At 62.5% G+C, this 57,264-nt stretch carries 50 protein-coding genes, 3 tRNA genes, 1 other RNA gene and 2 pseudogenes (2 of these 56 only partly in view); 29 read left to right on the top strand and 27 right to left on the bottom strand.

The window, feature by feature from the left end; translation table 11 throughout:
- The 3 genes from EL22_RS03520 to EL22_RS03510 all read right to left on the bottom strand — a co-directional run.
- On the bottom strand, positions 1–266 hold the 5' portion of the coding sequence (locus EL22_RS03520; RefSeq protein ID WP_050050177.1) for a hypothetical protein. Its footprint begins 58 nt before the window's first position; only the first 266 of its 324 coding nucleotides appear in the window; its start codon is at positions 264–266; its stop codon lies off the left edge, out of view.
- 215 nt (positions 267–481) lie between these two features.
- Positions 482–694: a hypothetical protein gene (locus EL22_RS03515; RefSeq protein WP_050050176.1), complete on the bottom strand. Its 213-nt coding sequence runs from the start codon at positions 692–694 to the stop codon at positions 482–484.
- A gap of 173 nt (positions 695–867) precedes the next feature.
- On the bottom strand, positions 868–1,368 hold the full coding sequence (locus EL22_RS03510) for a hypothetical protein (protein WP_050050175.1): 501 nt from the start codon (positions 1,366–1,368) through the stop codon (positions 868–870).
- A 218-nt stretch (positions 1,369–1,586) separates the two neighbouring features.
- Between EL22_RS03510 and EL22_RS03505 the strand changes: the two genes are divergently transcribed.
- Positions 1,587–2,678, top strand: a complete 1,092-nt coding sequence (locus EL22_RS03505) for a HAMP domain-containing sensor histidine kinase (RefSeq protein WP_082146648.1) — start codon at positions 1,587–1,589, stop codon at positions 2,676–2,678.
- Between the two features lie 36 nt (positions 2,679–2,714).
- Here EL22_RS03505 and EL22_RS03500 read toward each other — a convergent pair whose 3' ends face one another.
- Positions 2,715–4,661: a response regulator gene (locus tag EL22_RS03500; protein ID WP_050050174.1), complete on the bottom strand. Its 1,947-nt coding sequence runs from the start codon at positions 4,659–4,661 to the stop codon at positions 2,715–2,717.
- 415 nt (positions 4,662–5,076) lie between these two features.
- On the opposite strand from EL22_RS03500, the gene EL22_RS03495 reads away from it, so the two are divergent.
- Both EL22_RS03495 and EL22_RS03490 read left to right on the top strand, forming a co-directional pair.
- A complete protein-coding gene (locus EL22_RS03495; RefSeq protein ID WP_050050173.1) occupies positions 5,077–10,218 on the top strand; it encodes a GLUG motif-containing protein in 5,142 nt (1,713 codons plus the stop codon).
- A gap of 279 nt (positions 10,219–10,497) precedes the next feature.
- Positions 10,498–10,953, top strand: a complete 456-nt coding sequence (locus EL22_RS03490) for a DUF5814 domain-containing protein (RefSeq protein WP_050050172.1) — start codon at positions 10,498–10,500, stop codon at positions 10,951–10,953.
- A 36-nt stretch (positions 10,954–10,989) separates the two neighbouring features.
- Here EL22_RS03490 and EL22_RS03485 read toward each other — a convergent pair whose 3' ends face one another.
- The 3 genes from EL22_RS03485 to EL22_RS03475 all read right to left on the bottom strand — a co-directional run bounded on the left by EL22_RS03485 (position 10,990) and on the right by EL22_RS03475 (position 13,090).
- Positions 10,990–11,394, bottom strand: a complete 405-nt coding sequence (locus EL22_RS03485; RefSeq protein ID WP_050050171.1) for a CopG family transcriptional regulator — start codon at positions 11,392–11,394, stop codon at positions 10,990–10,992.
- Positions 11,395–11,532: 138 nt separating this feature from the next.
- On the bottom strand, positions 11,533–12,159 hold the full coding sequence (locus EL22_RS03480; protein WP_050050170.1) for an RPA family protein: 627 nt from the start codon (positions 12,157–12,159) through the stop codon (positions 11,533–11,535).
- A gap of 1 nt (position 12,160) precedes the next feature.
- Entirely contained in the window at positions 12,161–13,090 is a 930-nt protein-coding gene (locus EL22_RS03475) for a replication factor A (protein ID WP_050050169.1), read from the bottom strand.
- Positions 13,091–13,303: 213 nt separating this feature from the next.
- Here EL22_RS03475 and EL22_RS03470 point away from each other — a divergent pair, with 213 nt between their 5' ends.
- Positions 13,304–13,615, top strand: a complete 312-nt coding sequence (locus EL22_RS03470; protein ID WP_050050168.1) for a hypothetical protein — start codon at positions 13,304–13,306, stop codon at positions 13,613–13,615.
- A gap of 46 nt (positions 13,616–13,661) precedes the next feature.
- Here the strand turns inward: EL22_RS03470 and EL22_RS03465 are convergent, their stop codons facing one another.
- The 3 genes from EL22_RS03465 to EL22_RS03455 all read right to left on the bottom strand — a co-directional run bounded on the left by EL22_RS03465 (position 13,662) and on the right by EL22_RS03455 (position 15,875).
- Entirely contained in the window at positions 13,662–14,840 is a 1,179-nt protein-coding gene (locus EL22_RS03465; protein WP_050050499.1) for an MFS transporter, read from the bottom strand.
- Positions 14,841–14,966: 126 nt separating this feature from the next.
- Positions 14,967–15,203 carry a CDGSH iron-sulfur domain-containing protein gene (locus tag EL22_RS03460; RefSeq protein ID WP_050050167.1) on the bottom strand — a complete coding sequence of 79 codons (237 nt, stop codon included), beginning with the start codon at positions 15,201–15,203 and terminating at the stop codon, positions 14,967–14,969.
- Positions 15,204–15,314: 111 nt separating this feature from the next.
- On the bottom strand, positions 15,315–15,875 hold the full coding sequence (locus tag EL22_RS03455; RefSeq protein ID WP_050050166.1) for a hypothetical protein: 561 nt from the start codon (positions 15,873–15,875) through the stop codon (positions 15,315–15,317).
- A gap of 201 nt (positions 15,876–16,076) precedes the next feature.
- Here EL22_RS03455 and EL22_RS03450 point away from each other — a divergent pair, with 201 nt between their 5' ends.
- On the top strand, positions 16,077–16,367 hold the full coding sequence (locus EL22_RS03450) for a hypothetical protein (RefSeq protein ID WP_197075833.1): 291 nt from the start codon (positions 16,077–16,079) through the stop codon (positions 16,365–16,367).
- 207 nt (positions 16,368–16,574) lie between these two features.
- On the top strand, positions 16,575–17,198 hold the full coding sequence (locus EL22_RS03445) for an OsmC family protein (protein ID WP_050050165.1): 624 nt from the start codon (positions 16,575–16,577) through the stop codon (positions 17,196–17,198).
- Positions 17,199–17,334: 136 nt separating this feature from the next.
- Here the strand turns inward: EL22_RS03445 and EL22_RS03440 are convergent.
- Positions 17,335–17,406, bottom strand: a tRNA-Thr gene (locus EL22_RS03440).
- Positions 17,407–17,505: 99 nt separating this feature from the next.
- A complete protein-coding gene (locus tag EL22_RS03435; RefSeq protein WP_050050164.1) occupies positions 17,506–18,171 on the bottom strand; it encodes a hypothetical protein in 666 nt (221 codons plus the stop codon).
- Positions 18,172–18,231: 60 nt separating this feature from the next.
- Here EL22_RS03435 and EL22_RS03430 point away from each other — a divergent pair, with 60 nt between their 5' ends.
- Positions 18,232–18,933: an enoyl-CoA hydratase/isomerase family protein gene (locus EL22_RS03430; protein ID WP_050050163.1), complete on the top strand. Its 702-nt coding sequence runs from the start codon at positions 18,232–18,234 to the stop codon at positions 18,931–18,933.
- 27 nt (positions 18,934–18,960) lie between these two features.
- Here EL22_RS03430 and nadE read toward each other — a convergent pair.
- Positions 18,961–19,212, bottom strand: a pseudogene (nadE, locus tag EL22_RS03425) (NAD(+) synthase); the annotation flags it as partial.
- A gap of 350 nt (positions 19,213–19,562) precedes the next feature.
- Here nadE and EL22_RS03420 point away from each other — a divergent pair.
- Positions 19,563–20,480, top strand: a complete 918-nt coding sequence (locus EL22_RS03420) for a cation diffusion facilitator family transporter (protein WP_050050162.1) — start codon at positions 19,563–19,565, stop codon at positions 20,478–20,480.
- 23 nt (positions 20,481–20,503) lie between these two features.
- Here the strand turns inward: EL22_RS03420 and EL22_RS03415 are convergent, their stop codons facing one another.
- Positions 20,504–21,079 carry a cysteine hydrolase family protein gene (locus EL22_RS03415; protein ID WP_050050161.1) on the bottom strand — a complete coding sequence of 192 codons (576 nt, stop codon included), beginning with the start codon at positions 21,077–21,079 and terminating at the stop codon, positions 20,504–20,506.
- Positions 21,080–21,244: 165 nt separating this feature from the next.
- Between EL22_RS03415 and EL22_RS03410 the strand changes: the two genes are divergently transcribed.
- Together EL22_RS03410 and EL22_RS03405 are read left to right on the top strand one after the other, a co-directional pair.
- Positions 21,245–22,876, top strand: coding sequence for an Hvo_1808 family surface protein (locus EL22_RS03410; protein WP_050050160.1), 1,632 nt, complete (start codon positions 21,245–21,247; stop codon positions 22,874–22,876).
- 142 nt (positions 22,877–23,018) lie between these two features.
- Positions 23,019–24,179: a nicotinate phosphoribosyltransferase gene (locus EL22_RS03405; protein ID WP_050050159.1), complete on the top strand. Its 1,161-nt coding sequence runs from the start codon at positions 23,019–23,021 to the stop codon at positions 24,177–24,179.
- Positions 24,180–24,346: 167 nt separating this feature from the next.
- On the opposite strand, the gene EL22_RS03400 is transcribed toward EL22_RS03405, so the two are convergent.
- Entirely contained in the window at positions 24,347–24,949 is a 603-nt protein-coding gene (locus tag EL22_RS03400; RefSeq protein ID WP_050050158.1) for a TIGR00296 family protein, read from the bottom strand.
- 102 nt (positions 24,950–25,051) lie between these two features.
- Here EL22_RS03400 and rnpB point away from each other — a divergent pair.
- Positions 25,052–25,487: RNase P RNA component (rnpB, locus tag EL22_RS05350), an RNA gene on the top strand.
- 146 nt (positions 25,488–25,633) lie between these two features.
- On the opposite strand, the gene EL22_RS03395 is transcribed toward rnpB, so the two are convergent.
- Positions 25,634–25,737, bottom strand: a tRNA-Asn gene (locus EL22_RS03395).
- A 95-nt stretch (positions 25,738–25,832) separates the two neighbouring features.
- Between EL22_RS03395 and cca the strand changes: the two genes are divergently transcribed.
- The gene (cca, locus tag EL22_RS03390) at positions 25,833–27,308 is read left to right on the top strand and encodes a CCA tRNA nucleotidyltransferase (RefSeq protein WP_050050497.1); all 1,476 of its coding nucleotides are present in this window, start codon (positions 25,833–25,835) and stop codon (positions 27,306–27,308) included.
- 66 nt (positions 27,309–27,374) lie between these two features.
- Here the strand turns inward: cca and EL22_RS03385 are convergent, their stop codons facing one another.
- From EL22_RS03385 to EL22_RS03375, 3 genes are all read right to left on the bottom strand, one after another.
- Complete coding sequence (locus tag EL22_RS03385; protein WP_050050157.1) at positions 27,375–28,388, bottom strand: histone deacetylase; 1,014 nt, start codon at positions 28,386–28,388, stop codon at positions 27,375–27,377.
- Between the two features lie 3 nt (positions 28,389–28,391).
- Complete coding sequence (locus EL22_RS03380) at positions 28,392–28,823, bottom strand: histone family protein (protein WP_050050156.1); 432 nt, start codon at positions 28,821–28,823, stop codon at positions 28,392–28,394.
- A 64-nt stretch (positions 28,824–28,887) separates the two neighbouring features.
- Positions 28,888–30,336, bottom strand: a complete 1,449-nt coding sequence (locus tag EL22_RS03375; protein WP_050050155.1) for a single-stranded DNA binding protein — start codon at positions 30,334–30,336, stop codon at positions 28,888–28,890.
- 289 nt (positions 30,337–30,625) lie between these two features.
- On the opposite strand from EL22_RS03375, the gene EL22_RS03370 reads away from it, so the two are divergent.
- The 3 genes from EL22_RS03370 (at position 30,626) to EL22_RS03360 (ending at position 34,509) form a co-directional block, all read left to right on the top strand.
- A tRNA-Arg gene (locus EL22_RS03370) sits at positions 30,626–30,698 on the top strand.
- A 651-nt stretch (positions 30,699–31,349) separates the two neighbouring features.
- Positions 31,350–32,270, top strand: coding sequence for an MBL fold metallo-hydrolase (locus EL22_RS03365; protein ID WP_050050154.1), 921 nt, complete (start codon positions 31,350–31,352; stop codon positions 32,268–32,270).
- Positions 32,271–32,529: 259 nt separating this feature from the next.
- A complete protein-coding gene (locus EL22_RS03360; protein ID WP_050050153.1) occupies positions 32,530–34,509 on the top strand; it encodes a long-chain fatty acid--CoA ligase in 1,980 nt (659 codons plus the stop codon).
- 446 nt (positions 34,510–34,955) lie between these two features.
- Here EL22_RS03360 and EL22_RS03355 read toward each other — a convergent pair whose 3' ends face one another.
- Together EL22_RS03355 and EL22_RS03350 are read right to left on the bottom strand one after the other, a co-directional pair.
- Entirely contained in the window at positions 34,956–35,654 is a 699-nt protein-coding gene (locus tag EL22_RS03355) for a hypothetical protein (RefSeq protein WP_231587868.1), read from the bottom strand.
- The gene (locus EL22_RS03350) at positions 35,654–36,562 is read right to left on the bottom strand and encodes an RsmB/NOP family class I SAM-dependent RNA methyltransferase (RefSeq protein ID WP_050050152.1); all 909 of its coding nucleotides are present in this window, start codon (positions 36,560–36,562) and stop codon (positions 35,654–35,656) included. The genes EL22_RS03355 and EL22_RS03350 overlap by 1 nt, the downstream gene beginning before the upstream one ends.
- A 187-nt stretch (positions 36,563–36,749) precedes the next feature.
- On the opposite strand from EL22_RS03350, the gene EL22_RS03345 reads away from it, so the two are divergent.
- From EL22_RS03345 to wecB, 5 genes are all read left to right on the top strand, one after another.
- Positions 36,750–37,490, top strand: coding sequence for a proteasome assembly chaperone family protein (locus EL22_RS03345; protein ID WP_050050151.1), 741 nt, complete (start codon positions 36,750–36,752; stop codon positions 37,488–37,490).
- A 111-nt stretch (positions 37,491–37,601) separates the two neighbouring features.
- Positions 37,602–38,972: a geranylgeranyl reductase family protein gene (locus tag EL22_RS03340; RefSeq protein WP_050050150.1), complete on the top strand. Its 1,371-nt coding sequence runs from the start codon at positions 37,602–37,604 to the stop codon at positions 38,970–38,972.
- A 97-nt stretch (positions 38,973–39,069) separates the two neighbouring features.
- Positions 39,070–39,900, top strand: coding sequence for an aldo/keto reductase (locus EL22_RS03335; RefSeq protein ID WP_050050149.1), 831 nt, complete (start codon positions 39,070–39,072; stop codon positions 39,898–39,900).
- A 316-nt stretch (positions 39,901–40,216) separates the two neighbouring features.
- Entirely contained in the window at positions 40,217–41,296 is a 1,080-nt protein-coding gene (locus EL22_RS03330) for a hypothetical protein (protein ID WP_050050148.1), read from the top strand.
- Positions 41,293–42,408 carry a non-hydrolyzing UDP-N-acetylglucosamine 2-epimerase gene (gene wecB, locus EL22_RS03325; protein ID WP_050050147.1) on the top strand — a complete coding sequence of 372 codons (1,116 nt, stop codon included), beginning with the start codon at positions 41,293–41,295 and terminating at the stop codon, positions 42,406–42,408. Before EL22_RS03330 ends, wecB begins: the two co-directional genes overlap by 4 nt.
- A 194-nt stretch (positions 42,409–42,602) precedes the next feature.
- On the opposite strand, the gene EL22_RS17000 is transcribed toward wecB, so the two are convergent.
- Together EL22_RS17000 and EL22_RS03320 are read right to left on the bottom strand one after the other, a co-directional pair.
- On the bottom strand, positions 42,603–42,776 hold the full coding sequence (locus tag EL22_RS17000; protein WP_156184032.1) for a hypothetical protein: 174 nt from the start codon (positions 42,774–42,776) through the stop codon (positions 42,603–42,605).
- A gap of 168 nt (positions 42,777–42,944) precedes the next feature.
- Entirely contained in the window at positions 42,945–44,921 is a 1,977-nt protein-coding gene (locus tag EL22_RS03320; RefSeq protein ID WP_050050146.1) for a chemotaxis protein CheA, read from the bottom strand.
- A 466-nt stretch (positions 44,922–45,387) separates the two neighbouring features.
- On the opposite strand from EL22_RS03320, the gene EL22_RS03315 reads away from it, so the two are divergent.
- From EL22_RS03315 to cheB, 3 genes are read left to right on the top strand one after another with little or no spacing between them, the layout of a single operon-like run.
- Complete coding sequence (locus tag EL22_RS03315; protein WP_050050145.1) at positions 45,388–46,287, top strand: ParA family protein; 900 nt, start codon at positions 45,388–45,390, stop codon at positions 46,285–46,287.
- Complete coding sequence (locus EL22_RS03310) at positions 46,284–47,447, top strand: chemotaxis protein CheW (RefSeq protein WP_050050144.1); 1,164 nt, start codon at positions 46,284–46,286, stop codon at positions 47,445–47,447. Before EL22_RS03315 ends, EL22_RS03310 begins: the two co-directional genes overlap by 4 nt.
- 24 nt (positions 47,448–47,471) lie before the next feature.
- Positions 47,472–48,602 carry a chemotaxis-specific protein-glutamate methyltransferase CheB gene (cheB, locus tag EL22_RS03305; RefSeq protein ID WP_050050143.1) on the top strand — a complete coding sequence of 377 codons (1,131 nt, stop codon included), beginning with the start codon at positions 47,472–47,474 and terminating at the stop codon, positions 48,600–48,602.
- 122 nt (positions 48,603–48,724) lie between these two features.
- Here cheB and EL22_RS03300 read toward each other — a convergent pair whose 3' ends face one another.
- A complete protein-coding gene (locus tag EL22_RS03300) occupies positions 48,725–49,189 on the bottom strand; it encodes a chemotaxis protein CheW (RefSeq protein ID WP_082146645.1) in 465 nt (154 codons plus the stop codon).
- 305 nt (positions 49,190–49,494) lie between these two features.
- Between EL22_RS03300 and EL22_RS03295 the strand changes: the two genes are divergently transcribed.
- Positions 49,495–50,220, top strand: a complete 726-nt coding sequence (locus EL22_RS03295; RefSeq protein ID WP_082146644.1) for a chemotaxis protein CheD — start codon at positions 49,495–49,497, stop codon at positions 50,218–50,220.
- 377 nt (positions 50,221–50,597) lie between these two features.
- Entirely contained in the window at positions 50,598–51,407 is an 810-nt protein-coding gene (locus tag EL22_RS03290) for an MOSC domain-containing protein (RefSeq protein WP_050050141.1), read from the top strand.
- Positions 51,408–51,467: 60 nt separating this feature from the next.
- Here the strand turns inward: EL22_RS03290 and EL22_RS03285 are convergent, their stop codons facing one another.
- On the bottom strand, positions 51,468–51,932 hold the full coding sequence (locus EL22_RS03285) for a hypothetical protein (RefSeq protein WP_050050140.1): 465 nt from the start codon (positions 51,930–51,932) through the stop codon (positions 51,468–51,470).
- An 87-nt stretch (positions 51,933–52,019) separates the two neighbouring features.
- Between EL22_RS03285 and EL22_RS03280 the strand changes: the two genes are divergently transcribed.
- Positions 52,020–52,805, top strand: coding sequence for an HAD-IIA family hydrolase (locus EL22_RS03280; protein ID WP_050050139.1), 786 nt, complete (start codon positions 52,020–52,022; stop codon positions 52,803–52,805).
- Positions 52,806–52,934: 129 nt separating this feature from the next.
- Here the strand turns inward: EL22_RS03280 and EL22_RS03275 are convergent, their stop codons facing one another.
- Positions 52,935–53,378, bottom strand: coding sequence for an acyl-CoA thioesterase (locus EL22_RS03275; protein ID WP_050050138.1), 444 nt, complete (start codon positions 53,376–53,378; stop codon positions 52,935–52,937).
- 109 nt (positions 53,379–53,487) lie between these two features.
- Between EL22_RS03275 and EL22_RS03270 the strand changes: the two genes are divergently transcribed.
- The 3 genes from EL22_RS03270 to purM all read left to right on the top strand — a co-directional run bounded on the left by EL22_RS03270 (position 53,488) and on the right by purM (position 57,049).
- Entirely contained in the window at positions 53,488–55,260 is a 1,773-nt protein-coding gene (locus tag EL22_RS03270; protein WP_050050137.1) for a TraB/GumN family protein, read from the top strand.
- A 58-nt stretch (positions 55,261–55,318) separates the two neighbouring features.
- Positions 55,319–55,942, top strand: coding sequence for a Zn-dependent protease (locus tag EL22_RS03265; RefSeq protein ID WP_050050136.1), 624 nt, complete (start codon positions 55,319–55,321; stop codon positions 55,940–55,942).
- Positions 55,943–56,047: 105 nt separating this feature from the next.
- Positions 56,048–57,049, top strand: coding sequence for a phosphoribosylformylglycinamidine cyclo-ligase (purM, locus tag EL22_RS03260; RefSeq protein ID WP_050050135.1), 1,002 nt, complete (start codon positions 56,048–56,050; stop codon positions 57,047–57,049).
- Positions 57,050–57,152: 103 nt separating this feature from the next.
- On the opposite strand, the pseudogene EL22_RS03255 reads toward purM, so the two are convergent.
- Positions 57,153–57,264: pseudogene (locus EL22_RS03255) on the bottom strand (macro domain-containing protein); its annotated part runs 388 nt beyond the window's last position; the annotation flags it as partial.

Raw genomic sequence — 57,264 nt, 5'->3', positions numbered from 1 at the left:
GAGTAGAACTTCCGGCCGATCGCCCTGCTGTCGACCATGTTGAAAATCGCCTGTCGCGCCTCGGTCGGCGAGTTGTAGGTTTCGTTCGAGGTCATACCCAGCAGTTCCCCGAGCGACTCCGAGCCGTCCGGGAGCTCGAGTGCGTACTCGCCGTAGGTGTCGACGAGTTCCTCGTTCGTCGTCGGATAGGCGTGGTCGGCGAGTTTCCCCTCGAGTTCGCCGAATTCGATGCCGAGTTCGCGAGTGGGACTGTATGAATTGCTCATCGTTTCGACCGCCTGCCCCTTCCACGACGAGCGGTAAACAAGCGAGGGGTGAGCATGACGGCATGCCGGTCCGTTCTGGTGGGATCGTGCCTCACTATCGGCGGTCCCGACTACGCTTCGCCGCCTGCTCGAGTATCCAAGCCGGTCGCTTTCCAACCCAATTGATCGTCGAGCGGTTGAACCGAACCGATCTCGAAAAAGTTAGATCGTCGTTCTCAGTCGTTCGTTTCGGCGGCTTTGGCGGACGCGTTCGAGTGCGTCGTCGACGCACTGGGTGCGTCCGAGACGGAGGCCGTCGACGTTAACGTGAGAAACAGCATGGCTCCGACGATCAGGGCCAGTGCTACACTCGCGAACGCGGCGACACCCATCGTTGGATCGGACGGAACGATGCTAGCTGTCACGGTCGCGCCAGTTTCGAGGGACATGAACTGATGTCTAGCAGCCCTTTGGAGTCGCGTAATATGAGCGTTACTTTTTCGGATTTCGTGCTAACACGATGTTTACTGTTAACAGCTAGCAGGTGGAGGCGGAGGGCTCGGAACGATTCCTTCCAGTTAGCACCACCGCTCGATCCTCTCGAGTGGGTCCGAAAATCACATCAGTCGGATCGATGACACTGCTGTATTTTCCCGTCACCGTCGATGACGACTTCGAGTCCCGTCTCGTCGAGGGAGATGTCGACGTTGGCCATCCCGTTATCGAGTAGTTCCACTTCACTGACGCTCGAGAGGGCCCTCGGCCCGAGTTGCGCCTCGAGCGGATCGAGGTCGTTATCCTCGTACAGCGAGATGACGGCCGGAAGACGTGCGAGTAGTTCGGGAATCGGAACCGGATAAGACATCCAGCACGCCTCGCAGGCGACCGTCGCGTAGACCGTCTCGAGCCGGAGGTATAGATCCGGGAGCGTCTCCCGCGGAAACGAGATCGTAGCGGGTCCCCAGCAGTACGGACAGACCCCGCGACGAACCGATTCGATATCGGCCGCGTGTCGCCGGAGCGCAATTTCTACGAGCGTCTCGAGCGACTGGTGGCCGGCGGCGACTGGCGGGACCGGATAGCCGAGCGTGGTCCCGTGCTCGGGGCAGGCGAGCAGCAGCAAGTGCCTGTCGTGGCGGTTCGTGACGGGAGCGGATAGCAGTCGGCGCCGAAAACGAGGACGTGGGTCGGTGGCGCGTTCTCGGTGAGCAGAAACAATAGCGTGGCCTAGGACGGGTCGTCTGACAAGCGTGTCGAGTAGAATTCTGCCCGTCGGTCAGATGACAGAGAAATACATTGTTTGCGTAGTATTATATACTGTTTCACCACAAACGCAGTAATATGAGGGAGCCAGACGACACAGCCGAAGACACGCAGGCTACTTGGCTCCACGAGACTGATGTGGCAGATCGGAGTTGGGCGTTCGTCGATAGTACGACGGACATCTTCACACACATCAGACCGGATGGGGAGATGGCGTACGTTACGAATACCGAAGAGATGTTGGGTCGAACCACCAAAGAGTTTCTTGAGACACCGCTTGAGGAGTTTATCCATTCGGAAGACAAGGAGCGCGCAGTCGAATGTTTCGAGTCGGCGCTGGCTGGTACTGCTCCGATGACAGTCGAACTCCGGTTTCGCCACGGTGATGGACACTGGATTTGGATCGAGAGTAGTGCGTCTCCGATTCCGTCCGAATACGACCTCGATGGTGTCGTGACAGTGACACGCGAGGTCACCGAACGCAAACGCCGCGAGCGGAAATTAAAAGAGACGCAAGCGGAGTTAAAACGCTCGAACGAGCAATTGCGGCGACAGAATCGGCGTCTCGACCGGTTCGCCTCCGTGGTCTCTCACGACTTTCGAAGTCCGCTGAGCGTTGCGACGGGCCGACTCAGACAGGCCCGCGAAGAACACGACAGCGAGTCCCTCGACGCGATGGTCGAACCCGTCGACCGGATGGCGAGAATGATAGACGAACTCCGGACGCTTACGATGAGTCAGCGTCGAGATGTCAAAACGACGCCGGTAGCTATCGCCACTCGCGCCGAAGCGGCGTGGGCGATGACCGAGACGGGCGACAGCGAACTCCGCGTCCGAATCGACCCGGACCGCGAGTACGAGGCCGACCTCGGACTGCTCGACCACATCTTCGAGAACCTGTTTCGAAACGCGATCGTTCACAACGAGACGCCGGTGACGGTTACCGTCGGCTCGCTCGCCGAGCGTCAGGGCTTCTACGTAGCGGACGACGGGACCGGGATTCCGTCCGAACGGGTCGAGACTGTTCTGGAGTACGGCTATTCGACCGCTGATGAGGGGACCGGCGACGGTCTCACCATCGTCAGCGAGTTCATAGAGGCCCAGGGTTGGGAGCTGGCGATAACGGGCGCAGTAGACGGCGGCGCGAGGTTCGAGATACGAACCGACTAAGCGACGCTCACCGCTCTCGGCCGTTCGTGGAGTCGATCAACCCCCGAATACCTGTCCAAAGAACTTCCGCTGGGCCACTCGAAGGTGCTGGAGGTATGTCGTGTGGGTAATTCCGAGCGATTCGGCGATGTCGGTTGCGGAGTGGCGACGAGGACGGTCGAAGTATCCCTGGTGGTAGGCGGCTTCGAGCGCGAGCAGTTGTTTCTCGGTCAGCGAGTCGATGTCGATTCGCCCAACCCTGTCGCGCGTCTGACCCGTCTCTCGCTCAACGACCGATCGGACAGCGACGGGGCCGTACTGGTCTTTCAATCGGTTTATTACGGACTGGAGATACCCCCGATTGGAGAGTTCGAAGGTGACGGTTGTACGACCCGGAGTGACGGTCGTGGATCGAACGAGCGCGCCGGCCGAACCGAGGTTCGCTTCGGGCGTGTCGTCTTCGACGGTGACTTGATAGGTAGCTGGTTCGTCGCTGTCGATGACTCTCTGGGCGCGAACCGACGGATTCTCGTCAAGTGCGGCGGCGAAGGTGTCGGGACAGTCGCTCGAACACGATAGATACTGAACGCACGTATTCTCATCGATGAGTTGCGTTCCGTTTACTGTCACCTCGAAGGAGGAGTTATCGAATCGCTCGGAGAGCAGGCGCGGGAGGTAGTAGGCGTCCGATTCGATCTCGACCTCGACGACAATTCTCTCTGTGCTGGTCAGCGTCTGCTCCGTCTCGACGTGGTGAATGGCAAAGCTCATCGTTTCTGCGATCTCGGCCAGAAGCGAGCGCTCGGCTTCGTCGAGTCGGGAGGGGTCCTCGTGATAGACGGCGAGGATTCCGTAGGAGATGTCCCCGTGGCGGAGGGGAAGGGCGTATCCGCTCCGGAGTCCGCATTTGAGGGCGTCGTTTCGCGGTTCGGTTGGCATGAGAGTTTCGAAGTCCGGGACGAACTGGGCCTCACCGGTTCGGGCGCTCCAGAGTGTCGGGTCCCCGCCGTGGTCTCCGTCGGAAGCACGGTCCGCCAGTCGCGAGATGTACTTGGTCTCGCCCGCTTGTGTCCGCGTTCGAACGCCGCCTCGGTCGGCACTGCCTATCCACACGAGGTCGTACCCGTAGGAAGAGAGAACGTTCGTAATCTCCGATTCGAGCTCGTCCCGAGTCCGGACGCTGACGAGGCACTTCTGTACCCTTCGGTTGAACTCCCGCTCTCGCTTGAGCGTGCGCTCGCGCGACCGACGGAGGGTTACATCGCGAATCGAAAGCAGCGTCGCGGAGTGGTTCTCGTAGGTGATGGTGTCCCCGAGGAGCTCGCAGTGGCGAACCTCACCGGTCGGTCTGAGGAGACGAACCTCACGTAATCCGGGGTCCTCACCCGACCGAGTCGCCCTGCGGAGATCGCCAACGAGTTCGTAATCGTCCTCATGGACGTAGGAGTGAAAGGCGGTCGAGGAATCGGTGTCGAGGTCGGGTTCACACAGATCCCGGAATCGGTCGTTCGCGAAGACGACCGTATCGTCTCGGAGAATCACGATCGCGTCACGGGTCTGTTCGATGACAGTGCGGTATCGGTGTTCGCTCTCCCGGATTTCCGTCCGCAGTCTGGCGCGCGCTACGGCCTGTCGAATGCGGTTCGCGAATACGGGTGTCTGGTCCACCCGAGGGTCTTTTCGAAGGTAATCGGTGACGCCAGCGTTGATTGCTCGTGCGGCGACATCCTCGCTTCCGCTGCCGGTGACGAGGATGGAGGGGAGATGAGGATGGGACTCTCGGACGCGCTCGAGCATCTGGATGCCGTCGATTTCGGGCATTCGGAAGTCGGTGACGACGCACTCTATCGATCGGTCGTCGGTAAGGGCGACGACCGCCTCGTTCGCGTTCAGAGCGACCGTCACCGAGAACGCGGGGTCCTCGTTTTCTAGCTCGTTGGCCATATATCGCGCCCACTGCTCGTCGTCGTCGACGAACAGGACGTGTATCTGGTCTTCGTTCATCGACACTCAATTCGGACAAATGATAGGTTCCGCGAGTCGAGGACACGGAGACGTGATGAAATGTGACGGCAAGTTCTCATGGATTCGGGTAGAGAACGTGCTGATAAATAATTTACCAACAGATGAAGGTATATGGTAGTGAATCTTCTACCTACACTCGATTTTAGTCGCGGGATAGGTCGGGAAACTACGTCATATGGGTGGATTTCGCTTATGCAACCGTCGTTCATTGAGAGTATTCATACACTCACCCAACCGCCATGATTTATCTAAACGTACGAACATTTCCCGGAGTAGAAACGAATACACTCACCGACTGTCGGACCGACGACACCATCGGTCAGATAGACACCACTATCGGCCTGCAGTCGAGTTCGAGTAGCGGGTGGTCGATGTGAACGGTGGGCGTGAATCTGTGACGATACAACCGCGACTCGCCCGCACGTCCGTCCTTCTGGCGGCCGCCATTGTCGCGCTCTCGCTCGCTGCCGGAACCGGGACCGCAGGGGCGTCTCAGGCCACACCCGAAGCGCCTGATTGTAGCGCGGTCACGTTCGAGGGTAACGGGACGGCCGACGACCCCTTTCGGGTGAGTACGCTCGACCAGTTGCAATGTCTCGGACAGACGGCGGAGACGAGCCTCGGGTTCGGCGATCATTACGAACTAACGAACGACATCGACGCGAGCGAGACCGCGACGTGGAACGGTGGCGCAGGATTCAATCCGATAGGGAGCAGCGAACAGTTCTTCTACGGCACGTTCGACGGGAACGGGTTCGCGATTTCGAACCTCCATATCGACCGCCCCGACACGGAGCGCGTCGGCATCTTCGCCCGTCTCTTCGATCTCCGTATCGGGAACGTCAGTCTCGAATCAGCGACTATCACGGGTGGCGAAGAGACCGGCGGGCTCGTGGGATACAACGGGGACGGAACAGTGCACAATGCATCCGTGACGGGGACCATCAGTGGCGGGGGGGAGACCGGTGGACTAGTCGGAGCCAACACGGGCGAGGTGACGAACTCGTCTGCGACGGCGAGCATTGATGGTGACGACACCACCGGCGGTCTCGTCGGGTATAGTTTCGATACCGTGCGGAACTCATCTGCGGCTGGCAGCGTCAACGGCTCTGAGCAAGTCGGTGGACTCGTGGGAAGCAGCCGGGGCGATGTGTACAAATCGTCCGCGACCGGGGATGTCGACGGCTCTAGCTACGTCGGCGGACTCCTCGGTGTGTCCGAAGGAACCGTCGCCGAATCACACGCGAGCGGTGACGTTGCTGGCAGTGACAGCTACGTGGGTGGTCTCATCGGGAGCAACGACAACGATATCAACGCCGACGTGAGCGAGTCGTATGCGACCGGGAGCGTCACTGGCGGTCAGTTCCTCGGTGGCTTCATTGGTAGCAACGACGGCGAGATAACGGACGCGTTTGCGGCCGGGGAAATCAGCAAGCTCGCCGGTGACAGATACGTCGGTGGATTTGCGGGTGGCAACGACGGCACCATAACCGACTCGTACTGGGATAGCGAACGGAACGATCAGTCGAACGGCGTTGGCACCAGCACCGGTACCGGTACCGGCTCGGGCGACGTGACTGAACTGTTCTCTACCACAGACATGCAGGGAAGCGAGTCCGAAACGGAACTGAGCGACCTCTTCGACAGCGGTTCGTGGACGACCGTCGCGGGAGACTACCCCGACCTCGTGAACAATCCGCGAACGCTGTCGACGCCGCACTACGACGACCCCAGCAACACCGAGATGGATACCATCATCGCCGATATGGAGACCGACGGTGACGGGTATCTCGTCGTTACAAGCGACAAGGCACTGCAGGCGATTACCCGAGCGGGGCTTGCCGGGGACTACCGTCTCGGCCTCGACATCGACGCGTCGGGGACTTCCGAGTGGAACAGCGAGACGGGATGGTATCCGCTCGGGTTCGACGGGAGCCAGTTCTCGGGATCGTTCGACGGCGACGGCCACACGATTTCGAACCTCTATATTGACCGCACAGCGGACGATGTCGGACTGTTCGGCACCGTTACCGACGGCGCAACCATCGAAAGCGTCGGTGTCGAGTCCGTGAACATCTCCGGTGACCTGCAAGTCGGCGGACTCATCGGGACGAACGAAGGCGGCACCGTTCGGGGGTCGTACGTGACGGGAACCGTCTACGGAGATGATTTGGTCGGTGGCCTCATCGGTGAGCATCAAGTTTCCACTGGAGACCTCGCCGAAGTGAACGAATCGTACGCCGAAGCGAAGGTCACCGGAGATGTCTTCGTCGGCGGACTCATCGGGTCGAGGAACAGTGCCGGTCCCATGAATGAGTCGTACGCGACCGGAAATGTCAGCGGAACCCGCGGAGTCGGCGGACTCATTGGGACAAACAATGGCGGTGCCATTCGACAGTCGTACGCAACGGGGAGCGTCACCGGAATCGACGGCGATGGAGGAGGACTCGGAAGCAAAAACTTCGGTGGACTGATTGGTGTTATGCGTGAAACCACCGTGGACAACTCCTACGCGACCGGCAGCGTCGACGGGAGTGGCGACTTTACCGGCGGACTCGTCGGTCACAGTAGCAAATTTACTGATGACGACGCTAGCACGGTGAGTAACTCGTATGCGACCGGGGACATCGACGGGGGCGGCGACTTTACCGGCGGACTCGTCGGACAGAACGTCGAAAGCAACATCAAAAACGCGTACGCCAGCGGACTCGTCAACGGAAACGACAACGTCGGCGGGGCAGTCGGGAACAACGACGGCGGCACCGTCGAAACCGTCTACTGGGACACCGAGACGACCGGGCAATCCGAGTCGGACGGTAGCGACGCCCGCTATGGTCTCACGACCGAGGAGATGACCGGCCTCAACGCCACCGTCGGCCTGTTCGAGTTCGACTTCGACGACGCGTGGCAACCCAGCGCGACGCCCAACGGCTACCCGAACCTCACAGTGAACTCTGACTTCACCGACAAAGCCGATGCCTACGACGGGCTAGTCGACGGCGACGGCTCGGCCGCCGACCCCTTCGAGGTGTCGACCGTCTACGAACTCCAACTCATCAGCGTGCGTCTCGGCGAGGGCGATTCGTTCGAGCTAATCCGCGACATCGACGCCTCGACGACCGACGGGTGGTACGACGAGGGTGACGGGCCACAGGGCTTCGAACCAATCGGGAACGCCAAGGAGGGATTCAGCGGGACGTTCGATGGCGGCGACTACGTGATTTCGGACGTGTCTATCAATCGGTCGAATTCGGACGGAGTCGGTCTCTTCGGGTACGTCGAATCGAACGGGAACGTCTCGTTCGTCGGCGCCGAATCGGCGACCGTCACGGGGAGAAACAACGTCGGCGGACTCGTCGGTATCAACGCTGGCGAGGTGAGCGAGTCGTCCGTCGGCGGGGAGGTCAACGGCACCGAAAATGTGGGCGGACTCCTCGGACAAAACGACGACGGTACGGTACGTGCATCGTCTTCGACCGCACGAGTCGAGGGTGACCGCGAAATCGGCGGTCTCGCGGGTACGGTCGAAAGTGGTACCGTGCACGAATCGTACGCGACTGGCGAAATAGATGGAAGCCGTGAAACCGGCGGTCTCGTCGGCCGTAGCGGTGGGACGCTGAATGCATCGTACGCGACCGGGGAGGTCGATGGAAACAGCGATGTCGGCGGCCTCGTGGGATACACCTTCGGCACAGTACGTGGCTCGTATGCAACCGGACAGGTCAACGGCACCAGCAAAATCGGCGGACTCGCCGGCAGTAGCTCCGATGTCGTGAATACGTCGTACGCGACCGGGCGAGTCAACGGTACCAGTCAAATCGGCGGGCTCGTGGGACGCAACAGCGGCGACGTGAGCGAGTCATCGGCGACAGGAGCAGTCGATGGAATCATCAAAGTTGGCGGGCTCGTCGGAGATAATTTCAACACAGTGAGTGAGTCGTCCGCGACCGGGCAAGTGTCCGGGAGTGACGAGGAGGTAGGCGGGCTGGTAGGTATCAACGGTGGCTCTGTCACGGAGTCGTTTGCGGCTGGACTTGTTGGCGGTACTGACACCGCTATCGGCGGACTCGTGGGAAAAATCTCCCACCACGGTACCGCTGAGAACTCCTACTGGGATAGGGGAACGACCAATCAGTCGGTCGCGGTCGGAAGCGGAACCGGCACGAACATCACTGGCTTCGGCACACTCGGGGGCGACGCTGTCGCACCCGAAATGCAAGGAGTGTCGGCTATCGACAATCTGTCTAACCTCAGCTTCACGACGTGGTCTGCGACCGACGCCTACCCAGTCGTGACGGCGACGATTCGCGACCTCAATCTCACGCTCGGAGCCGACAACCTGACGGCCGGGCAATCGACCGAGGCGAACGTCACGCTGACGCTCCTCGACGATACGACAACGACGACGGCGACGACCACAAGCGAGTACAGTAGCAACGACACCAGCACTGCGACCGTCAGAAACGAAAGAGTGCGCGCGACGGATGCAGGCGAGGCGCTGCTCACCGCCGAACTGAATGCGATAACGGGTACCGCGTCGCTTTCGGTCGCGCCAGCCTCGAGTGATGGAGGAGGCGGTGGTGCGCCACCGCTCGACCTGCGCGTGACCGACCAAGCGACCGTCGAAGCCACCGGTGGTCGCGCGGGCGACACCATTCGGATCTCGGACGAAACCACCGGAAGAGCCGGTTCGCTCGGCGAGCGAGGAGCCGTTGGCATGGACGCGCTCTCGGTCGAACTCGCGAACAGTCGCAATTTCTGGGTGTCCGTCGAGACGTTCGAGAGCGGAACTGCGAGCGACGACGATGCCGAGAGTCAGAACGGCCAGGACGGCGCGAACGAATCACGCTCGAACGTCTCCGCCGCATTCGAAACCGAAACCCGAACTCTGGCGGCGGGCTACGTGACTGTCACGCACAATCTCGAACCCGCGGACATCACCAACGCAACGTTCGAGTTCTCCGTCCAGCAGGACCACCTCGACGAGATGGGCGTCGCTCCGGAGAACGTCACACTCTACCGACAGTCCGACGGCTGGTCGGCGCTCCCGACCGAGTATCTCGGGGTGACCGGAAATGAGAGCCGTTTCGAAGCGGTTTCGCCGGGGTTCTCGTCGTTCGCCATTGGAACCGGCGAACCGCCGTCCGCGGTGACTGACGTGGAACTCGCCGACTCGGAACTCTCGGAGGGCGATACCGCAACCGTCACCGCGACCGTCGAAAACCGCGGCGAGGTAGCCGCGGAACACACTACCAGTCTGACCGCGAACGGCGAGACGGTTGCGACCGAAACTCTCGGTCTCGAACCGGGCGAGACGGGCAAGGTACCCCTCTCGTTCGAACCCGTCGCTGGCGAGTACGAACTTACCGTTGACGGTCTCCATGTCGGAACGCTAGCTGTTGTGGAACCCACGACTGCGGAACCGACGACCGTGGAAACAGAAGAGAGGGAGAGCAGTCCTTTGGGCGTCCTGCTGGTCCTGGTCGTCGTCGCAGTAGCCCTCGGTACGATACTTTGGTGGCGTCGATTCCAGTGACGCTGTGCGGTCAATAAATGATTCTGATCGAACCGGGAGAATGACCGCACTCCCGGCCTGTAACCTCGTTGTGACGACTGCACTCTTCCTGTTTGCTACCATCGCCGTGCTTGGGGGGCCGCGTATCTTGTCCGTTTCCGTCCGAACTGACCTCCTCGTTCGAGTATCCTCTCGAAGGGGTCGTATCCGATTGGACAGCCAAACCGCGGCACGCTCGACTCGAATTCCCGAGACGCGACGACACGCTTTTGACCGTTACCCGCCATTTTCGACATAACCGTGGCTATCACGGACAAAATCTACGTCAAGAACCACCGGCAGTTGAGCTCGCAACTCGAGACGAACATCCCCAAAGGCGCGTTCAAAGGGGCGACGCTCGACGTGCTCTTTCAGGGCAACGGCCTCGAGAAGCTAGACGAGGCCACCAGAGAGCGGGTCCTCGATTTCGCGAGTGACTTTCTGGACTGCAACTGCGATACCAATCCCTACTGTGGCTGTCCGGAACGAAAGTTCATCCGTTACCTCCTCGAGTTGCGCGCCCAGGGATTAGGGCCGGACGCGATCGTCGACGTGATGAGCGACGACTATATGCTGTATGCCTACTCCGGCGACGTCCTCTCGTTTCTCGATAGCGGCATTCGAACGCTCGAGGCCGCAGAAGGGCTTGCTCGAGTCGACGGACACGGCGAGAAACGCGACGAGATTCGGCGGGTCAAGAACGATCTCGCGAGATAACCGGCGCGATTTGGGCGATGTACCGATCGGGAGCGGTTACCGCAACGGATACTGCTCGTCGTCCTCGTCGAGGTCGTCGAGCAACAACACTTCGTCTTCTTCCCCTTCGAGGCGACTCCGGAGCTCCGAAACGTACGATTTGTGTTCCTCGAGTTGCTCGCGAAGGTGCTCGGCCTCGAGCTCGAGGCGTTCGTGTTCGCGGACAAAGCTCTTTGGCACCTCGACGGTCGGCGGATAGGTCGGCTCGCCATCGTCGCTCGTTCGACTGGCGAGTTCGGATTCGGGGATCACCTCGACCTGTCCGTCATGTTCGACTAGCAGATCGACGTAATCGCGGAACACGGCGGACAACGAGATGTCGCGCTCCGCGGCGATATCCTGTAGCGCTTCGAACGCGTCCTCGTTCACCCGGAACGAGATCGTCTTGTTCTTGTTGCCCATTGGTACCGATACCGTCTTCGACTTACTTAACGATTTGTCAGACGCTCCTGATCTGAGCATCTCCGTATTTTAGGCGCTACGATCCCTCTCAGTGGAAAATACGTGAAAATGTCCGGTAGCTGGACTCTCGGTCGCCGATCAGGCCGTCGCCTCGAGATCCTCGAGGCTCTCTAGGGCCTGGATCACGTCGCGACGGTAGTTTTCGACCGGCGAGTCGTACCGTTCGCGAGCCATCTGGGCGTACTCGTTGCCTGGTGCCGTCGAGGCGCTCTCGGGGGCCTCCTGCTCGGCTTCCCACTCCTCGAAGGCCTCGATCCGGTCGATGGTTCGCTCGGCGGTTTCGACGACCCAGCGGTTGCGGGTCGCGTCGTCGACGACCGAGATGGATTCGGGACGGACGGAGACGTTGACGGAACCGTCTTCGGTCTCGTACGTTCGGGGCTTGCCGACGATGGCGACGTACGCCGGCGGCTCCGTGTCCCGAAGAACCGCGGCGGCTTCGGGCTGGTACTGGCCGGCGTAGACGAAAAAGGTCCCCGTCGGATCGACGACGCGGCCGCGCCAGTACTCGCTCTCGTCGCCGACGTCTTCGGTTTCGGTGAGCGTGCCGACGATGAACGCGCGGTTCGCGCGGTCGCCCGTCGGGAGCAACGCGTAGTTGGGCGCGCGCTCGTCGTCGCTTTCTTTGAAGGTGTACGTCGAATCGTTGAATTCGGAGGCGAAGACGCGACGTGCGACTTCGCGGGTGAGTTCTGCCTGAGACATGTTACATCGACCTCGCTTTGATCAACAGCTGTTCAGCATCGACCGGCCCGTCGAGTTCCTCGACGTCGTCCGCGAGGACGTACCGCCCGAAGGTCGGGCCCTCGATGCGGTAGTAGGTCCCGATGATCTTCTCGCGAATCTCGTCGGCGACGACTGTGGTATCGAGCGCGTCCATCGCCATCTCCTTGCCCTCCTCTAAGCTGATGCCGGTCAGCGATTCGGTCGCCTCGGCGTCGAAGATGACCTCGTGGGCGTCGATTCCGTCGTCGACGACGCCTTTGATGCGGAGGTCGAACTCGCCTTCGACCTCGCCGTGTTCGTTACAGCGGCCGTTCTGGAGCACGCGCGTGCAGTCTTCCTCCGGACAGCGCTTGATGAGGCCGCTGCCGCTTTGCATATCGACGAGCGCGCCTTCGATCTCGGAGGTGTCGTCGCCGACCTCGATGTCGTCCTCGAGTTCCTCCACGACGGTCGTGCTGTTGAGTTTGACCGAGTACCGACCCTGGTACTCGTCGGTGACAACGTTTCGCAGTTCGTAGACGCCGCCTTCCTCGAGCGACGGAAGCTCGGATTTGGCCCACTTGGTGAACTTGATCGTCCCCGTCGGATCACCGAGCAGGCCCACCTGCGCGACGGAGTCGCTTCGGGGGTCCCAGAGTTCGATGACCTTCGCGGTGATGTCGACCCACTGTTCTTCTTCATCGATATCTTCGACGTTGACGGCCTCACTGCCGCCGCGTGCGATATCCTCGCGCTCGAGGCCCGCCTCCTCGAGGTAGTGGTTGGTGACGCTCCGACGGCCTTCGTCGACGGGGACTTTGTATTCGTCGACGAGCGTGGTCAGGCGCTCCTCGACGTCGTCGACCGTGATGTCGAGATGGTCTGAAAACTGGTCGTGTATGTCTTCGGCGTGTTGTCGTACGTCGCTCATGGTGTCTCGCCTCCTCCTGTGTATCAATGGGAGGCATACCGACGTTCGCTCCCGATACTATTTAAAGTGCCGCCACCGGAGCGAAAGTGATCAACTGCGCTTGTGCGGCGCGCAAGTTGGCTTTTGACTCCGTGACGTTACTCGGTGCTCTCTGTGAGCGGTCCGTGACGGCGACGAACCTATGAGGCCGGCGCTCGAATCAATTTCAGAGCCATGTCAGACGGGCGTCGTCTCGAGCGGTTCGTTCGGACGAAACTCCGACGAGCGGGCGCACAGTACGAAGGGTTGCGTCGATCGACCGGTGAGCAACTCGAGGAGGCCCGGACAGCCTACGAGGGGGCAAAGCACGCCCGCTCGCTGCCGACCGACGAGGCGGGTCGCGCGAAGATCGTCTGTCGGCGCTACGCCGAACAGCGGGCGGCGAAACTCGACGACGAGTTTCGCCCGGCGTGTTACGAGCACGGCCATCCGGATTGTGAGGGCTGTATCGAGGACGTTCGATCGGGTCGGATCGAGACCTGGTGAGGAGGCACCTTCGGCTGTCGCCGTCGGTGGCGATGGAGTTTGGGGGTCAGGACCCGACGGCGATGGCCCAGATCGCGCCGAGCAGTGCGAACACTGTGAGGAGAATAACCGCCGTGTAAGAGCCCGTCGAGGCGACGATCGCCGTCCCGATCGGCGGTGCGACCAGCGAGAACGTACCGATTGCTACGTTAAAAATCCCGATGACCGCCGTGTCTTTCGTCCGGCTGTAAGTCTGCATCAGGACGGGAATGTAAAGCGTCGCCGAGCCCCCGAGGCCGATACCGAGACAGAAGACCGACAGCGCGGTCGCTATCGAGTGGGCGGGGATCAACAGCGCCCCGCCGATGGCTGCGCTCCCGAGCGAAACGATGAACGTTCGCCGGTAACCGACGGTGTCGGCGACGAATCCGCTCCCGAGTCTCGAGATGATGCTGAAGCCGCCGACGAACCCGAACGCGAGCGACGCGCCCGCTGCGGTCATTCCGCGAGCGGTGAACAGGTCGATCGCGTAGGCCGCGAGCAACTGGTACCACGCAAAGGAGAGGCCGACGCCGACGAACAGCAGTCGGAACGTCCGGGTTCCGGCCAGCCCGCGCACCCACTCGAGGATCTCGCCGGCCGAGGCCGTCGACCGCTTGGCCCAACCTGGCCGTCGACAGGTGACGCCGGCGGCGAAGAACGCGACCGCGGTGATCGACAGGACGACGAAAAAACCGTTCCGAACGCCGCTGGCGTCGATCGCGTACTGCCACGCCGGCGGCAGGACGAACAGACCCAGCCCGTTGCCGGCGAAAATGAGACCGGTCGCGGCGCCGCGATTGGCGTCGAACCATCTGGGGACGATAGACGCGAGGACGACGAACACCGTCCCGAGCGCCAGGCCGAGCGACCCGAAGACGACGAGGAGACCGACGTACCCCTCGACGACGTACAGCGACGGGGCCAAAAGTCCCGAAATCGCCGCACAGACGAGTAAAATCGCCCGGGACGGGACCCGAGCACCGAAGACGCCGACGACGCCGGCGCCGATGTAGAACGCGAAGAGCATGGTCGCGAAGACGGTCGAAAGCGCTAGCGGTTCGACGCCGAACGCGTTGCTGAACGGCGTCATGAAGACGCCGTAGGAGAAGGCGGTTCCGAACGTGAATATCATCGCCAGCGCGCCGGTGACGGCCACGAGCCACCCTCGGCGTCCGTCTGGCGATTCCCCGCTCGAGCGACTCACGCTCGAGTGTTGTCGTTGCGGAGAGAAAGTGTTCTGATCTCGTCCGATCGACCTGCGTTCGTCGGCGGGCGGGTACGATCGTCTCGACGCCGTTGTCGAATCGGCGGATTCGCCCGTCTGCGACACTCAGTCCGATTCCTCGTCACTGACGATCCGGTCGACGACCGCTCGAGTGCCGTCCTCGTCGTAGACGTACCGTTGATCCGGCGCTTCGTCTCTGGTCTGGCGATGGCTCCCATCGCAGAACGGAAACGTTTCGGCGAGGCCGCACTGACAGATCGCGACGTCGCCTTTCTGCTCGTCTACGTCGTCCGCGTCGAGTTTTCGCGGGCCGTTCGCCTCGAGTTCCACGAGTCGTGACATAGTCTGGACTCGGCGCTGGATCACCGAAAGCCCAGCGGAAAATGCGCCGGTATCGACTCGGTCGGCGGGCCGTCGTCGGTCGTCTCCGACGATTGATGTGCGCCCCGTCGATCACTGCGAGGCGGCGATTCCGCCGATCGAGCCGAAGACGAGCGGGAACATCGCCCCCGCGAGCAGGATCGCGGTCGCCGTTTCCGGCTGTGCGCTGCCGAACGAACCGTCGACGGCGAAGACGAACGCACCCGTCGCTGCGAGCGGGAGGTAGCCGACGACGACGCTCGCGCCGGCTTTCACGCCGTCCTCGAGGGACGCTTCTGGCCCGAGGGCGCGTCGTCCGACGAGATATCCCGCGACGACGAGTGCGAGCACGGGAACGACGTGATAGAGGACTTGCGGGATCCCCGTTTCAGCCTGCGCGAACATCGTCGTCGTGGTGTCCAGTCCGATGACGTTCACCTCGAGGTCCACGAAGTGGCTGTTGAACCACAGCATGCCAGCGGCCTCGAACGCGTTCTCCGAGGTGAGTTCGGCGATACCCGCCGAGTCGAACTCGAGGTCTCCCTGGAGGAGCACCATCGACACGAGATAGCTAACGACGAACGCGACCGCGCCGTAGATTCCGCCCTGTACCACCGGGACGTTCTCGAGTGATCCGTTCGTGCGCGTTGCCATGCCCGGTGGATTCTATCAGGAGTATATATGCTTGGTGGCCGAACTGGTAGTCTCTCACTCCCACGTGATGTCCCCTCATGCGCTGTGGCTTCGCCGTGGTTCGGTGACTGAGTTCGTTCGACGCTCCCGTGTCTCTCGATCCCGATCGATCGCCTCGCTGGAGAGGGGAGCGATTAATTACTCCACTGCGATACTACCACTATGGACGTGGACCCAGCGGTTCTCAAAGCGTACATCGACCACTTTCTGCCGCGCGAGGTAGTCGGCCCCGTCGTCGTCGTCTTCTCGTTAGAGGGCGTCATCGACGGGATCTTCAATCTGTACGTTCCCCAGGAGCACGCGACCATCGGATGGGCGGTCGTCTTCGTGCTCACTCTCGCCGTCGTCGCCTACTGGGGAACCGTCGACGAGGAAGCAGTCGAAGAGCTACACGACCGCCTCGAGGAGATCGAAGACGAAGAAGCGGCCCAGACCGGTTCTGAAACGTCGTGACGAGCGAACCTCCACCGGAACGAGCACGCCGAAACGCCGATAAACCGACGCCCTCCAACGGAAAGTCGATACTTGCACCTATTCGAGACGTTCGTGTATGCCCATCCAGATATTCCTACCTTCCTGTCTTGATTCTCTGATAGTGCGCGATATTCCGAATACTATCTTAATACCGTCGATGGTCTACCCTCAGTCGAGGGACCGACCATGACACCAGACGAAATGCGACGCGAAGCGTCGCGAAAGGGCGATATCGAACACGAGGTCGACGCGGGGGAACACCTCGAGTTCATCGACTGGCTCGAAGCGAACCCGGAGGACGGTATGCTCGAGTTCAGCGCGACCGGCGACGGCGAAGCGGTCGCCAACCGGACGACCGCGACGATCGGAGACTGGGCGCTCGGCGGCGATGAAATGGGTGCGGACCGCGAACACACCCTCGAGTTCGGCCTCCCGCCGGAACTCGAGGAGGCGATGGGCTACGTCGAACCGACGGATCGATACGAGGCCATCGAGGGAGCGCTGGCGGGACTCACCGCCTGTATCAACGGCACGATAGTCTACAATGCGATCCGTGAGGACGTCGATGTCGAGTCGGTGACGACGACCGTCCGCGCGCCGGTCGACCTGCGGATGCTGTTCGGAATCTACGACCTCGACAAGGCGGACGATATGTACGGCGAACTCGAGATCGACGTGGACGTGACCGGCGACATGACCCCCGAAGAGGCGTCGATGGTCCGCGAGTTCCCGATGCGCTCGCCCGTCTACAACCTCATGACCCTCGCGCATCCGAACAGGCCGCGCGTCGAGGTCCGTTCGGCGGCGTGAGCGGCGCTCGGTAACGTCGATGTCGAACGCACCCCATTTTTCCAAGGAAAAGAGGAGTACTGTCGGTGGTACGTTCTCCTGAGTACATCACAAACTGCGCAAATCGACCGCTACTGACAAAATAATCGTCAGAAAGAGCCTAGGCCGGAATTTGAATCCGGGCTCTCGTCCTTACCAAGGACGCGCTTTACCGCTAAGCTACCCAGGCACGCATATACTGGTTGATGCGAGCCGTCTTTATGCGTTTCGATTCGCCGCAGGGAGTGGGTACGATTCACTCGAGTCGCCACACGCGCTCAGTCGATCACTACGAATCCGTCGCCGAGGTCGCCCGATCGACGCTGTGGCCGTCCTCGGGGGTCGCATCGGCGGGTTCGAGGTCGCGCGTTGGAACGACGTCCGCGGTGGGTGGGAACGTCGACCCCGCGGCGTCGGCGAGTTCTGTTGCAGTCTCGAGCAGCGCCGGCGTGGGCGTCGTTCCGACGGCGGACGCGCCGGCCAGCGCCGCGAGTTCGAGGACGTCTCGCTCGAGCGATCCGTCGATGTCGGCGTCGCCGTCCGCGGCTGCTCTGGTCTCGTTTCGGCCGAACTCCTGGACGGTTCTGACGGCTTTGCCGGCGGCCTCGGTGCGCGCGAGCAGGTAGAACCCGCGGGCGACGAGGATGTCGGCGGCGAGTATCTCGAGGTCGCCGGCCTCGCCCTCCGCGCCGTCGCGTTCGGCCCACGGATCCTCGTGGGCGAGCGTTCGCGTCAGTCGAAGCCCTTCGTATATCAACTGGACGCCGGCGGCGTGGCGGTCGAGCCCTTCGAGGTCGTGCTCCGGCTCGAGTTCGCGGGCGCTCTCGAGCGTGAAAACGCCGGGGAGCATCGACGCGTCTTCGAGCGTCTCTTCGACGAAATCGTACAACCGGGGTGGCTCGACGTCCGAAACTGCATCGCGGGCGGCACGCCGACAGTTGTCGGCCCTATCCATTGGGAGAGGGTTACGACGGGGCAGCCAAAGACCTTTGGAAACGGACGGCCGACTCGAGTCATGATTCGCTCCGAATCCGACGGGCAGATCCGGCGAGTGACCTTCGATAGGCCGGACGCGCGCAACGCGTTGACGATCGACGCACTCGAGGATCTCGAATCGGCGGTCGAACGCGCCGACGAACCGGTTATCTACCTCGAGGGGGCGGGTCCTGCGTTCTGTGCGGGCGCCGATCTCTCAGCCGTCGCCGACCTCGACCGCGAGCGGGCGGTGGCGTTCGCCCGCCGGGGCCAGCGCGTCGCCCGAACCCTCGAGGACGCCGAAAGCGTCGTCGTCGCGGGGATCGACGGCCCCGTCCGGGGCGGCGGCCTCGAGCTGGCACTCGCCTGTGACCTCCGCGTCGGGACGCCGGCGGCGACGTTCGGGGAACCCGGCGTGACGTTCGGCCTGTTCGGTGCCTGGGGCGGGACCGTTCGACTCCCACGGGTTCTCGGTGAGGGCGACGCCCTCGAGGTCGCACTTTCGGGGCGCGTCCTCGACGCCGAGCAAGCGCTCCGAATCGGACTCCTCTCTCGAATCGAAGCGGAGCCGTGGACCGTCGCCGAGGAACTGGCCGCCAACGCCCCCGACGCGCTCGCCGTCCTCAAGCGGCGGATCCGGGACGACCGCGGGCAGGCGGTACAAGAGCGGGCAGAAGCCGAGGCGTTCGGCGACTTGCTCGAGACTCACGCGGCGGACATCCGAGCGCTGCTCGAGGAGTAAGCCAGCCGTTCCTCCGCGGGTTGTAGTTTACTCGAGCGGTTCCGGTGCCGGCGGCGCGTTCCGCTTGTGTTCGCTGGCTTCGTACATCGATCGGACCCGGTCGACCGTCTCTTCGTCGACCTCGAGCAACCGGCTCGTCGCCCTCGCCGAGAGCGGGCCGTCGATGTGGCTTACCAGGATCGAATCGAGCGTATCGTAGTCGATTCCGAGTTCCGACTCGTCGGTCTGGTCCGCCCAGAGCCCCGCCGTGGGCGTTTTTTCGACCAGATCGTCCGGCACGCGCCCGAGAACCGCGCCGTCTGCTCCGGCGGCGTCGACGGCGTCGCGGATGAACGCCTGGATGTGCTCGCGCCGTCGCGCCAGTTCCGCCTCCGAAAAGCGAAGGTCGATCATGGGTTCGTCTATGGTGGGTACCGCTTAATAGGCTGCCCTCGCGGAGAAAAAGTGTATGATCGTCCGGTTTTCGGTGGTGATCCGTCTGGTGAGCGGACGAACGAAACCAGCCGAACCCGACAGCCCGTCGGTCGGGTCTGCTATCGTGACACCCAGCGTTCGCGAACGGGTCTCGACGCTGCGACGCTCGCGATCCGAACGGAAAGACCCAAGTTTAGACTGGCTCTAATTCTCCCATGGACGGCGACTCGAATCGACGCAGATTCGCGCGCGCTTCGTGGGCGAACGTTCTCGGCAACGCTGTGAAAATCGTCGTCGAGGGCGCTGCGGGACTGGCCTTCGGGAGCGTCGCGTTGATCGCCGACGCCGCCCACTCGGTCGCGGATTTGGTCGCGAGCGTCGTCGTCCTCGTCTGGGGGCGCACCGCGTTCGACGGCCCCGACGATAGCCACCCGCACGGTCACGAGCGGATCGAGCCGCTGACGGCGATTTTCGTCGGCGCGGTGATCGCGCTTCTCGGGTTGTTGTTGCTCTCCGAATCCGTTCAGGGACTTCTCGAGCCCGATCCGCCGGCGGCGCGACTGCTGTTGTTCGGCGCGCTCGCGTTCGCGATCGCCGACATGTACCTCGTCTACCGGTACACGGAGTACGTCAACGCCGACATCGGTTCGACGGCGCTGGCGGCGCTGGCGGTGGACTGTCTCAACGACATCTACACCTCGATCGCGGCCCTCGTGGGCGTCATCGGGGTCTTCTTCGGCGCCCCGATACTCGATCCGCTCGCTGGCGCCCTCGTCAGCGTCCTCGTCATTTCTCAGGGCGTCAGCATCGGCCGCGAAAACCTCGACTACCTCGTCGGCGCGGCGGCGACGCCGACACAGCGCACGCAGATCGCGGACACCTTGCGCGCACATCCCGACGTCGAGGGCGTCCACGATCTGACCGTCTACTACGACGGCACCGTCCTCGAGGTCGAGGTCCACGTCGAGGTCGACGGCAACATGCCGTTTCGAGAGGCCCACGACATCGAGTCGTCGCTCGTCGACGACCTCCGGGACCTGGAGGATGTCGGCGACGCGCACGTCCACCTCGATCCCTCGGGAATCGGCGAGTGGAAGGACCAGCCAGATCGATGGTACGCCAACGGAAATTGAACGGCCAAAACCGAGCCGGCAGCTTATCCGCCGAACTCGAGGTCCTCGCGCTCGGCGAGTTCGCCGAAGAGCCAGTCGGCGTGCTCGAGGGCGTACTCCCGGTGATCCGCTTCGATCGCGCCGATGCAGTCTTCGACCATGATCGGCCGGAAGTCCCGAAGTCCCGCGCTGCCCCCGGTATGCAGGACGCAGACGTTCGCGAGCGTTCCACAGAGAACCAGATCCCTGATTCCGCGCGCGTTTAACCAGCCTTCGAGTTCGGTCTGGTAGAACGCGTCGTAGGTGTGCTTTTCGACGACGTGATCTCCCGCTTCGACCGGGAGTTCGTCGACGAGTTCGGCGTCCCACGTTCCCTCGACGACGTGTTCACCCCACTGCTCGAACTCGTCGTAGTAGTGGGCGTCCGCGAACTGCTCGGGCGGGTGAACGTCGCGCGTGTAGACGATCTGGGTCCCCGCGTTTCGAGCGCGCGATACCAGTTCGGTAATCGGTTCGATGACCGTTTCGCTCCCCGGTGAGTACAGCGATCCGTTGGGATGACAGAAGCCGTTTTGCATGTCGACGACGATGACCGCGGTGCTGTCTGGCTCGAGGTGCATACGCGAGTCTACGCGAACGATCCTCAAAGCGTTCGTGGTATCCCGTGCCGGGTTCGGCTAAGCGCTGCGTTCTCTCGAGCGTTCACAGTCTGGCATCTCCCCATCCCCAAGACTGACCGTCGTCCTTTTTACAGCCGCTTGCCAACGAACGTGTATCTCGCTGGAATGAACCGGACGCGATCGCGCGGCGTTGCTCTCGCAGTTCTCGCCTCGGTACTCGTACTGGCGGTGCTCGTCGCCGGTCCGGGACTCCCGCTCCTGTCGATCGTAGACGATCCGACCCAGGATCGGCCCGACGACCCATCGACCGAAGGCACCGTGGGCTACGTCGACGGCTACTGGTACGACGACGAGCTTTCGGTCGACGGCAGCGACGACGCGACCGTCTCCGAGGACGAACTCGAGGCCGTCGTCAGCCGGTCGATGGCTCGCGTCGAGACGATTCGCGGCCTCACGTTCGAGGAGGACGTCTCGGTCGACGTGATCTCTCGGGAGGAGTACCGGACCCGAAACGACACGTCGATCGAAGATCCGACCGCCGACCAGCGTCTCCAGTCGAACCTCCGACTCGAGGCGCTGTTTATGGCCGATCGCGAGACGAGCGCGATCGACGAACAGCAATCGCTGTACGACGGCTCGGTCGCGGGCTACTACGACCCGGAAACCGACGAAATCGTCATCGTTTCAGAAAACCCGGACGATCCGGCTTTAGACGAACTCACGCTCGGGCACGAACTCGTCCACGCGTTGCAGGACCAGCACTACGACCTGACGAGTTACGAGCGCGAGACGCAGGACCAGGCCAACGCAAAGAACGGCCTCATCGAGGGCGACGCCGTCTGGGTGGAAAACCGGTACGAAACGCGCTGTAACGAGGACTGGGCCTGTACCGCCCCCTCGGCGAACTCACAGGGGGACCAGCCCGAACCAAACTGGGGGCTCTACCTCACGATCTTCCAGCCCTACGACGACGGCCCCGACTATGTCGACGCGGTGCTCGGCGACGGCGACTCGCGCGACTGGGGCGCCCTCGACGGCGCCTACGACGATCCGCCGGCGAGCACCTCGGAGGTGATCCGTCCCGGCGAAGACCGCGAACCGCGAGACGTCGACGTCGAGGACCGCTCGAGCGAGAACTGGACCCAACATGAGGTCGACGGCACCGTCGCGAACGACTCGCTCGGCGAGGCGACGATGGTGTCGATGTTCGCCGCCGACGGCCTCGCCGGCGAGGAGTCGGTCATCGAGCCCGACGAGTTGCTCCCCGACGGCCCCTACGGAACGATCGAGAACATCGACTACGACCACGAGGTGACCGACGGCTGGGCTGGCGACGAACTCGTCACCTACGTCGGCGAGAACGAGTCGATCGAGGAAAGCGGCTACGTCTGGGAGACCGAGTGGGAGTCTGCAACCGAGGCCGAGCAGTTCCGCGACGGCTACCTCGAGTTGCTCTCCTCACACGGCGCGGAAGACGTCGACGGTCACCGGAACACCTTCGCGATCGAGGACGAAGACGGCTATCCCGGCGCGTACTACCTCGAACAGGACGGCGAGCGCGTGACCATCGTCCGCGGACCGTCCGCCGAGGCGGTCTCGGAAATCGACGCCGGAAGCGCACCCGAAGGCGAAGATACGCTCGAGTTGAACGCCAGCGCGCCAGATTCGGGAGCCGACGACGAGGCAGGGCCGAACGGCTCCGGCGTGAACGACGGCGAGCCGATATCCGGGTTCGGCCCCGCCGTCGCCGTCGTCGCACTGCTAGTCGCCACGCTCGCCGCTCGGCTGTCACGGTGAGCACAGCGCCAGTCGCCACCGCTCGGCTGTCACGGGCAGTGCCAGTCGCCGCTCGTTTGTCTGCCACACTGGGTCGCGGTACCGACCGCCGCCGGCACCCGAAGACGGGTAGCTTTTTCGCCCTCCGTCGGAAAGCGAGGGTATGTCGAACCCGTTCGAGACAGTCACGTCGGAGGCGATTCTCGAGGGTACCGCGACCGACGCCTACTTCGATCGGACGCGGACGACCCTCGAGCACGCGGGGCTGAATCCCCGCGTCGTCGCCGAAGTGACCGCAGATCAGTTCCCGACCGGCGAGTTTCAGGTACTCACCGGTATCGCCGATATCGCCACGCTGTTCGAGAGCCGCGCCGTCGACGTCGACGCCGTGCCGGACGGACAGCTCTTCGACGGCGGTCCGGTCGTCAGAATCGAGGGTCCGTACCTCGAGTTCGCCGAACTCGAGACCACGTTGCTCGGCTTTCTTTCCCAGCCGAGTGGCTTCGCGACGGCGGCGCTCGAGGCCCGGCGTGCCGCGCCCGATTCGACCCTGCTCTCGTTCGGCGCTCGCCACGTCCACCCCGCTATCGCGACGGCGGTCGAACGCGCCGCCATCCTCGCCGGATTCGACGGCTTCTCGCACGTCGCCGCGGGCGAACTGCTCGAGCGGGAGGCCAGCGGAACGATGCCCCACGCGCTCATGTTCGCCTTCGGCCAGGGGAATCAGGCCGACGCCTGGCGGGCGTTCGACGAGGCGGTCCCCGAATCGGTGCCTCGAATCGCCCTCACGGACACGTTCTGGGACGAAAAGAGCGAAAGCTTACTCGCCGCCGAAACGCTCGGTGACCGACTCGACGGCGTTCGCCTCGATACGACCGGTTCCCGCCGCGGCGATTTCAGACACATCGCTCGAGAGATCAGGTGGGAACTCGACGCGCGAGGCTTCGAAGACGTCGATATCTTTTGCAGCGGCGGCATCGACCCGTCATCGATTCGAACCCTCCGCGATGTCGCCGACGGGTTCGGCGTCGGCAGCCACATCACGAGCAGGGCACCGATCGATTTCAGCCTCGACATCGTCGAACTCGAGGGGGAGCCGGTCTCGAAACGGGGGAAACTCTCCGGCGTGAAAGACGTCTACCGGACCACAGACGGGGGCCACCACGTCGCGCTCGCGGACGGCGACGCACCTGCGGACGCGGAGTCGCTGCTCGAACCGCTGGTTCGCGACGGCGAGATCGTCAGGGAGCCGGATCTCGAGGCAGCGAGCGAACGCTGTCTCGCGGACGCCGCGGCCGTCGGGTTCGAGGAATCGTCGCACTAGCCTCGAAATCGAAAGTCGCTATTCTCGCAGCTCTCTGTAGTCGCCGTTCTCGCGGGACGCTGTCGCCGCCATACTCGCGGTACTCTCCGTTTTCTCGCGATTCGACTGCTGAGAACGGACGGAGCCACGGCTCACCGACGAGTTTCGTCGCGAAATCGAGTTACCGATTACACCTGTTCGACGCTGCCATCGGCCTCGCGCTCGCGGAAAACCTGTCCTTCGAAGAGTGTGACGACGATATCGTCGTCCTGCCACGCCGTCGGTGGGAGCCGTGCTTTCCGACACGCCCGGTCGAGGTACTCGCGCTCGCTCCAGTTGTTCTGGACGGGGACAGTCGGGTAGAGCCAGCCGCTTTTGCCGCCGCCGTCGACGGCGACGCCGTGGCTTCCGAGCTCGATATCCGCGAGCGGATCGTCGGTGAGCAGTACGTTCTTGACGGTACACACCGAGACGGTGAGGTTGTCGAGTTCAGATGGAGTCACTTCGGAGCCACACGAGTCGCCGCTTGCGGCCTCGATGGCCGCGTCGACGATGACGTGTCCGAGCTGATCGTCCGATCGGTAGCCGCCGGCACATCCGCGCAGACTGCCACGGCCTCGAGTCGACTCGAGGCGGACGAACGCGCCCGTGCGTTCGTAGAACGCTTCGCGCATGCTGCCTGGATGTTCTCGTTGACCGTTACGTACGAAAGATTCGACGGCTTCTCGTGCGAGTTCGGCCGCACGCGCGCCGTCTTCGTAGGAAAGGTCGACGCCCTGTCGCTGGGACATACAACTACACATGTATGTTCAGCCCCTAAAGCGCTTCCATTCAGCGCTCACTCGTGTCGTGCCAATCGAGGGACTTATTCGACGCCTGCTCGTATAGGAGGTGGGAGAGAGAGCCCGGCCGCCGCGGCGGCCGACTCGGCGACGAGTCGGCTGTCCAACGCGGCTCGTCCCCTGCGGACGGGTCGCGCCTGCGAGGAAAGTCCCCCCACCGTTCGGGCGGGTGACCGGATGCAAATCCGGAGCGGGAGACCGCTGGCTCTGGAACAGAAACGACACGTCTCGGCCCGACCGATGATGCGTGCGAACCCGACCGAGAGGAAGGGGAGTCAACCCGCAGAGGGCACCAGCCGTTAGACGCGATTCGAAATCGCGGGTCGCTCGATGCGACCGGCTGTGACGGCCGAGGATCGATGGAACGGCGAATCCCCACCGGTGCAAGTTCGCGCCGCAGGTAGCCCGAACGCACCGCCCACGGCGGGCGGCGCGAGCGCTCAGCCGAATGCCGGGACGAACAGAAGGGGGCTTACTCCTCTCACCCAGTTTTTCGTACTCGAGCGCCAGCGCTAGCTCGAACAGCAGTGTCGACGAACCAGTATCATTACCCCGTTCGAACGCGCTCGACGAGTTCGAACGGGCCGTTTGCGGCGAACTCGATAGTCGCCGTCCGATAAGAAAATCGAAAAGCGCCAAAGCCAGGACTCGAACCTGGGACAACCTCGTATCTGCGGCGAACAGATGACCTGCATCGCCGTAACAGCGAGGTGCTCTACCAACTGAGCTACTTCGGCTCATCTTAGTGTATCGGCGGGTATTTGATAGGGCTTTCGTTTTGCCTGCACCGAGTTCGACACCCTTTCACGGGGTGGTCGAGTACCAGGTCGTGATGACAGCAGAGGACGAAGACCGGATTAGGGGCGATTCCGACTCCCTCGAGTCCGGGTCCGACTCGGCCGATCCGGCCACCGACTCGAGTCTCGAGGCCGTTGTCTCGCGGATTCGCGAGCGAGTGGTTCCCGACGACGCCGAACGCGAGGCGCTGGCGGCGGCCGCGAGGACGCTCATCGACAGGGCCGACGCCGCCGCCACGGCCCGCTGTCCCGACGCGGACGTCCTGCAGGTAGGTTCGACCGCACGCGACACCTGGATCAGCGGCGACCGAGACATAGACATCTTCGTCCGGTTTCCGCCGGACCTCGAGCGGGAGACGTTAGAGGAGTACGGCCTCGAAGTCGGCCACGAAACGCTACCCGCGGGCCACGAGGAGTTCGCCGAACACCCCTACGTGAAGGGAAATTTCGACGGGTTCGACGTCGATGTCGTCCCCTGCTTTCGGCTCGAGTCCGCGACCGAAATCCAATCTGCGGTCGATCGGACGCCGTTTCACACCCGGTACCTGAACGAGCGGCTCGACGACGAGATCACCGCCGATATTCGGGTTACAAAGCAGTTCTGCAAGGGGATCGGCGTCTACGGGAGTGACCTCCGGACCCGCGGGTTCAGCGGCTACCTCACCGAGCTGCTCGTCTGCGAGTACGGCGGCTTTCGCCCGCTGCTCGAGGCCGCGAGCGACTGGAATCCACCGGTCCGGCTCGATCCGGAAAGCCACGAGGGGAAACCGGATTCATCCAGTGTTGACGGGAGCGACACCGCCGCTGTCCAGTTCGACGATCCGCTCGTCGTGATAGATCCCACCGATCCCGAACGTAACGTCGCTGCCGTCGCCTCGGCCGAAAACGTCGCCCGATTCCAACACTACGCCCGCGACGTTCTCGAGTCCCCGCGCGAATCGCTGTTCGAACCCCGAGACCCCGAACCGCTAGACGCCGCCGCTCTCCGCACCCACCTGACCAACCGCGGGACGACGCCGGTCGCTGTCAGGTTCGACGCGCCGGCCCTCGTCGAGGATCAGCTGTACCCGCAACTTCGAAAATCCCTGTCGGGGATCACGAGCAAGCTCGACGCTCGCGGATTCGACGTGTTCCGGGCGACGACGTTCGCAGACGACAGCGCCGTCGTCTTCGTCGAACTCGCGGTCACAGAACGACCGGCGCTCGAGCGCCACGACGGTCCGCCGGTCCACGTCCGCTCTCACGCTGAAGGTTTCTTCGACGCCTACGCGGACGATCCGGACGCCTACGGACCCTTTATCGACGGCGACCGCTATGTGACCGAACGCGAACGCGAGTTCACCACGGCGACGGCGTTTCTCGAGAGCGAGCGACTGCTCGAGGCGGGTCTCGGTGCGCACGTTGAGACGGCTCTCGAGGATGGATACGACGTTCTCGTCGGCGACGACGTGACCGACCTGCTCGGCGAGTTCGACCAAGAACTGGCGCGGTACTACGATCCGCGGCCCTGAACGAATGGGTTCGAACCGAACGACTCGTTCTCAAGCTGGCATAACAGTTCGACAACGTTCGAGCAGTCAGTCGGTCAGCCCGTGTGCTTCCCGTACGTCCTCGATAACCGATGCCGCGTCGTCGCTCACCGATCCCTCCGGTTCGATCGGCTCTCGCCCGTCGAACGTCTCGTGGACGAGCGCGACGCTGTCGGCGAGCACCTCGAGGCCGTAGCCCCCCTCGAGAACGAACGCCAGCGCCGCGTCGGTTTCGTCGGCGATCGTTCGGAATCGGTCGGTCATGAGCGCGTAGGCTTCCGTCGGCAGGCGAATCCGCGAAATCGGATCGTGACGGTGCGCGTCGAACCCGGCGCTGATGAGGAGAAGATCCGGATCGAACAACTCGAGGGCGTCGGTGAGCGGTCCGTCGATCGCTGCCAAATACCCCAGTTCGTCCGTCCCGGCGGGCATCGGGACGTTCATCGTCGTTCCGTTGCCCTCGCCGGTTCCGATTTCGTCGACCGCACCGGTGCCGGGGTAGAGCCCCTCCTCGTGTATCGACGCGAAGAAGACGTCGCCGTCGTCGTAGAAGATATCCTGCGTTCCGTTTCCGTGGTGGACGTCCCAGTCGACGATCGCGACGCGCTCGACGTCGTCGTTCGAATCGATCGCGTGCTGGGCGGCGACGGCGACGTTGTTGACGAAGCAAAAGCCCATCGCGTCGTCGCCGACCGCGTGGTGGCCCGGCGGCCGACCGATAGAGAACGGTGTCTTTCGTCCGTCAGAGCCCTCGAGGGCGGCGTCTGCGGCCCAGCATGCCGACCCGGCGCTTCGGCGGATCGCGTCCCAGCTCTCTTCGACGGCGGTCGTATCGGGATCCCAGTTCCCCCCACCGTTCGCACAGAACTCGTCGACGGACTCGATGTACTCTCGGTCGTGAACCGCGGCAATCGTGTCGATCGTCGCCGGATCCGGTTCGACGTATTCGACGCCGTGTTTTTTCTTCAGTCGCTCTCGAATCGCCCTGAGTCGGTCGGGCGTCTCCGGGTGACGCGAACCGGGGTCGTGTGCGAGACAGTCCTCGCTGTAGCCAAACTGCATCGTTCACTCGAACAGCGAGAAGTAGGTCTCGATGTCAGCTTCGATGATCGTTCGTCGGTCGGCGTGGTGGGCGAGGATCGACGCTGCACGCGCGACGTTGTCGGCGTAGTCCTCGAGGATATCGGCGAGTGCGATCCGGGCGTCCATCGAGACGCGGTATTTGTCGTCGATCTCGATCCTGGCGATGCGGTCGACCGGCGCGACCGGTAGCTCGAGATCGTCCTTGTCGATCACCGTCTCAACCTCGAAATCGGATGCCATGAGTGTTTTTCGTCCATCCGCGATCGCCCGCTCGGCGGCGTCGATCGCGAGTTCGCTCCCGTGTTCTTGAATTCGCAATGCGAGTGCTTCCGACGCATCGGCGCTCACACGAAGATCACCCGCGTTCCGCCGGATGATCGTATCAACCGGGGCGAACGGGAGTTCGACGTTCATGTTTTCATACCCGAAGTTAACTCCCTTAACGCTTTTCCTACCGGCGCGAGACGCTCTCGGCCGCTCAGAACACGTCGTTCGCCTCGAGGCGGCCCTCACGGATCACACCTCTGGCAGTGACCTCTTCGCCGAGGCCGACGTCGGCGCTGGTTTCGACGCTCATCGTCGTGTCGCCGTCGTCGAGGACGACCGGGCTCCCCGCCTGCACGACGACGCCCGTGAACTCCGTTTCAGCCCCCTCGTCCGGCTCATCGAGCGCTGATTCGTCGTCCGATGCGTCCTCGCCCGTCTCGAGTTCGCCCGCGTTCGTCGTCTCGTCTCCGGCTGCGCTCTCGTCGCCGCCTTCGGCGAACGACGAGAGGCCGGCCGATTCGGTGTCGGACGAGTCGGTCGAGCCCGACTCGCTCTCCTCGGAGTCCAGAACCGTGATCGTCGAGCGCCAGCCGGCGGACGCCTCGAGGTCGTCCTGCCAGCCGTCCTGAATCTCGACGTCCGCGAGCGCGACCTCGTCGCCGGGGCCGATATCGCGGTCCGCCTTATCACCCCACAGCGCGACGCGAATGTCGCCCGTCGCGTCCTGCACGCGGATGTTCCGAACCTGCCCCTCGGAGCCGTCGTCCCGGTCGAACGTCCGCTTTGGATCCGCGGATCGAACGACGCCCGCGATGTCGACGACTTCGTCGATCTCGAGATCGTCGATCGGCGTGCTTTCGGGGACGTACTCGACGTTCGCGTCGACTTCCTCGAGCGCGCCGCGATTCCCTACGTGGAGTTCGAGGGTGCCGTCGCGCTCTCGAACGTAGCCGTCGACGACCTCGACCGTCACGTCCGCCTCGAGTTCGGTCGCGCGATCGGCCTGCTCGTCCCAGAGGGTCACCCGAATGCGCCCGGTTTCGTCGCCGAGCGTGAGGTTCGAGACTTTCCCTTCCGAGCCGTCGTCGCGGTCGAACGTTCGGACGGAATCGGTGTCGAGAACCTTCCCGACGAGATTGACGTTCGAAATGCCGAGCGAGAGGCTTTCGACGGTGTGGACGTCCGAGACCTGCACGTCGATTTCGGTGTCGGCGTCGGGCTCTAAGTCGTCGACGCTCACTTCGACGCCGCTGAACCCCTCTTTCGGCCGACCCTTGATCCGCAGTACCTGTCCCTCCTCGAGTTGCTCGATCGCGGCCTCGGCGTGGTCGTCCCACAGCGAGGCTCTGACCGCGCCGGTCTCGTCGGCGACTTCGACGTTGACGACGCGGCCGTCCTCGTCCTCGCCGTCGCGCTCGAACGTTCGCAGTTCGCCGATGCTCGTCACTTTCGCGACGAACTTCGCTTCCTCCATGCCGGGCTCGATGTCCGCGACGCCGCCGACCTCGCTTTCGCCGACTTCGTGAGCGATGAGCATCGCCGCCGTCTCCTCGTCCGCGAGTCCACCCATCTGCTCGACTTTGTCTTCGACGGCCTCGCGAAACTCCTCGAGCGAGACGTCCGCCTCGAGGTCTTCGTAAACCCCCTCGATGTCGCTCATTCTACTCCGAACCATGCGTAGCCCGCGCATAAGCGTTGTCCATTCGCCCGCTCGAGGGCGGATACGGCCCGTCGTGATCGGTGGATCCGTGTCGCCTCAAGCGCTCGGTTCCGAGGTTCGATGCTGCGTTCATAGCCGCTTTTCGGTCGTTTTGGTATAAAAACTCGAGCGTCGCTCGACGCGGGGGTGTTGCTTGGTGTGATGTAGCAAGGGAGATGGTCTCGAGACCCCAGTTCGTAGCGCTTCCTTTCGAAAGGGCTTTAACTTGCACGAGGATATATTGAGTTGAGTCCTGGTAGGGTAGTGGACTATCCTCTTGGCTTGCGGAGCCAGGGACCGGAGTTCAAATCTCCGTCAGGACGCTCACTTATCGCGAGGGCTTCGCATTGCTCAGCCCTCGCTCTGGTTCGGTCCTGACGTGCCCAACGCTCACTTCGTTCGCGTTGGACTCCGTCAGGACGCTCTCTAACTACGCCAGTGCCATAGGACGGCTTCGATCGGGTTGGAATGGGGGCTCAGTCGCTTCTGGCTCCAGTCTCATAGCTGGGTAATGTATACTGATAGGTGATTGTAGAATAGCTGCGGAAGTTTCAGCCCAGCAGGGACGACGACCTGCCCTCCCCCGGATCGCACGGCTCTCTCAGTGTTCGAGCCGCGCTCTCGGCCGCGGCGCGTGCTGGCGTCGCACTCGAGCACTGCGAGGGTGCGAGGCTACACCGTGCGAGGTCTTCGCGAACAAAGTGAGTGAAGGCTTGTCAGAGGTTGCTCTGACAGTGGACGAGTGAGCGACCGACGGGCTCGAACGAGTCGGCTGGGGAGGACGTGGGACTGTGGGCGGGCTGCAGGGGGTGATAGGTAAACTCCTTTCATATAAAATTCCTCACTGGAGAAGTTCGATAGCAGCCAGACCCCGCGATATTACAGCCACCGCAAGCACAGTCAGAACTCCACCGATACCAGTCGAGTCCACCGGGATACCAGCTTTTATTCGATCCCACGACGGGGCTTCCGACATGGAAACAGGCATCGCGCAGGAAGTCACGGCCGGCGATTGCACGGATCTCTACTACGTCGATACGGGGATGTACGAGACCGACGAGTACGGTGCGGTCTACGTACTCGAGAGCGAGCGGCCCGCGATCGTCGAAACGGGCGTCGGCGCGAACTACGAGCGGATCCTCGAGGCGATGGACGAGATCGGCATCGACCGCGGGGATCTCGAGGTGATCGCGGTCACGCACATCCACCTCGATCACGCCGGCGGTGCGGGACTGCTCGCCGAAGCGTGTCCGAACGCGGATGTCTACGTGCCGTCGATCGGCGCGAGCCACCTCGTCGATCCGTCCCGGTTGGTCGAGGGGACCAAGCAGGCAGTCGGCGATCGGTGGGAGTTCTACGCCGATCCAGTGCCGGTCTCGGCGGATCGCATCGTCGAACTCGAGGACGGCGACACGGTCGATCTGGGGGATCACGAACTGCACGTTCACGCCGCCCCCGGCCACGCGCCCCATCAGGTGGTTTTCGAAGATTCCGCGAACGAGGCGGTGTTCACCGGCGACGCGGCGGGAATCTGGGTGCCGAAACTCGGCGAGATCCGCGAGACGTCGCCGCCGTCGAACTTCGACCTCGAGCAGTGTCTCGAGGACGTACGGACGCTGCAGGCGATCGATCCGGACGTCCTGCTGTACACCCACTTCGGACCGCGAGCGGTCGGCGACGACGCGTCGGCCGCTCTCGAGCGGTACGCGAAGGTGCTTCGGGAGTGGGTATCGGCGATCGAGGACAAACGAGACGAACTCGAGGACGACGAGGCGGTTATCGAGTACTTCGCGGACAACGCGGTGCCGGTCGGTCCGTGGGGTGACCGGGCCGTGCGAGCCGAGGCAAGGATGAACACCCGCGGCGTGCTCGGCTATCTCGATCACCACGAGTAGTGATCGGGTTTTGCCGTCCAAGCGGTGGTGGACCCACTCAAGCAACGGTGTCTCCATCTCGAACAGTGGTGTGATTCGACGGTCGCTTGGCTACCGTTGGAAGCGATCGGCGACGAGCCGATATAGCGTGGCTGATCGGCGTATCTCCTAAATTGGGGCGCAGCCGTGCGATTTTTCGAACTCGCGGACGAATAAACGGAGAAACGTGTGTGATCTGTTTCAACATGTTTTATCGCTCGGGAACTATTGACATACGGGCATGAACTGGCGCGAGGCCGAACGTGAACACGACGACGAGGTTATCGGTGAGACGACGCTCGCACGGATGTTCGAAGACGCTGCGGCGCGCCATCCGAACCGACCGGCCCAGCAGTACAAGGGCGGCATCTACGATCGGTCGCTCACTCCGTCGGTCCTCCCCGCTGCGGACACCGGCCGATTCCGCCCGATTTCCTACACGGAAATGCGATCCATCGTGCGGAACCTCACGGCGGGATTTCGTGACCTCGGCGTCGAAACCGGCGATCGGGTCGGCATCTTTTCGAACACCCGGATGGAGTGGGCCCAAACGGACTTCGCCCTGCTCGGTGCCGGCGGCGTCATCACGACCGTCTACACCAGTTCTTCGTCGGATCAGGTCCGCTACCTGCTCGAGGACCCCGACGCGTCGGGCGTCGTCGTCGAAAACGAGCGGCTCCTCGAGCGCGTCCTCGAGGTCGAAGCCGACCTGGACCTCGAGTTCATCGTCTCGATCGATCGCCTCGAGGGGTACGACGACCGCGACGATATCATGACCCTCGCCGAGGTCCACGACCGCGGCGAGGACGCCTTCGACCTCAAGGCCTACGAGGAGTGGGTCGACGAACCCGCGATGGACGATCTTGCGAGCCTGATCTACACCAGCGGCACGACCGGCCAGCCCAAGGGCGTCCAGCTCACGCACCGGAACTTCCGGTCGAACGTAAACCAGGTTCGAAAGCGCTACGGTCCGCGTCCGGACAAGGCCGCGGACGTCCCGGCGATCGACGAGGAGACGACGGTCGTCTCGTATCTCCCGCTCGCACACGTCTTCGAACGGACGGCGGGGCACTTCCTCATGTTCGCCAGCGGTTCCTGCGTCGCCTACGCGGAGAACACGGAGACGCTCCAGGAGGATTTTGGGCTGGTCCAGCCACAGAGCGCGACGAGCGTGCCGCGGGTCTACGAGAAGATCTACGACGCCATCCGCGAGCAGGCCAGCGAGTCGCCGGTCAAAGAGCGGATCTTCAACTGGGCGACCGAAGTCGGTCGGGCGTACCAGAACGCGGATTCGCCGGGGCCGGTGCTCTCGCTCAAGCACTCGCTCGCGGACAAACTGGTCTTTTCGACGGTCAGGGAGGCGCTCGGCGGCGAAGTCGAGACCCTCATCAGCGGCGGCGGAAGTCTCTCGCCTGACTTGGCGACGCTCTATCACGGAATGGGGCTGCCCATCTACGAGGGGTACGGACTGACCGAGACCGCGCCGGTCGTCTCCTGTAACCCGATGGAGGAGCCGAAGATCGGCACGATCGGTCCGCGACTCCCCGGCGTCGACATCAAAATCGACGAATCGGTCGCGGACGAGGACACCTTTCAAAACGACCCCGGCGAGGTCGGCGAACTGCTCGTCAGCGGGGACAACGTCACGCAGGGGTACTGGAACAAACCCGGCGCGACCGACCGGGCGTTCACCGAGGACGAGGACGGCACGCGCTGGTTCCGAACGGGTGATATCGTCCACCTGCGTCCCGACGACTACCTCGAGTTCCGCGAGCGTGCGAAACAGCTGCTCGTGCTCTCGACCGGGAAGAACGTCGCGCCCGCGCCGATCGAGGACGCCTTCGCTGCGAGCGAGGTCGTCGAACAGTGTATGGTCGTCGGCGATGGGGAGAAGTTCGTCGGCGCGCTGTTGGTCCCGAACACAGCACACGTTCGCGAGTGGGCCGAGCAGGAAGGAATCGATCTCCCGGACGATCCCGAAGCGATCTGTCGCGACGAGCGGGTGCAAGCGTACGTACGGGAGGAAGTCGACCGCGTCAACGAGAACTTCGAGAAACACGAGACGATCAAGCAGTTCCGACTGGTCCCCAAGGAGTTCACCGAGGAAAACGACATGCTCACGCCGACGTCAAATAATTCTAGATATTGGCTATGTAACGGAAATCGAAATTGCAACAGTAGCGGTGTCATAGAACCGATCACGCGCCTATTCTATTCGTAGGAACGGTAAGTTCAAACAACAAAATAACATAGGAGCCAGTTCTGAGAGCACAGGGTTTTTAGAGAATAACGCAACCAAAAATAAAGAGTGATCCAAGGACTGATAACCCGAGTCCCATGAGGCGATACAGGGTTACTTGCCAATCGGCCGGCTCCACTCTCCCGCTGGGCTTTCGCCCGATCGCGTCGAGAATTTCGTTCCAGCGCGCTAATTTATATGGCCAGATTGCCATGGGCGGGCCGAATATCAATCCAACAATTCCAAACGCAACTAGCTCTCCAGTACACATATTTTGTCCTATTATTACTGAGTTACAAGTCTTTCCATCACTTCTCTGAACAGTACATGTGCACATTCACTTACCGTCTGGTTCGAGCAGAAACGAGGAAGGATAGCCTGTCTACGGGTCTTTCTACCCAACACTCACAATATTCTGCCGAAGCCGTTCACCGACGGTCGGAAACCGACCGCTGGCGCCCCTTCGGAACGACCGACTGCAGTTCGCCGTGGACGTAGAGCCCGACGCCCAGTGGCTCGAGTGCCGCCCCCTCCACGGCTTCGCCGTCTCGCCCTGGTCGGCCCTCCGACCCAACCCCGATTTCATGAGCGGCGATCAGATACCCCCAGTCGCCGTTCCACTCGAGGTCCTGATCCTGACCGTCGATGAACGCTCGAGCCTCCTCGCGGGAGAGTTCGATGACGCAGTCGGTCGCGCGGCGGCCGAAGCGCTGGACGAAGTCGGTCGTCGGCTTCCAGTGTTCCTGGCGGGTCCGCAGGCAGGTCATGCCGATCGCTTCGATCTCGATCGGCGAGGGGGCCTCGCCCGCGTAGATCCAGATCTTGCCCGCGCCTTTCTCCCAGAAGGTGTACTCCTCGAAGGTTTCGGCGGGAATGCCGAAGCGATCCGCGAAGTAGTCGACGACCTCCTCGCGGGTCGCACGGCCCTCGACTCGACGCTCGGCCGCGGTCGCGGGCAGTCGGTCGAACCGCTGGCCGACGTTCTCCTCGAGGGACTCGCCGTCGGGTTCGACTGCCGTCTCGTTGTCGGGTTCGACTGCCGTCTCGCCATCGGATTCGACCACCGATTCGTCGTCAGATTCGGCCGCCGCCTCGCCGTCGGCTATGGGCTCGTCGTCTCCCGCCATCAGGCGGTCACCTCGAGTTTCGCGACGAAGAACCCGCCGGTGTCGTTCTGGTGGGGGTAAATCCGCGCGGCCTGCTCGAGCGACGGATCGAACTCCTCGCCGTCCCAGGCCGTAACGCCCGGCGAGTGCTCCAGACCGAGATCGAAGTCGACGACCTCGCAGGGCTCGTTCTCGAGGGCGTGCTGGACGACCGCCTCGTTTTCCTCCGGGGCGAACGTACACGTCGAGTAGACGACGGTGCCGCCCTCGCGGGTCGTCTGGATCGCCCGCCGGAGGATCCCCTTCTGAATGCCGGCGACCGAGTGGAGGTGGTCCTCGGACCAGTCCTCGAGCGCGTCGGGGTTCTTCCGGATCGTCCCCTCGCAGGAACACGGGGCGTCGACGAGCGCCCGATCGAAGCGGTCGAACTCGAACGGCTTCATCGAGAAGTTCCTGGCGTCCTGGTTCGTCACCGCCAGGCTCGTCGCGCCGAGTCGCTCGGCGTTGAACCGCAGCGCCGACAGGCGGCCGAGGTTGTTGTCGTTCGCGACGACCGTTCCGCGGTCGTCCATCAGCGCCGCGATCTGGGTGGTCTTCCCGCCCGGCGCGCCGCAAGCGTCCCAAACCCGCTCGCCCGGTTGGGGGTCCAGAACGCCCGCCGGCACCGCCGAGACTTCCTCCTGCCCGTAGGTAAATCCGTGAAACGAGGTCCACGTCGACCCCGGCGAATCGGTCTCGAGGCGCAACACGCGCGGGTTCCAGTCGACCCGTTCGTACGCGGTGCCCGTCTCGGAGAGCACTGCGATCGCTCGTTCGACCGATGCCTTGATCGTGTTCACTCGGACGGCGGTCCCGAGCGGCCGTCGGCACGCCTCGAGAAACGCCTCGAAATCGTCGATAATGGGTCGGTACCGCTCGAGTGGCTCCATTGGGCCCACCTTCGGCCGCACCTCGTTTGTGGGTTTCGAAGCGCATCCCCACTGTGGGTTCGAACTCCCCCGCAATCGACTAACGGACGAGAACTGGTGTCGTGGCCGTCGGCTCTCACCTATTTTCACGGGTTCGAGACGGTTGGTCGCCCGGTAATTTATGATGGCTCCGAAACATCGGTCAGGTATGTCACGTATCCGCATCCAGGGGCCGGAGGCCGACCTCGAGAACGCGACGCTCGTCGAGGGGTTCCCGGGTATCGGGCTGGTCGGCAAGATTGCCACCGATCACCTCATCGAGGAACTGGACATGCGCTACTACGCCAGCGTCCACTGCAAGGGGCTCCCGCAGGTCGGAGTCTACCGCAAAGGCGATCGAACCGTTCGCCCGCCGGTTCGCCTCTACGTCAGCGAAGACGAGGACCTCCTCGCGCTTCAGAGCGATACGCCCATCAGCGCCGATGCCGCCGAGACCGTCGCGTCCTGTCTCACCGGCTGGCTCGTCGACGAGGGCGTACGACCGATCTATCTGAGCGGTCGGCCGGCCGACGAGGACGGGGCACACGCACTCTCCGGCGTCGCGACCGGGGACGGGGGCGACGCGCTGGAGTCGATCGGTGTCGAACTACCGTCCGAAGACGGTATTATCAGCGGCCCCACCGGCGCGTTGCTCAATCGAGCCGCACAGTTAGATCTCGACGCTATCGGGCTGGTTGTCGAGTGCAGTCCGAACTTCCCGGACCCAGAAGCCGCGAGCGAACTCATCGAACGGGCGATCGCGCCGCTGGCCGATCTCTCGATCGATGTCGAGCGGCTCCGAGAGCGAGATGAGGAGATTCAGCACCACCGCGAGGAGTTCGCCCAGCGGATGCAAGAGATGGGACAGGACGAGAGTTCGCAGGCGCGGCCGCTGCGGATGTATCAGTAAGCGGTCACCGCTCGAGCCGAGAGGCAACGACTGTCTCGTTCCTGTTGGTTTGTTTCCATCAGAAAGGTTCCACGTATTTTTTAGTACGCCGGCCGTTCAGAAGCGATAGAGATGACTACCGAATCCCACGACGTAGTGGTCGTCGGCGGCGGGACGGCCGGCTGTTTCGCCTCGGCGACCGCTGCTCGGGAGGGCCTCGACGTCGTGCTTCTCGAGCGGAAAACCGAGGACGAAGGCGGGAAGATCGCGTGTGGCGACGGGTTGAAAGGGAAGAGTTCGCTCCCGGACGTGATCGACAGGGACCGGCTCAAATCGGAGTCGTTCACCAACCGAAATATCAACAGAGCGATCTTCCAGAACCCCCAGACGGGCGAAGAAGTCGACATCCCCTTCAACGAAACCGGGGCCGTCATCGACCGCTGGAAGTACGGTCAGATCCTCCTCGACGAAGCGGACAGAGCCGGGGTCGACCTCCACTACAACACGGTCGTATCGGACGTTATCCAGCCGAACGAACGCGTCGAAGGCGTCAGGGCCGTCCGTGACGGCGACCCGGTCGACTACGAGGCCGAGGTCGTTATCGACGGTGCCGGTGCCCTCTCCCTGCTGCAGGACAAAGCCGATTTTTCCGCGTCTACCTTCGACACTCGCGTCGACTACTCGCAGTTTTGCTCTGCCTACCGCGAGGTCCTCGAGGTTCCCGAGCCGGTCGAGTGGGACGACGCGCTCGTGTTCAAGCCGACCGAGGAGCTCGGCTACCTGTGGTACTTCCCTCGCTCCTCGACCGAGATCAACGCCGGACTCGGCTTTCAAATGAACAAGCCGTCGATGGAACTCGTCGACGTTCTCAAAAACGACCTCGAGACCCACCCCGAGTTTCAGGGCGCGACGGTCAAGAACAAACTTGGTGCCGCACTCCCGACGCGACGGCCCTACGATTCGGCGGTGCATCCGGGCTACGTCGCCGTCGGCGACTCGGCCGGCCACGTCAACCCCTGTACCGGCGGCGGGATTCCGGGCGCGGCGAAGGCGGGCCACTGGGCGGCGAAAGTCGCGACCGAGGCCATCAGCGACGGCGACGTGAGCGAGGCGGCCCTCTGGGAGTACAACCGTCGCGTCCAGACCGATTTCGGCAAGCGCTTCGCCGCGATGGACCTGTACAACATCTTCGGCGGCGCACACGACATCGACGACCTGATCGGCGTCATCACCGCCCTGCCGGGCCAGCAACTCGTCGACGCGCTGGGCAAGAAAGGTACCGCGGAGATGACGCTCGGATTGAAACTCAAGACGATCCTCAAGACGGTCGGCCACTGGGACGTTCTCTACAAGCTCTACAAACTCCAGCAGGAGGCGAACTCGCTCAAGGAGATCTATGACAGCTACCCCTCGAGTCCGAAATACTTCGACGCCTGGCGGCGGGACCGAGACGGCGTGATGGACGGCGTCTACGAGATCACCGGCGCAGAGCCCAAGTACTGACCACCGCGGGTTACCCGCCCAGCGGAGACTGACTGGTCCACCCCATCTCCTTCCGCTTTCACAATCCCCTTTTCCGCTCGTCGCCCAACACTCGCACATGGCAGACAAAATCGCACCCGGGACGTGTCCGACGGCGAGTGGCATGCCGATGCTCGGACTCGGCACGTGGCAAAACACCGATCCGGAGCAGTGCACCGAAAGCGTTCGCACCGCCCTCGAAACGGGGTATCGACACATCGATACCGCTCAGATGTACGGCAACGAGTCGGCCGTCGGCGACGGTATCGCCCGAGCAGACGTCGACCGTGAGGATATCTTCCTCGCGACCAAACTCCTCCCGGAGAACCTCGGGCGCGAGGACGTCCTCGAGACGACCCGTGAGAGTCTCGAGCGCCTCGGCGTCGACTCGGTCGACCTGCTGTACGTCCACTGGCCGACCGAGGCCTACGACCCCGAGGAAACTCTCGGTGCCCTCTCGGAACTGTACGACGACGGGCTGATCGACAACGTCGGCGTGAGCAACTTCGAACCCGAACAGCTCGAGGTCGCCGTCGACGTCTGTGACGCGCCGATCTTCGCCAACCAGGTCGAGTTGCATCCGTTGCTCCCACAGGAGCATATCCGCGAGACCTGCGAGAATCTCGACGTCGAAGTCGTCGCCTACTCCCCGCTGGCCCGCGGCAGCGTCTTCGACCAGCCCGTCTTAGAAGAAATCGCGGCCAAACACGACACGAACGAAGTGCAAGTCAGTCTCGCGTGGCTCCGCGAACGCGGCGTCACCGCGATTCCGAAAGCGACCGGCGAGGCCCACATCCGGGACAACTGGGAATCGCTGACGCTCGAGCTCGATCGAGCGGACCTCGAGGCGATCGACGCGATCGAGGAGACCCACCGGGAGGTCGACCCGGCGTTCGGCCCGTGGAACTGAGTTGCGACGGAACCGCGGAGTAATCTCGTTTTCACTCGAGGCACGATCGTTTATACGATTTAACGACAGCTCACGATCGCACGGAGCGGCGGTCGCTCGGCATATCGTAGCTGAACGACGAGCGCGCACACACCTATCAGAGAAGGTGACCGTTTCAGGAAGTGAGGGACTCACTTACGCGGAAACGACAACAGCGGTTTCACGGAGACAGAAGGGTCTAAACCGACGAATCGCCCGTCTGGAGCCATAGATGTCTCATAACAATATACGGCCGACGTGTAGCCCGACGTGTAATGAAAGCACGAGGTGTACCTGAATGAACTGTCTCTTTTTTACGAACACGCCGGCACACGTTCATCTCTACAAGCACACCATCGACCGCCTCGAGGAGCTGGGCCACGACGTGCTCGTGTTCGCCAGAAGCGACGAGTGTACGGAGGCCCTGCTGCGGGCCCACGAACTCCCGTACGTGATCTACGGCGGTCGGGGGGAGAAAAAACACTCGCTGCTGTGGGAGCTGCCCGTCCAGCTCGGCCGTATCGTCTGGCGAGCCCGGAAATTCGGTCCCGACGTGATCTTCGGGATCGGCCCCTACGCCGCCTACACCGGCCTCGTGACGGGGTCGCCAGCGATCGCGGTCCTCGATTCGGAGCCCTCGCTGGACCACGTCGTCGCCCGACCGTTCGTCCGCGCGTTTCTCACGCCGGAGGCCTTCCAGAAGGAACTGGGCGAGAATCACTACCGGTTCCGCGGATTCAAAGAGTCCGCCTACCTCCACCCGGATATCTTCGAACCCGATCCCGGTATTCGCGACGCCCTCGGCGTCGGTCCCGACGAGTCGTTCGCGATCGTCCGTCTCAACTCCTTTAACGGCCACCACGACGTCGGACGGAAGGGGTTCTCGCTCGAGCAACGACGCCGATTGCTCGAGGAACTCGCGACCGAGGCGACCGTCTTCGTCTCGGACGAAGGGAGCAATCTCGATCTCGAACGCCTCGACGCTCGCCCGTTCGACCTCCACCCAGCGAAACTGCACGACGCGCTCTCGGAAGCCGATCTGCTGGTCGCGGATACCCAGACGATGGTCACCGAAGCCGCCCTGCTCGGGACCCCGGCGATCAGGTCGAACTCCTTCGTCGGCGAGTCGGACATGGGTAACTTCCTCGAGCTTGAAGACGAGGGGCTCATCTACAACCTCTCGTCGTTCGACGCGGTCCTCGATCGATCGCGGACGCTGCTGGCCGACGAGTCGGTACCCGAGCAGTGGGAACGACGCCGCGACGAGTACGTTTCCGAGATGGTGAACCTCACGGAGCTGCTGTGTACCGTCGCCCTGACGTTCACCGAGTCGGCCCGCGAAACGACCCTCAGCGACGTCGCGGAGGTGAGCGGATGAAGGTCTGTTCGGTCGTCGGTGCCAGACCGCAGTTCGTCAAGGCCGCGGTCGTCTCGAGAGAGCTGCGAGCGGTCGGCAAGGAAGTCCTCGTCCACACGGGACAACACTACGACGAGGAGCTCTCGGACGTCTTCTTCGACGAACTCGAGATTCCGGAACCGGACTACAACCTCGGCGTCGAGTCGGACACGCACGGACGCCAGACTGCGGCGATGATCGCCAGCCTCGAGCCGGTACTCGAGGAGACCGATCCCGACGTCCTCCTGTTGTACGGCGACACGAACTCGACGCTCGCAGGCGCGGTCGTCGGGTCCAAACGCGACGTTTCCGTCGCGCACGTCGAGGCAGGGCTGCGAAGTTACAACCGCGACATGCCCGAGGAGACGAACCGGGTCCTCACGGATCACGTCTCGGATCTGTGTTTCGCGCCGAGCGAGGCGGCGGTCGAGAACCTCGCCGTGGAGGGCATCGACGACGGCGTCCACTGGACCGGCGACGTGATGTACGACGCGATTCTCGAGGCGCGCACTCGCGCACACGACCGGTCGACGATCCTCGAGGATCTCGAACTCACCCCCGACGAGTTCGTGCTCGCGACGGTCCACCGCGCGAGCAACACGGACGACAGGTCGAATCTCGAGTCGATCCTCGACGGCCTCGCGTCGTCGCCGCTGCCGGTCGTCTTTCCCGCCCACCCGCGGACGATCGCCCGACTCGAGGAGTACGACCTACGCGACAGGGCCGAGGACGACCTTCGGCTGATCGACTCGCAGGGCTATCTCGATTTCGTTCGACTCCTCGATGCCGCAGAGCGGGTCGCAACCGACTCCGGCGGCGTCCAGAAGGAGGCGTTCTTCCTTGAGACGCCTTGCGTGACCCTCCGGGGCGAAACGGAGTGGACCGAGACGGTCGAGGCCGGGTGGAACGAACTCGTCGACCCGGACGAGGACCGAATTCGTGACGCACTCGAGCGCGAGCGAGGGGTGCACTCGACGCCCCAGCCCTACGGCGACGGCGTCGCGAGTCGCCGGATCGTCGGACTTCTCCAACAGGCCGTCGACGATGGTGCGAGTCCGGCCGTCGAGCCGTTGCCGAACGGGCTCGCGGATTGAATCACTGAAATTCACACCGAATCGAGCGCGAGAGACCATAAAGATGACAAGCGAGCACGTGGCGACTCGATACGCTCGATCGTCGGAGCCAGTTCCGTGCGAAGACGCCGCATACGAGAGCGTTTCCGGCGATCCGAAATTCCGACAGACGTTTCCGCTCCCCCAAACGGTTTAAGCGAAGTAATTATATCTAATTACAGACGATATCGGATGACCGACGAGATTTCCTCGAGTCGTTTCCGATCGCTCTCGTCGAATCGCGTGAACTCCTTTCGCCACGCCAGCGATTCGCCGTCGATGCCGAGTTTCTCGGACTGATCGACGCCGGCTTCAGTTCCGCCATCCGTTAAATATGAGTTCTCAGTCATGTGTGTGGTCGATACTGAAACTCGTCGCTATCGAGGTTTAGGTTTACTGGCCCCGAGCGTGCTCGAGTAGCGTACTCGACGGTCTCGAGACCGCTGAAAGTTACATGGCCCGATGGGAGTCCGCTCGAGACGGTACAGCGAGACGATCGAACGCAACGCTCGAGACGGTTACAGCGATTCGACGTCGAGGATCATCACCACGTCGCCTTCGCCGAGGACGGACGCGCCGCTGATTCCCTCGGTGGAGCTGAGCGAGCCGTGAAACGGCTTGATGACGACCTCCTCCTGACCGTTCATCCCGTTGCACCGCATCGCGACTTTTCGAATGTCGTCTTTGACCCGAACGATCAGATCGTCGTCTTCCTGTTGGGAGTTCGGAACCGACAACGACTCGCCGAGATCGATGATCGGGTACGTCTTCGAGTCGTGACTGAGAATCTTCGAATCGTCGATCGACTGAACGTCCAAATCCGAGATCACCGAGATGTCGTCGACGTTCTTGATCGGAATGCCGTATGCCTCCTCACCGATCTCGACGAACAACACCCGTTCGATCGCGACGCTCACGGGGAGAGTCAACGTAACGCACGTTCCCTCTCCGGGTTCGCTCTCGACGTCGATGTCACCGTCGACACTCTGGACGACGCGATTGACGACGTCCATTCCCACGCCGCGACCGCTGATATCCGTCACCTCGTCGTTCGTCGAGAAGCCGGGGTGGAAGATCAGTTCGTAGACCGCAGAGCGCTCGAGGGACTGGATTTTCGCAGGGGACATGACGTCCTTCTCGATCGCCTTCTTCCGAATCCGTTCCGGATCGAGGCCCGCGCCGTCGTCTTCGATAGCGAGCGTTACCGTATCTCGCTCGCGCGTACCCCGAAGTTCGATGGTACCACCGCGGGGTTTTCCCTTCGCTTCGCGGACGTCCGGATCTTCGATCCCGTGATCGATCGCGTTCCGAATGAGGTGGACGAGCGGGTCGCGCATCTCGTTTAAGATCGACCGGTCCATCTCGATGTCGACGCCGGTCATCTCGAAGGTAATCTCCTTGCCCTGATCCTGTGCGATGTCCCGGACGAGTCGCGGGAAGTGACCGGCGATCGTCCGAACTGGGACCAGCCGCATCTCGAGGACGGTGTCCTGAATCCTGGAGGTGATCTTGTCGTGTTCGCTGAGTTCCTTTTCGACCTCCGAAACGCCCAGCTCTTCGATGGTGTTTCGAAGCTTGATTCGACTCGTCACCATCTCCTCGACCTGGTTGTACAGCTCGTCGATGGTCGTCACGTCGACGCGGATCGACTCGATCTCCGTCCCGTGGTTGTCGAGCACTGACTCGCCGCCGCTGTCCTCTGGCGAACCGCCGTCTTCGTCACCTTCTTCGCCCGTAAGTCCTCGTTTCACCGCGTCGGTTACGTCGGTCACCCCGACCGATTCGAGGTATCGGTGGTCGTCGTACTCCTCGAAAATCTTGTCCGCATCCGCACTCGAGTCCGGCGTGACGTACAGTTCGAACCCGTCCTCGAACTCGCCGGATTCGATGTCGGTTATGGCCGGCACTCCCGCATGAACAGTGTAACCGTCCTGAATGTCCCCGAGTACGAACATCGCATCGACCAGGTTCGATTCGCCGTCGCCGATCGAGAGATCGAGGTGAAAGACCGATTCAGCGCTGGCTGCCTCCGTCTCGGCGAGGGTGTCGAACGGGACATCGACCGATTCGTCGGTCGAGTCGTCACCGTCGCCCGGCGGGGCGGCGACTTCCTCGCCGTCGCTGCCGTCGATCTCCGCTCTGAGCTGTGCGACCGTCGCGCTCGGATCGAGTTGCACCTCTCCCGACTCGTCGATCTGCGTGACCATCTTATCGAGCGAATCGACCGCTTCGAACAGCAGATTCATCCGGTCGTTGGTCACCGCCATGTTCCCCTCTCGGACCTCATCCAGTAAGTCCTCGAGCGCGTGTGCGAGGTCTGATGGCGCTTCGAACCCCATCGCGCCGAAGTTCCCCTTGAGGTTGTGACTTACCCGAAAGACCGCGTCGATTGCCTCGGCGTCGGTCGGATTGTCCTCGAGAGCCAGCAACGAATTGTTGAGCTGGAGAAGGTCGTCCTGGCTTTCCCGAATGAATGTATCAAAAACGTCACTCATACCTTGATACGTAGTACGTCGAACACCAACGGTTTAGGCTTACTGGCTGAATTATCAGATTTGAATAGTATTCTTGAACTGCCGTTATCGGTCGTTAGAAGGGACGAAACCGCCGTATATAGGCTGAGTTGGATAGTCATCCGAGCGGTGACCCATCAGTAGGTTGGAACACCAGGTAACCAACCGGTCGTCACAGTTGCGTCTCCGCCCGTCCGAGGTTCAAGCCCGTCGAGCGGTCCAATCAAAACAAGCCTGATCGCTGCAGAACGGGGCTCTCGAGGCCGCTTTTCGACCGACTGGAGGAGAGGGGCCAGAACAGTTATCCGGGTCGCGTTTGTCAGTTCTCGTGTAACAGCACACGAACTTCGCAGATCTTTGCAGAACGACCGAACAGCAATCGAGGGAGTCGGTGTATGACGAACCACGAAACGAGTACGATTCAAGCACACGATCAGATGGGGAAAGAATGACAGCGCCGGACGAGACGCCGGAAGTGATCGCCGTGTCACTCCAGAAGGGCGGAACCGGCAAAACGTTTACCGCGATGAACCTCGCTGGGGGCCTTGCAGCCCGCGGGTTCGAGGTACTGCTGGTCGATTTCGATCCGCAGGGAACGCTGAGTGCCAATCTCGGCAAGCGCGAGCAGTATTTCGACCTCGACACGCTCTCGCTGGACGAAGTACTACTCGATCCATCGAAATGGGATCGAGTGACAGAGCTGATCGAGACCGACCACGAGGAGTTCGATCTCGTCCCCGCGAACCAATCGTACAACGGGAACAAGACGCCCCTCGACGCCGCTGACGCCGGCGGGAACCGATTCGGACGGCTCTTAGAGCACCTCGAAGGCGAGTACCACTATGTCGTCTGTGATTGCCCGCCCGACTTCTCGCCGTACGCGAAGAACGCGGTAACCGCCGGCGAGAATATCGTCATCCCGATGATCCCGGAGATGGAGATGCCCCACTCGGTCGACTTGCTGTTCGACCAGTACGACGTCCTCGAGATGATGCACGAACTCGACATCTCCTATCTCGCCTCGGTGATGACAGTCGACTCGACGAAGATGACGAGCGAGCACCAGCGGATCGTCTCCTGGTTCGAGGACACGTTCGGCGAGAAAGGCGTTGTAACCGACCACCGGGCGGCCTTCGCAAGGGCCAAGAAGAACCAGCGGTCGGTCTACGCCTACGAGGAATCGCTCGCGAACGCGGAACTCGAGACCTACGATAGGCTCGTCGAACTCGTCATGGCACAGACCGAGCCGCCGACGTTCGGAATCGACGTCGAGGCGGCGACACAACTGTCGCTCGACGGTATTCGCCGTCGGCGAGAGCAGAACCGAGAGCAGGAGGTAAACGCATGAGCGATGATACACCCGACCCAGACGACCAGTTCGAAGACCAGCTATCGGACGTTGGCTCTCGAACGCGCGAGAAGTTTTCGGCGGAAGAACGGAAGAAAGCGGAAAAGCTCGGCGTCTCCCCGGGCGAGTCGGTCGAGTCGGCAGACGACGTGGCAGACGCCGATACCACCGACGCCGGTAGTGCCACAACGGATACCGGTGCCGACGCCGGTAGTGCCACAGCGGATACCGGTGCCGACGCTGGTAGTGCCACAACGGATACCGGTGCAGCCGCAGATGACGACGGAGACGATGTCGACGCCAGTACCGAGAGAGACGATACTGACGCCGATGTCGAGAGTACCAGTGACGACAACCGGCCGTCCGGTGGCGCGGGTACTGACGTTCCCCCCAAAGGGGGAGACGCCACCACTCCCGCCCCGGACGACCGAACCCAACCGTCAGCGCCCGAAACCGAATCGACCGGCTCCGGAACGGGGACGGTATACGAATACAACGACATGAATTCGAAACTCGAGCACGGGCGAGACCCGTCCGTCGACGACCAGCGACCGACGACCGAGGCGAACACAGAGCAGTCGAACGGAGCGATAGCCGGCTTCGGCGGCGTGACGACCGGCGAGCGGATGGCGGTCACGAAGACGGAGGTCGACTTCGTCACGGGAGACGAAGCACAAACGAACGAAGTCGAGCAAACGAAACTGCTGTATTTCGAGCTCAACGACGAACTGTTCGCCGCCCCCCTTGAGAGCATCAGTTCCGTCGAGGAACTCTCAGGGCTGACCCGGTACCCGCGGTCGCCGGAACCGATCGACGGCGTAACCGACATGCGGGGCAAGATCATCGCGGTCTTGAACCCGAAGGTGATCGTCGACCTCTCGAACGCGAGCCACCAAAACGGTGCCGGCGGGGACTACATAATCGTCCAGGACGAGGTTGAGGACGAACACCGGATCGGGGTACGCGTCGACGACATCAGCCACGTCGAATCCGCGAGCGAGGAGTCGATCACGCCGATATACGACATCACCGAGATGGACCTGGTCACGATCGACGAGTCCTACCTCGAGGGCATCATCCACGGCTATCGGGCCGACGAGCAGGCCCAGGTGCCGCTGGTGGATTTCACGGCGCTCATGGAAACACTGAAAGAGTATTAGTACTGGATCCCAGAACGTTCGTACATGGTTACCGTTGGCATCGTCGACGACTCCGCGTTCATGCGGAACATTCTCACAGAAATTCTCGAGCAGCGCGGACACGACGTCGTCGGAGAAGCCAGCGATGGCGAATCCGCGGTCGAACTCGTTGAAAGCACGGATGTCGAGGTTATTACGATGGATATCTCGATGCCGGGGCAGGGGGGCCACTGGGCCGTTGACAGGATCATGGAGCGACACCCGGTCCCGATCGTCGTCTTGAGTGCACACGTCCACGAGGACGCCGAGGAGGCACTCGAGTTGATGGAACGTGGCGTCGTCGACATCATCAGAAAACCCGGTGGCAAAGAGCGATCAGTTTCGCTCTGGGATCGCGCCGACGAGGTCGTCGAGCGTATCGCCGGGGCGTCACAGTCGAGTGCCCGGCCGGGGTCGATGGCCAACTCGACGGCGGGATCCGCCACTCGAGGGACCGGGGCCGGAACCGGGCGATTGGCGGAATCGAAAGCGTCGAGCAGCGAGTCGTCACGGGCGGGATCCGTCTCGGCGGACGCACCCGAGTCGTCGAAGACGACGACGCTACTCGTCGGCTCCTCGACCGGCGGTCCGAAAACCGTCGAGACGTTGCTCGCGAACCTCCCGGCGAGTCTCGATCTTCGGGTCATCGTCGTCCAGCACATGACCGACGCCCTGACCGGCTCGTTCGCCGAGCGTCTCGACGCGGCGACGGATCTCGAGTTTCGCGAGGCGGGCCCCAACGAGACCGTACGCGGCGGAGAGGGCGTTCTCGCGAAGGGCGGGTATCACCTCGAGGTAACCGGCTACCGGCGCGGCCGGATCGACATCGACCTCTCGAAAGCGCCCAAAATAAACAACGTCAGGCCGGCCGTCGATGCGACGATGCGAACCGCCGCGGACGTCATCGACGATCACATGATCGGGGTGATTCTGACCGGCATGGGCGAGGACGGTGCGATCGGAATCAAGGCGGTCGCCGATGCGGGCGGTCGAACGATCGCCCAGGACGAAGCGACCTCGCGAATCTTCGGGATGCCGAAGGCCGCGATCGAAACCGGGTCGATCGAACAGGTCCTGGCGATCGACGACATCCCGGAGGCGATCGTCAGCCTCTGTACCGACGAGCGTAGCGACTAATCGGAGTTTTCGATCGTTCGCTATCGACACGACAGATAGAAGTTGCCTGTTCGGCCGTGAGTCGTCAATTCGGTTGTGAGTCCCCAGTCCGGTCGTGAGCTGTCAATTCGACCGTGAGAGTCTTAGATGCGCATCCGCGCCGGATCGAGCCAGATGACGAAATCGTCGCCTTGCCGAATAACGCCTTCGACGCCCGGCTCGTCACCACCGGCTTCGACCTCGCTCGGGGGAAACGAGTGGACCCCGCGGACGCCGTCGACGAGCCAGCCGAGCCGGCTATCCGCGCCGTCTTTTCGCTTGAAGACGATGAGTTTCTCGTCGGTGTACTCCTCGCCGACCTCGAGCAACCGCTTGAGGTTTATCACCTTCACAGCCTCCTCACGGAGGTTGAGAACGCCCTCGATGTGGGCCGGCGTGCTCGGCAGGTTGGTCAACTCGCCGCAGTTTACGATCTCTGCGATGTAGCCTATCTCGACGCAGAACCCGTCAGTATCGAGTTCGAACTCCAGTACGTCTACTGCATCCCGCTCGTTCGTCTCCTCGATACCCTCGTCGACGGCTCCCTGCTCGTACTCTTTTGCTGCCATACGTTGAATTCGCCCCCGATCCCAACCGGTGTTGAAATCGTCTTCGTACCGAACCGTTTCCCGGACACGTACTTAATTCTCGCGGCCACGAACGTTCAATTATCTGATATTACGGCCGGCTCGGAGGCTACTACCCCGCCAGCCTGGCAGCCAGTATCCAACTGATTCGACGGCCGCGAGGACGACGTGCAAACAGCGGACAGTGGCACATATGTCAGGTTATCGGCCAGATCCCTTTTGCCACCCGGATCCACTACTGTACTACTAGCGGCCCGTTCTGGACCAGATTCGGGACCGAAATTCAAATGACTGACGATAGTGTCGCTCGAGCAGGTGAATTCGAATCGCGTGAGACGAAGCCCCCTCGAACGGATATGGATACGGTTCGATCCCAACTGACAACCGGGTCCGCTTCGACGCCGTTTCACTCGAAGACGCCATCGTCCGACTCGATCAGTTCTCGATCGGACGATCCGGTGACCGTTCACCAGGCTGCACGAGTCGAATCACCGACCGTAGTTCCGGGACCGGCCGACGACCTCGAGGAGTCGGCGTTCAAAGTCGGAATCGCCGAGTACGCCCTCACCGGTCGCAACGAGTACCAGACGCTTCGCTCGAGCGGGTTCGGATCCTGCATCGGGGTCGTGTTACACGACGAGTCCGCAGCCGTCACCGGGCTGTTGCACTTCATGCTGCCGTCGATCGGGCGCATTTCGAACCCAGGTCCGAACCCCGCAAAGTTCGGCGACGCCGGGATCGAGGCGATGATCGATTCGTTCACGGCACTCGGTGGATCCGTCTCGCGAACGACGGCCAAACTCGCTGGCGGCGCGACGATGATGAACTTCGAAAACGACGGCGATTCGATCGGCGAACAGAACGCGATCGCGGCACGCACGGCCCTCGAATCCCGCGGTATCCCGATCACCGGAACGGATACCGGCGGTTCGATCGGCCGATCGATAATAGTCGACTCACAGACCGCTTCGGTGTCTATTCAACGATCTGATAGTACCGAACAGGTCATCTAAGTCGGGTGTTTTCGGCTCGGAACGTGATCCCTCGAGCGACACGCTCATACATGATAGTACTCAAATATATCTATTTTTATGATGTTCACTATTCTTTGAATTATTTTATTTTTTGCTGGTTACTTCCCTGTCGTTTATTGTGTGGCCGTTCCTCGGCTTCAGTAGTCGTGGACGACAGCCGATCCTGAAACGGCCCGGATACGGTTTCCGATACAAAGGGTAATTAATCTGTTTGGTTTGAGATTTAACTCGGGTCGGAGATAAGATATTTCGAGATCAGCATCCCGTTCGAGACGCCCGGAAAACCGACGGCGTCACTCGAGCAAAAAACCATGATATAGGTACTGCTTTCAGCGGTGATCCCGTTAGAACAGCCAATGGCTCGCCTCGAGAGAATACACGTCTACCCCGTCAAATCGCTGGACGGAACGACGGTTGAAACGACGTCGATTCGCGACCGCGGCGGGACCGAGTGGGACCGTCGGTACGCGATCGTCGACGAAGACGGGACCTACGTCAACGGAAAAGGCGAGCGTGCCGTCCATCGACTGCGCGCATCGTACGATCTCGAGCGGAAGACGATCACCGTCCGGAAGCAGGGGAGTGACGACCCCTTCTCCTTTCACCTCGACGTCGACCGGGACGCCTTCGCCTCGTGGTTGACGTGTTTTTTCGGATACGAGGTCGATGTCGTCCGCGCCGACGAGGGCGGGTTTCCGGACGATACCGACGCCGCCGGACCGACAATAATCAGTTCGGGAACGCTCGAGGCAGTCGCGTCGTGGTTCGACGGCATCGACCCCGCAGAGATGCGTCGTCGTCTCCGACCGAATCTCGTTGTCGGTGAGACGGAACCGTTCTGGGAGGATCGCCTCTACGATCGGCCGGGGACGACCGTCCCCTTCGAGATCGGCTCGAGTCGGCTCGAAGGGGTCAATCCGTGTCAGCGGTGTGTCGTTCCGACGAGAGATCCCGATACCGGCGAACCGACCGACGGGTTCCGCGAACGGTTCGTCGACCGGCGCGAGGCGACCCTCCCGGAGTGGGCGAACCCGGCCTGGTTCGATCACTACTACCGACTGATGGTCAACACGCGGGTCCCCGAGCGCGTCTGGGGCGACCGTTTGACCGTCGGAGACCCGGTCGTGGTCGAACCCCATCGAGAATCGTCCGCGACCTTGCGCTAACAACGCCGGCGATCCCGCTCGAAAACAGTCGAAAGCAATCTCGGTCGGCGACGACACGCCTCAATCGAAGTCGGGAAGGTCCTCCGGCGGTTCGTACTGGGCTTCCCAGTCGATGTACTCCTCTTTGAGCAGGACCGAGACGAGCTGTCCGAACTCGGTCAATTCCGCGTTGATCGACGAGACGGTTCCCCACGACTCGAGATCCGGGTGGTACTCTCGAGCCTGCCAGTCCTCGGGGATCCCCGGCGCGTGGTAGCCGACCCGGTCCGCGAAGTCGTCCCAGAAGAAGTCGAACCCGGCGAAGAGATCGAGGTCACGGGCGATCTCGAACTCCCGTCGCTCGAGATCCGTGTCCGTGAGCCACTCCTCGAACGCTTCCTCCCACGCTCCGTCCTCGAGAAACCCCTGTAGCTCTTCGCGGCGATAATCGACCTCGTCCCCGCCGCTGATCGTCGCGTCGTCGTACTCGTTCGGATCGACGAACGACAGTTCGGGCGGATTCGGGGGCTCGACCTCAAGTCCCATAGAGCGGCCTACGCGCCGTCCCCGGATAAGAATTCCCTCCGCGAGCGAACCCGAACGCTCAACCTTCCGCCGGCCGTTGACCGGACAATGACCGGGTTCGAGGCCGCGATTCTCGATGTCGACGGAACGATCCTGCGCGGCGAGCGGGTGATTCCCGGCGCGGTCGACGCGCTGACGACGCTCGAGACGGCCGGAATAGACACGGTACTGTTCTCGAACAACCCCACGCGAGGGGCGTCCCATTACGAGGCGAAACTCGGCAGTCACGGGATCGATATCTCCGCTGATGCCGTGCTCACGTCCGCCGTCGTCACCGCCGAATTTCTTCGGGCGAACCACCCGGACGAGCCGATCTTCCTGGTCGGCGACGATCGGCTGGAAACGCTCCTCGAGGAGTCCGACCTCTCGGTAACTACCGATCCAGGCGAGAGCGGCGTGGTCCTCGGCTCGTTCGACCGGGAGTTCTCGTACGGTACGATCTGGGAGTCGCTGCGGGCGCTCGAGGGATCGACCCCCTTCTACGGAACCGACCCGGACGCGACGATTCCGACGGAGGGCGGTGACATTCCGGGATCGGGATCGATCCTGGCGGCGATGGAAGCGGTGGCGGGCCGCGAGCCGGATGCGATTCTTGGCAAACCCTCCGCGGTCGCGGTCGAGGCCGCGATGGGGCGACTCGAGACACCACCCGAACGAACGCTCGTCGTTGGCGATCGACTCGATACCGACATCGAACTGGGAGAACGAGCCGGAATGGCGACCGCCGTCGTCCTCACGGGGATCACCGATCGAAGCGATATCGAGCGCGCCGCCGTCGACCCGGATTACGTCCTCGAATCGATCGGCGAACTCGAAGAGCTGATCGAGGACTAGCTCGTGAGACCGTCCTCGAGTCGTTCGGCGAACCGTTCTCGAGTCGTTTGACGAACTATTTCGAGAACCGTCTCGAGCACGGATACCCGCCCGAAATCACAATCTAGTATTTCCCGACCATCAGAGCCATTAGCGGCTGTTCTCGCCCGTACGCGCTTCGCGTCGCAGCCGCTCGCCCTCCTCGGTGCTGACGGTGAGTCCGGGGACGCTCGTCGGCCGTTCGTCCTCGTCGATGGCGACGTACACGAAGTACGACTCCGTCGTCCGTTCGCGCTCGTGAGTCCGGAGATCCTCGCGCTCGGTGACGATTCGAACCTTCACGCTCGAGTCGCCCACGTCGTAGACGTAGGCGGTGATAAACGCGGTATCGCCGACCGGGATCGGCCGCTCGAAATTCATCTGATCGACGCGGGCGGTGACGCAGGCCTCGCCGGCAAAGCGCATCGCGGCCATCGCGCCGACTTCGTCCATCCACTTCATCACGTTGCCGCCGTGGGTCACGTCGAGCGCGTTCGCGTGGTGGGGCTGGACCATTTCCCGGTTTTCGACCACGGTCTCGAGGAGATCGGTCATCGCCCGGTCTTTTCCGACGAGTGCAATCAATCTCTCGACACGGCTCCGGGAACGTTGCCCGTTGACACGCTTCGATACTGGTAAAAGTCGCGCCCGAGTTGGTTCGGTAATGAGCGATGCAGGTGACGTCGATGTCCCCGACGCAGCCGACCCGCCGGACGGCGAGAGCGGATCCGTACAGGTTCTCGGGACCGCTCACGTCTCTCAGGCCAGCGTCGACGAAGTCAGAGAGACGATCCGGGACGAATCTCCCGACATGGTCGCCGTCGAACTCGACGAGGGGCGATACCGCCAGATGCAAGGCGGGACGCCCGACGACGTGCAGGCAGAAGACCTCCTCTCCGGAAACACCGTCTTTCAGTTTCTCGCGTACTGGATGCTCTCGTACGTCCAGTCTCGGCTCGGCGATCAGTTCGACATCGAACCCGGTGCGGATATGCGGGCGGCGATCGAGTCGGCCGAGGCGAACGGTCACGGCGTCGCGCTCGTCGACCGAGACATCCAGATAACGATTCAGCGGTTCTGGGCGCGATTATCGATCATCGAGAAGTTAAAGATGGTCGGCGGGCTGGCCCTCGGCGTGACCGATCCCCGAACGATCGGAATCACCTTCGGCGCGGTCGTCGGGGCGTTTTTCGGATTCGTCTTCTCGGCGATAGTGGCCCCATTCCTGGGTCTGAACGACCTCCTGTTGCTCGGGATCACAGGAGTATCCAGCTTGCAGTACGCCGGCGCCGTCAGCGGTGGAGTCATCGTCGGCGCACTCGTGGGGTTGATCTTTCTCCCCTCGCTCGAGAACGCCGGAAGCGGAACTGGCGGTTTGCTCGACGGATTTTCCGTCCGGCTCCTGATCGGTGTCGTGCTCGGGCCCCTCGTCGCTCTCGGCATCGTCGTGACCGAGACGTTCGTCGGTCCCATCTCGGCCGGCCTGTTCGAGAACGTCGGGTCGTACTCGATCCGCGGCGGCGTCGGCATCCTCGCCGGACTCGGGATCGGGGCAATCGTCGGCGGACTCTGTGGAATCGCACTGGATGTCTTCACGACGGACGTAGAGGACGTAGACGAAATCGACATCGAGGAGATGACCGACGGCGACGTCGTCGCGGCGATGATGGAGGAGTTTCGCCGGTTCAGCCCCGGCGGCGCCGAGGCGTTGATCGACGAGCGCGACGCCTATATCGCACACAACCTCCACACACTCTCGGAGAAGGGATACGACGTTCTCGCCGTCGTCGGCGCGGGCCACAAAGCGGGTATCGAACGGTACCTCGAGGATCCGGAAACGTTGCCGCCGCTCGAGTCGATCAGCGGAACGGACTCCGGTCGTCGGTTTTCGCTCATGAAAGTGTTCGGCTATCTCGTGATGGCCGTCTTCGTCGGCTTTTTCTTCCTGTTGATTATGGCCGGCGTACAGGACGCGTTCTTGTTCCGATTGTTCGCGGCCTGGTTCCTGTTCAACGGCTTTTTCGCCTTCACGCTCGCTCGCCTCGCCGGGGCGCGCTGGGACAGTGCAGGGCTGGGCGGCGCAGTCGCCTGGCTCACCAGTATCAACCCGCTGCTCGCGCCGGGCTGGTTCGCGGGCTACGTGGAACTCAAACACCGACCGGTCAACGTCCGCGATATTCAGCTCTTGAACGAGATCATCGACGATACGGAACGGCCGCTGGGCGAAGCCGTCGAAGACATGTTCGACGTGCCGCTGTTTCGGCTCATCATGATCGTCGCGTTGACCAACATCGGGAGCCTGATCGCGACGGTCCTGTTCCCGTTCGTCGTTCTCCCGTGGATCGCCCCGGGCATCGGCGGCGTCGACGCGCTCTTCGCAGAGCTACTCCAGGGTGCAGAGAACAGTCTCGAACTAATCCGGGGGTACCTCACGTGATCTACGAGACAACCGCCGACTTCGCCTGCGAATCGCTCGTGACGAGGGTGAGCGACCGATGAGTTATCCGACGCAGTCGGGGGTACAGTTCAGTGACGAAGAACTGCTCGATCTCGCCGCCGCGTGGATCGCCTTGAGCGTCGCGTTCGCATTGCTTCTGGAACCGATTCACCGAGGCGTCGGGACGCCGACAACCTTCGTTTTGAGCGTCGCATTGAGCTTCGTAACCGTCGGCGTCGGCTTTCTCTGCCACGAACTCGCACACAAGGTCGTCGCGATCCGGTATGGACAGATCGCGGAGTTTCGCGCCGACTACCAGATGCTCTTTCTGGCCATCATGAGCGCGCTGATCGGGTTCCTCTTTGCCGCGCCCGGTGCCGTCTATCACGCCGGCCGGATAACCGAACGCGAGAACGCGATGATCGCGCTCGCGGGGCCGCTGACGAACCACGGTCTCGCGCTGTTGTTTTTCCCCTTGATGATCTTTCCAGGGATCGGCATCGTCGGTCACATGGGCGTCCTCATTAACCTCTTTCTGGCGACATTCAACATGATCCCGTTCGGCCCGCTCGACGGTAAGTCGGTCTGGAACTGGAACAAAGGCGTCTTCGCCGTCGTCTTTCTCGCGAGCGTTGCTCTGCTGGCCGGGTTCATCTTGATGTTCGGGATCGGACTCTGGTAGGTGGCTTGGCGTCACTCGCCTTCTCGAGGACTCGCGTGTAGCCGTCTCGAGTCGTCTCAGGGCCGGACCGGTGGCCTTTTAGCCGATCCGCGAGGTCTGTCAGGTATGACCGACCAGACGGACGGATCGGAGTCCGCGTCCGAGGATGGACTCACCTACGCCGAAACGGGCGTCGATATCGAGGCGAGCGAGGACGCGACCGCGGCGTTGCTCGAGGCCTTCGGGAGCGACCTGACGACGGAGTACGCCGGCCTGCTCGACATCGGTGATCGGTACCTCGCGCTGGCGACCGACGGCGTCGGTACGAAACTGCTCGTCGCCGAAGCGATCGAGGACTTCTCGACGATCGGGATCGACTGCATCGCGATGAACGTCAACGACCTCGTCGCCGCCGGTGTCGAACCGACCGGGTTCGTCGACTACCTCGCGATCGACGAACCGGACGACGAGATCACAAACGAGATCGGCGAGGGACTCGCCGTCGGCCTCGAGCAGGCCGATCTCACTCTCCTCGGGGGCGAGACCGCCGTCATGCCCGACGTCGTCACCGGATTCGATCTCGCGGGTACCTGTGTCGGACTCGCGCCGAAAGACGAACTCCTCGATGGCGAGGCCGCCGTCGGCGACGCGCTCGTCGGCTTTCCCTCGAACGGCATCCACTCGAACGGGCTCACGCTCGCACGCGAAGCCGTCACGCGAAACCACGACTACACGGAGACGTTCCCGCTCGATCCCGAGGTGACGATCGGCGAGGAACTCCTTCGACCGACTCGGATCTACACGGATTTGCTTGAGCCGATGGTCGAGGCCGACGTGCGCGCGGCGGCCCACGTGACCGGCGGCGGCTGGACCAACCTGCTTCGGATGGGCGAGAACCGGTACATCGTCGACGATCCGCTTCCCGCACAGCCGATCTTCGAGTTCGTCCAGACCGAAGGCGGCGTGACCGACGAGGAGATGCACCGGACGTTCAACATGGGCACTGGTTTCGTCGTCGCCGTCCCGTCCGAGCGAGCGGACTCGCTCGTCGAACGGACGGACGGGCAGATAATCGGACGGGTCGAAGACGGCGAGAGCGTCGAGATCCGCGGGCTGTCGCTCTCCTGAACCATCGTTTCCGGTCGAGTTCGTCCGCCTTCGTCGCGATCGCTATCGATCCGTTTCGCTTTCGGCGTGCGATTCGGTTTCCGGAGCGTCTTCGTTCGTATTCTTGCGGCCGCTTTCCTCGAGCGCGCTTCGTATCGTACTCCTCGTCGCTATACCCGATGAATCGGACGTCCTCGAGCGCGTCCGGCCGATAGCTCGCCAGTTCGTCTCCGATT

The sequence above is a fragment of the Halostagnicola sp. A56 genome (assembly GCF_000691505.1).
In the GTDB taxonomy this organism is placed as follows: domain Archaea; phylum Halobacteriota; class Halobacteria; order Halobacteriales; family Natrialbaceae; genus Halostagnicola.
This window is presented reverse-complemented; position numbering and strand designations above follow the sequence as displayed.

What these genes read in the sequence shown, in the direction of transcription:
- EL22_RS03450 (WP_197075833.1), top strand. Translation starts at nt 16,077, where the DNA reads ATGGACGTGGACCCAGCGGTTCTCAAAGCGTACATCGACCACTTTCTG.
- EL22_RS03515 (WP_050050176.1), bottom strand. Translation starts at nt 694, where the DNA reads ATGTCCCTCGAAACTGGCGCGACCGTGACAGCTAGCATCGTTCCGTCC.
- EL22_RS03400 (WP_050050158.1), bottom strand. Translation starts at nt 24,949, where the DNA reads ATGTCCCAGCGACAGGGCGTCGACCTTTCCTACGAAGACGGCGCGCGT.
- EL22_RS03355 (WP_231587868.1), bottom strand. Translation starts at nt 35,654, where the DNA reads ATGGCGGGAGACGACGAGCCCATAGCCGACGGCGAGGCGGCGGCCGAA.
- EL22_RS03295 (WP_082146644.1), top strand. Translation starts at nt 49,495, where the DNA reads ATGACTGACGATAGTGTCGCTCGAGCAGGTGAATTCGAATCGCGTGAG.
- EL22_RS03350 (WP_050050152.1), bottom strand. Translation starts at nt 36,562, where the DNA reads ATGGAGCCACTCGAGCGGTACCGACCCATTATCGACGATTTCGAGGCG.
- EL22_RS03375 (WP_050050155.1), bottom strand. Translation starts at nt 30,336, where the DNA reads ATGAGCGACATCGAGGGGGTTTACGAAGACCTCGAGGCGGACGTCTCG.
- EL22_RS03500 (WP_050050174.1), bottom strand. Translation starts at nt 4,661, where the DNA reads ATGAACGAAGACCAGATACACGTCCTGTTCGTCGACGACGACGAGCAG.
- EL22_RS03290 (WP_050050141.1), top strand. Translation starts at nt 50,598, where the DNA reads ATGGCTCGCCTCGAGAGAATACACGTCTACCCCGTCAAATCGCTGGAC.
- EL22_RS03315 (WP_050050145.1), top strand. Translation starts at nt 45,388, where the DNA reads ATGACAGCGCCGGACGAGACGCCGGAAGTGATCGCCGTGTCACTCCAG.
- EL22_RS03310 (WP_050050144.1), top strand. Translation starts at nt 46,284, where the DNA reads ATGAGCGATGATACACCCGACCCAGACGACCAGTTCGAAGACCAGCTA.
- EL22_RS03345 (WP_050050151.1), top strand. Translation starts at nt 36,750, where the DNA reads ATGTCACGTATCCGCATCCAGGGGCCGGAGGCCGACCTCGAGAACGCG.
- EL22_RS17000 (WP_156184032.1), bottom strand. Translation starts at nt 42,776, where the DNA reads ATGACTGAGAACTCATATTTAACGGATGGCGGAACTGAAGCCGGCGTC.
- purM (WP_050050135.1), top strand. Translation starts at nt 56,048, where the DNA reads ATGACCGACCAGACGGACGGATCGGAGTCCGCGTCCGAGGATGGACTC.
- EL22_RS03415 (WP_050050161.1), bottom strand. Translation starts at nt 21,079, where the DNA reads ATGCACCTCGAGCCAGACAGCACCGCGGTCATCGTCGTCGACATGCAA.
- EL22_RS03410 (WP_050050160.1), top strand. Translation starts at nt 21,245, where the DNA reads ATGAACCGGACGCGATCGCGCGGCGTTGCTCTCGCAGTTCTCGCCTCG.
- wecB (WP_050050147.1), top strand. Translation starts at nt 41,293, where the DNA reads ATGAAGGTCTGTTCGGTCGTCGGTGCCAGACCGCAGTTCGTCAAGGCC.
- EL22_RS03270 (WP_050050137.1), top strand. Translation starts at nt 53,488, where the DNA reads ATGAGCGATGCAGGTGACGTCGATGTCCCCGACGCAGCCGACCCGCCG.
- EL22_RS03460 (WP_050050167.1), bottom strand. Translation starts at nt 15,203, where the DNA reads ATGTCACGACTCGTGGAACTCGAGGCGAACGGCCCGCGAAAACTCGAC.
- EL22_RS03360 (WP_050050153.1), top strand. Translation starts at nt 32,530, where the DNA reads ATGAACTGGCGCGAGGCCGAACGTGAACACGACGACGAGGTTATCGGT.
- EL22_RS03435 (WP_050050164.1), bottom strand. Translation starts at nt 18,171, where the DNA reads ATGGATAGGGCCGACAACTGTCGGCGTGCCGCCCGCGATGCAGTTTCG.
- EL22_RS03265 (WP_050050136.1), top strand. Translation starts at nt 55,319, where the DNA reads ATGAGTTATCCGACGCAGTCGGGGGTACAGTTCAGTGACGAAGAACTG.
- EL22_RS03430 (WP_050050163.1), top strand. Translation starts at nt 18,232, where the DNA reads ATGATTCGCTCCGAATCCGACGGGCAGATCCGGCGAGTGACCTTCGAT.
- EL22_RS03330 (WP_050050148.1), top strand. Translation starts at nt 40,217, where the DNA reads ATGAACTGTCTCTTTTTTACGAACACGCCGGCACACGTTCATCTCTAC.
- EL22_RS03505 (WP_082146648.1), top strand. Translation starts at nt 1,587, where the DNA reads ATGAGGGAGCCAGACGACACAGCCGAAGACACGCAGGCTACTTGGCTC.
- EL22_RS03470 (WP_050050168.1), top strand. Translation starts at nt 13,304, where the DNA reads ATGTCAGACGGGCGTCGTCTCGAGCGGTTCGTTCGGACGAAACTCCGA.
- EL22_RS03420 (WP_050050162.1), top strand. Translation starts at nt 19,563, where the DNA reads ATGGACGGCGACTCGAATCGACGCAGATTCGCGCGCGCTTCGTGGGCG.
- EL22_RS03365 (WP_050050154.1), top strand. Translation starts at nt 31,350, where the DNA reads ATGGAAACAGGCATCGCGCAGGAAGTCACGGCCGGCGATTGCACGGAT.
- EL22_RS03445 (WP_050050165.1), top strand. Translation starts at nt 16,575, where the DNA reads ATGACACCAGACGAAATGCGACGCGAAGCGTCGCGAAAGGGCGATATC.
- EL22_RS03300 (WP_082146645.1), bottom strand. Translation starts at nt 49,189, where the DNA reads ATGGCAGCAAAAGAGTACGAGCAGGGAGCCGTCGACGAGGGTATCGAG.
- EL22_RS03340 (WP_050050150.1), top strand. Translation starts at nt 37,602, where the DNA reads ATGACTACCGAATCCCACGACGTAGTGGTCGTCGGCGGCGGGACGGCC.
- EL22_RS03335 (WP_050050149.1), top strand. Translation starts at nt 39,070, where the DNA reads ATGGCAGACAAAATCGCACCCGGGACGTGTCCGACGGCGAGTGGCATG.
- cheB (WP_050050143.1), top strand. Translation starts at nt 47,472, where the DNA reads ATGGTTACCGTTGGCATCGTCGACGACTCCGCGTTCATGCGGAACATT.
- EL22_RS03285 (WP_050050140.1), bottom strand. Translation starts at nt 51,932, where the DNA reads ATGGGACTTGAGGTCGAGCCCCCGAATCCGCCCGAACTGTCGTTCGTC.
- EL22_RS03385 (WP_050050157.1), bottom strand. Translation starts at nt 28,388, where the DNA reads ATGCAGTTTGGCTACAGCGAGGACTGTCTCGCACACGACCCCGGTTCG.
- EL22_RS03480 (WP_050050170.1), bottom strand. Translation starts at nt 12,159, where the DNA reads ATGTCTCAGGCAGAACTCACCCGCGAAGTCGCACGTCGCGTCTTCGCC.
- EL22_RS03405 (WP_050050159.1), top strand. Translation starts at nt 23,019, where the DNA reads ATGTCGAACCCGTTCGAGACAGTCACGTCGGAGGCGATTCTCGAGGGT.
- EL22_RS03320 (WP_050050146.1), bottom strand. Translation starts at nt 44,921, where the DNA reads ATGAGTGACGTTTTTGATACATTCATTCGGGAAAGCCAGGACGACCTT.
- EL22_RS03280 (WP_050050139.1), top strand. Translation starts at nt 52,020, where the DNA reads ATGACCGGGTTCGAGGCCGCGATTCTCGATGTCGACGGAACGATCCTG.
- cca (WP_050050497.1), top strand. Translation starts at nt 25,833, where the DNA reads ATGACAGCAGAGGACGAAGACCGGATTAGGGGCGATTCCGACTCCCTC.
- EL22_RS03475 (WP_050050169.1), bottom strand. Translation starts at nt 13,090, where the DNA reads ATGAGCGACGTACGACAACACGCCGAAGACATACACGACCAGTTTTCA.
- EL22_RS03485 (WP_050050171.1), bottom strand. Translation starts at nt 11,394, where the DNA reads ATGGGCAACAAGAACAAGACGATCTCGTTCCGGGTGAACGAGGACGCG.
- EL22_RS03455 (WP_050050166.1), bottom strand. Translation starts at nt 15,875, where the DNA reads ATGGCAACGCGCACGAACGGATCACTCGAGAACGTCCCGGTGGTACAG.
- EL22_RS03275 (WP_050050138.1), bottom strand. Translation starts at nt 53,378, where the DNA reads ATGACCGATCTCCTCGAGACCGTGGTCGAAAACCGGGAAATGGTCCAG.
- EL22_RS03380 (WP_050050156.1), bottom strand. Translation starts at nt 28,823, where the DNA reads ATGAACGTCGAACTCCCGTTCGCCCCGGTTGATACGATCATCCGGCGG.